Source organism: Alcanivorax sp. MD8A (assembly GCF_002888555.1).
Lineage (GTDB): Bacteria > Pseudomonadota > Gammaproteobacteria > Pseudomonadales > Alcanivoracaceae > Alcanivorax.
The window spans coordinates 1-57,067 of record NZ_AQOQ01000017.1 but is presented as its reverse complement, the minus strand read 5'-3'; the positions used below and the strand labels follow the sequence as shown (position 1 = coordinate 57,067).

The window sequence follows — 57,067 nt, the reverse complement described above, 5'->3', positions numbered from 1 at the left end:
CAGCCAACCCCATGGTGAACCACGGTGAGAGCCAGGTGTTCACGGTCACCGCAGACGAAGGTTACGAGCTAACCGGTGTGACCGGTTGTGGTGGCACGCTGCAAGGTAGCGCCTATACCACCGGCGCCATTACAGAAGCTTGCTCAGTGGAAGCCTCTTTCGAACAGAAGACCTACACCATCACTGCCACCGTACAGGGTGAAAACGGCATGATTTCCGGTATGAACCTGGAAGCTGTTGTCCATGGTGACTTCCGGGAGCTGACGGTCAGCCCAAGTGAGGGTTACGTGATTAACAGCATCAGCGGCTGTAACGGTTCTCTGGGTGAAGATGGAAGCACCTATACCACCGGTGACATCGTTGCAGACTGTGACGTTGTGGTGAGCTTTGTGGAAGACGGATCCGGCCCCGCCGCTGCCGTCTGGAATGATTTTAACTGGGATCAAGCCAACTGGCAGTGAGGCCATTGGTTAAAGGACATAACCTTAGAGGGTAATAGACATGAAAAAGATGATTCTGACTGGCCTCACCGCCGCCGTGCTGAGCGCCAACGCGATGGCTTCTGAAGTTACTGAAGGTGATGTAACACAATTCAGTGCTAACACGCCGGCGGTAGCCAGCGAGGTCAATGGCAACTTCGCGGCATTGATTGCTGCGATCAATGATAACAACCAGCGCATTACCGCATTGGAAGAGGCCGCTGGGGAAGTGGCTGAACTTGCAGATATCGTGAGTGGTTCCACTTACCAGCTGTATTTCTCCGGTGGAATTATTGAACTTGATGAAGGCGGTGGCGCTAACCTTGAGCGCTTTGGTGGTATCGCCACTCTGACGTTCAATAGCGATAACTCCCTGGACGAAACGTTCAGCGAGCAAGGGCGTTTTATCAGCCTGGACGCGAATATTTGTAGCGAATCCGGTTGTTCTCACTATGTGGATACCTGGGATGACAACGAAACCGGCGGGGGATCCTGGTCTGTTACTGGCCAGACTCTTAACGTGACCTGGAGTGACGGTGGTTCCGAGTCGTTCAGCCTCTCTTCTGATGGCAAGATTATTGCGTCAGGTGGTGGTGGTCTTGACGAAGGTGATGGCACCTCCGGGCTCGAAACTTTCGTGGCGGTTGGGGTAAGAATGGCTGACTAGTCTGCCTGCACCGAAAACGAAGCAGAAGGAAAACGCCCTGAATTTCAGGGCGTTTTTTGTTCGGTTACGAAAGGGTTCTAGTAACGCGTCTCCGCCATTCCCGAAAACTGTTTGGCCAGATAAGTGGCGTAGTTGTCTGTCATGCCCGCCAGAAAATCCAGTGCGCGCATGATGCACTGATAGATCCTTTCCTGCTCTGGTAGCTGTTCGAGGTTATCGGGGAAGCTGTGTCGGCCGATCAGGTCGATGATGCGTTCGTGGCGATAGTTTCTGGCGCTGTTGCAGGCGTGAGACACGGCGGCTTCGATTAGCCCATCGAGCAGGGCGCCCATGACTTCGAAGGCACCAATTTCCAGTTCGATCTTGCGGGGATGCTCGAACACTTTTGAGCGAGCCAGTTGTTTGGCGTTCTCCACCACATCCCGCACCGCCGGCTCGCAATGGCTGATCAGATCGCCCTCCATGCGGCCGAGCAACAGACGTTCATGGTTGGCGACAAACGCTTCGACCCCTGCTTCAATAAATCGCTCAATGATCTTGCCTCGCAGTAGCGCCGCCTTGCGGCCATCGCGCAGGTCGGAATGAATCAGTTCGCTGACCTCGCGGGTATCGGGGAGAGCAGGCTGCAGCAAGGCGTAGACCTCATCCCAGTGCAGCAGGTCCATTTCCAGACCATCTTCCAGATCAATGATGGCGTAGCAGAAGTCATCGGCGGCCTCCATCAGGTAGGCCAGCGGATGACGGCAGTAACGTCCGGGTGACAGCTCTAGCAGGCCGGTCGCCGTTGCCACTTCGTGGAAGGCGGATGCTTCCGATACGAAAGCGCTGTATTTGCCCGGTTTGTTACTGTCCGAGGCATCGGCGGACAGCCAGGGGTACTTGAGGAAGGTGGCGAGCGTGGCGTAGGTGAGACGCATGCCGTCGTCATACTGGTGATATTCGCTTTTGGTGAGGATGCGAAACCCCTGGGCATTACCCTCGAAAAACGTCAGGTCACTTTGCTGGTGGGTTGGCAGCAGATCCAGAAAGCGCTGACCCCGTTCCTGGAACCAGGCGCGAATGGCGCGCTCGCCAGTATGCCCAAACGGCGGGTTACCAATGTCGTGGGCCAGACACGCAGACTGGACGATGTCGCCAAAGTCGGTGGCACTGACCGTGTCGGGGAGCAAACGTTTGCTGTGCAGCCGCTCACCGGCGCGGATGCCCAGGGTGCGGCCAACGCAGGACACTTCCAGAGAGTGGGTCAGGCGGTTGTGGACATGGTCGTTGGTGGCCAGTGGGTGCACCTGGGTCTTGCGGGCCAGCCGCCGGAATGCCCCGGAAAATATGATCTTGTCATGGTCACGCAGAAAGGCGGTACGGCCGCTTTCGTCCTTGGCGCTTCGTCCGCCCAGGCGGGCCTTGTTCAACAGTGCGTGCCAGTCCATATCGTAAAAGTCTCGGTTATCCCTTGAGAAACGCGTGGCAAAGTCCCACGGTAATCACTCACGGCATGTTGCCACGGGCTGTGCTGTGATGAACAGAATATACGGCAAGGGAGGTCTTCATGAATCTGGATAAACCGTTACTGATGCTGGTCACCAGCGCATCCCAGATGGGACAGGGGCAGCAAACAGGGCTGTGGCTGGAGGAATTCGCCGTCCCTTATCTGCTGTTCCGGGAGCATCAGGTGCCGCTGGTGGTCGCCAGCCCTCGCGGAGGCAAGATCCCGGTGGACCCGAATTCTGTGCCCGATGATGACCAGAAGGCGCAATGGACCGAGGCAATCGACCAGCTGCAGGATACCCGTGCGCTGGAAGATGTCTGGGAAGACGGTTTTAGCGGTGTCTTTGTCCCGGGAGGCCATGGCGCCATGTTCGATATGCCGGATAATCCGTTGGTGGCCGCGGTGATGGAACGTACCTGGGCGGATGGCGGCCTGCTGGGCGCGGTGTGTCATGGCCCGGCGGCACTGGTCGGGCTGCGTAATGAAGATGGCTCCCCGCTGGTACAGAATCGTACCGTCGCCTGCTTCACCAACGACGAAGAGCGTGAGGTTGGGCTGGATGAGGTGATGCCGTTCCTGTTGGCCACTCGACTGGAAGAGTTGGGGGCAACACTGGATCTGGCTGACAAGTTTGTTGCGCACGCGATCACGGATGGCAAGCTGGTAACCGGCCAGAATCCACAGTCCAGTGAGGCGGTGGCCCGGGCGGTCATTAACGCGCTTTCAGAGTAACCGCCGGTATCCGGCAAAACAGGGAAACGGAGAAACGATGGGGATCTACGATTATTCTGCTACCACCTTGAGTGGCGACGAGAAAAACCTGGCTGACTTCAAGGGCAAGGTCATGCTGATTGTGAATACTGCCAGCAAATGCGGTTTCACGCCGCAGTTTGAAGGGCTGGAAGGCCTTTACGACGACCTCAAGGACAAGGGGCTGGAGATCCTCGGGTTTCCCTGTAACCAGTTTGGCAAGCAGGAGCCGGGTGCGGCGGATGAAATCGGGGCGTTCTGTCAGAAAAACTACGGTGTCAGTTTCACCATGTTCGACAAGATCGATGTGAATGGTGACAACGCCCACCCGTTGTACACCTACCTGAAGCAGGAAGCGCCAGGGGTGCTGGGCAGCAAGGGCATCAAGTGGAATTTCACCAAGTTTCTGGTGAACAAGGAGGGCAAGGTGATCAAGCGCTACGCCCCCACCGACAAGCCGGAAGCGATCCGCAAGGACATCGAGAAGCTGCTGTAAGCATCAGCGTCTCGCGGCGCCGCGCTCCTCTCTCGTAGCGTCAGGGGAGCGTGCCTGTTTTTTCAGTTTCTTGTCCTGGTCGTAATGCCACTTGATGGCGAAGAACATGCCGACGCCAAACACGACCAGTTTGAACACGAGCAGAATGATCGGGACCCAGTTCATGGTGTGTGCTCTCTCAAGGCTGTGGGGGGGGGGGGCAGAACAGGCCCGGGCACCTTGCCCGATCAATGTTCACCGTTCCCACTGATTCTAGGTCAAGCCCTCAGCCCGCCACATTGGACATAGTGTCCTTGCCCTTGCTACGGGCTCGCCTTGCGACGCTCCAGTCCCTCAAAGATCAACATCCCGCTGAGCATTGCGGCGACAAAGGTCATGGCTTTGGCGCTACCAGCGCCTGACGCGACCAGCGCCGGCCCCGGGCAGAATCCGGCCAGCCCCCAGCCAATACCAAATCCCAAGGCGCCAAGAACCAGTCGTTTGTCCAGTGTGCGGCGGGTGGGTAGCTGAAATGCCCGCGCGAAGAATGGGGCGCTGCGCTGACGGGCCAGGTACACGCCCATGGCTGATACCGGTATGGCGGCGCCCATGACCAGTGCCAGAGACGGGTCCCAGTGACCGGCAAGATCCAGGAAGGCCAGCACCTTGGCGGGGTTGGCCATGCCGGCGAGAAGCAGGCCGGCCCCGAAGGCAAGCCCGGCGATAAACGCTGCAAAATGATGGCCCCGCATTACAGGCCTCCCCACAGGTGACGAATCACATAGACGGTCACAAAGCCGCTGGCCATGAAGGCGACGGTGGCGGCCATCGATCGTGGCGACAGCCGCGACAGGCCACACACCCCGTGACCGCTGGTGCAGCCGGCGCCGTAGCGGGTGCTGATACCGACCACCAGCCCGGCGATGACCAACACGGGCCAGTCTGCGTCGATCACCAGCGCGGGCAGTGGTGCAAACAGCGTCCAGACCAGCGGGGCGGTCAACAGGCCAGCAATGAAGGCCAGCCGCCAGCCGTGGTCACCGGCGGGCCGTTGCAGCAGTCCGCCGACAATACCGCTGATGCCTGCGATGCGGCCATTGGCATGTAATAGCCAGGCAGCGGAGAGCCCGATCAGGGCGCCACCACCCAGGGCGCTCCAGGGGGTAAAGGCCTGCCAGTCAACGGTCATGGCGTTGTCTCCGTTTCCGCACAGAACTGTTGGTACAAGGTGTGCAAAATGGCCAGTGCGCGGGTATCGGCGACCCGGTAAAACATCTGCTTGCCTTCACGGCGGGGGGCAATCAATCCTTCCCGTCGTAATACTCCCAGTTGTTGGGATAGCGAGGGCTGGTAAAGCGCCGTCAGCGTTTCCAGTTCGCTGACACTGCGTTCCTCGCCATCGGCCAGTTGGCAGAGCAGCATCAATCTGTCGGGGTGAGACAGGGCCTTGAGCATCTGGCTGGCGGCGCAGGCGTTGGTGCGCAGCAGGGCGGGATCGGGTTGCATGGGGTTCCTGTCATCACGTCATTCAAAATACATTATTTGATAATATATATTGATTGGCGCAGAAAAGACAAGATCCGGAGAGGGCACTTCAGACGGCGATGGATTCGAACGGCAGAACACCGTAGTACATGGCAAAGAAATGGCAGACGCTGCCGCCGACGACAAACAGGTGCCAGATAGCGTGGTTGAAGGGGATGATGCGATCCGCCAGGTAGAAGATCACGCCTACCGTATAAGTGATGCCGCCCGCCAGAACCAGCCAGAAGCCAGTGTCGTTGAGCTTGGTGGTCAGATCGTTGGAGGCAAACAGGATCAGCCAGCCCATGGCCAGGTAAATGCCAACGCGCAGCATCTTGAACCGGTGGCCGTACAGGGCCTTGAGTCCAATGCCGGTGAGCGCCAGCGCCCAGATCACCGCAAACAGAATCCAGCCTGTCTGGCCGCGCAGATTCACCAGCAGGAAGGGGGTGTAGGTGCCGGCAATCAGCCCGTAAATGGCGCAATGGTCGAGCATCTTGAAGGCCGCGCGCAATTTCGGGCTGCGCAGGCTGTGGTACAGGGTGCTGGCGCTGTAGAGCAAAATCAGGCTGGCGCCAAAAATGCTGAACCCGACGATTTTCCAGGGGTCGCCCATCATGCTGGCGGCGACGATCAAGACCACGGTGCCGGCGATGCTCAGCGCTACCCCAATGCCGTGGGTCAGTCCATTCAACCATTCTTCAAGGATCGAGTAGGGCGGTTCCGGGGTCGGGGTGGCAGCCATTGAGGCCCTCTGGCGGTGATCGGTGAAACGTTTCAGGAAAAGAGTCTGCATGATGCCGAGAGGCAAAACCCCCTGTAAAGCGCCATTTCGGACAGCCTTTCGTAAAGTCATCGTAAAACCCTTTTCTTGCCAGGTTGAAAAGAGGGGTTGCTGACATCAGGGCTTGGGTACGGGCCAGCCTGGCCCAACCAGATTCTGATCAAGCAGATGGAGGACAGGATGATCGAGCACAACAAGCAAGTGGCAGAAGAGTTAAGCAAGCTGTTGGCCGAGAGCTACACCTTGTACCTGAAGACCCACAAGTATCACTGGAATGTGACCGGCCCCATGTTCCATAGCCTGCATCTGCTGTTCGAAGAGCAGTACGTGGAGCTGGCCGAAGCCGTGGACACCATCGCCGAACGCATTCGTGCCCTGGGCTGGAAGGCGCCGGGCAGCTATGGCGAATTTGCGAAGCTGTCCACCGTGAACGATGCCGATGGAGATCCGGCAGCCAGTGACATGATCAAGGAGCTGGCGGCGGATCATCGCACTGTGGCCGAACGGGCCAACAGGGTGTTGAAGCTCGCAGCAGAGCATGAAGATGAGGGCTCGGGTGCGGTCGCCAGTGACCGTATCGAGATCCACGAGAAGGCTGCGTGGATGCTATCTGCCCATCTGGGCTGATAGTCAGCACTGATTGCCGGGATAGTGGTAATCAAATGTTCTTCTGAATAGCCGGTGGCTATCATGTTGTCATTGCTTATCGAGGCTACCCAATGACGCGTGATGCGCTCACCGTCCGGCCCAGGGCCGCCACTGGATGTGGCGGTACAGGGCCAACCCTCTTCCCCCCTTGGCCGGCATCTGCCGGCCTTCTTTTTTCTGGTACGCCACCCGGCCTGTCCACGTGTCTGCGTGTCCCGAGTCAACAAAGACATCACATTCATCACGGGCCACAATGGTTAGCCTGAGTTGAAGTTTGTTCACGGATGACCAACAAGCTGTGTGATAATGGTACTCACAAGTACCAAACAAGGATTCGGGAGAGCAACATGCAACGTGTCTGGGCATTGCTGGGTCTGACCCTGGCGCTGTGGGGATGTGCGGATGAGCCGGAAACAGTGGCTACACAGCCCCAGCCGGTGAAACTCTTTACGGTGGACAGTACCGCAGAAGGGCAATTGCGCCATTACCCGGGCAAGGTTGTGGCCACCGAAGGCTCTGAGCTGGCGTTTCGGGTGTCCGGGCAGCTGGTGAAGTTTCCGGTCCGCGCCGGTGAAGAGGTCAAGAAAGGGCAGTTGCTGGCGGCGCTGGATCCGGCGGACTTCCGCAACCAGCTGGCTGACCGTCAGGCCCAGTATGATCTGGCCAACAGTCAGTACCAGCGCAGCATCAGCCTGCATGAACGCGGGGTGATTTCCGAGGCCCAGTTCGATGAAATCCAGGCCAAGCGACGTCAGGCGGAAGCGGCACTGAGTCTGGCCCGGGACAACGTGAACTATACCCGGCTGAGAGCGCCCTATGCCGGCACGGTTGCCCGCACCCACGTGGAAAATTACCAGTTTGTGCAGGCCAAGGAGCCGATCCTGTACCTGCAAGGCAACAAGAACATCGATATCGAATTTGCGGTGTCGGAGCGGTTCTTTACCAACCTCAAAAAGGATGGTGATGATTACCAGCCGGACCTGCGCTTTGAAGGCGCACCGGACAAGGTGTTCAAGGCCAGCTACAAGGAACATGAGGCCAGCGCCGACGATCGCACCCAGACTTACATCATTACCCTGACCATGCCCAACCCTGACGGCATCATGGTGCTGCCGGGCATGAGTGTGGATGTGGCGATCGACCTCAGCCAGATCATGCGTGAGTCCACCACTTGGCCCCAGGTGCCGGTGGAGGCGGTGTTCAACAAGGACGGTGAAGACGGCGCCTTTGTCTGGTTGTTTGATGCGGACGCCGGAACGGTTTCTGCCACTGGCGTGACGTTGGGGCAGGTCGTGGGTGACGGTGTCGAAATCACTGATGGTCTGGCCGCGGGTGACCGTATTGTCAGCGCCGGGGTGCACCATCTCAAGGATGGACAGGCGGTCCGTGAACTGGTGAAAGAGCGGGGCCTGTAAGTGATGAACATCGCCGAGTACAGCATCCGCCACAAGGTGGTCAGCTGGCTGTTCACCCTGATTCTGTTGGTCGGCGGGGCCATCAGTTTTACCCGCCTGGGACAGCTGGAAGACCCGGAGTTCACGCTCAAGATTGCCATGGTGATCACCCAGTATGCGGGTGCTTCGCCTCGCCAGGTCGAAGAGGAGGTGACGCTGCCGGTGGAGCGTGCCATCCAGAGCTTGCCCTACGTGAAGAACGTCACCTCCATTTCCAGCAATGGCCTGTCCCAGGTGCAGGTGGAAATGAAACCGCGCTATCGGGCCAGTCAGCTCAAGCAGATCTGGGATGAGTTGCGTCACAAGATGACCGACCTGCAGGGCCAGCTACCCCCGGGCGCAGGCACCATTCAGGTAATAGATGATTTTGGCGATGTGTACGGCATTCTGCTGGCCATTACCGGCGAAGGGTACCGCTATCAAGACATGCAGGATTACGCGGACTACCTGACCCGTGAGCTGGTGCTGGTGGAAGGGGTCGGCAAGGTGGTGGTCGGCGGTCAGCGTGAAGAGCAGGTGCTGGTGGAAATCTCCCGGACCCGACTGGCTTCACTGGGCATCAGCCCTGACCGTATTTTCGGCCTGCTGCAGACCCAGAATACGGTGAATCCGGCGGGCAAGGTGCGGGTGGGTGACGAATACATCCGCATCTACCCCACTGGTGAATTCCCCACGGTTCAGGCCATGGGGAATTTGCTTATCTCCGACCCGGGGGCCGACGAGCTGGTGTACCTGCGGGATGTGGCCACCATCGAGCGCGGCTATGCGGAAGTGCCGGGACACCTGTATCGCTTTAATGGAGGGCCGTCGCTGACGCTGGGCATTTCGTTCGCTTCAGGGGTCAATGTGGTGGACGTGGGGGCAAGAGTGGACCAGCGTCTGGCGGAACTGGAATACCAGCGCCCAGCCGGCATGGAGCTGGCCACCGTCTATAACCAGCCCAACGAAGTGGACAAGTCGGTCAGCGCCTTCATGCTGAATCTCGGCGAAGCCGTGGCCATCGTGATAGCGGTCTTGCTGGTGTTCATGGGCTTGCGTTCCGGGGTGCTGATGGGGGGCGTGCTGCTGCTGACCATCCTGGGCACGTTCATCGTGATGAAAATGCTGGCCATTGATCTGCAGCGAATCTCCCTGGGGGCGCTGATTATTGCGCTGGGGATGCTGGTGGATAACGCCATCGTGGTCACCGAAGGGATCCTGGTGGGCATGAAGCGTGGGCTGTCCAAATTGCAGGCCGCCAGCGAGGTGGTGAAGCAGACCGTCTGGCCGCTGCTGGGCGCCACAGTGATTGCCATTATGGCCTTTGCTCCGATTGGGTTGTCTGATGATGCCACCGGCGAGTACACCAACAGCCTGTTCTGGGTGTTGCTGATTTCCCTGCTGTTAAGCTGGATTACCGCGATTACCCTGGTGCCGTTTTTCGCCGAACAGTTCTTCAGTGACAAGGATGTGGGCGGTGCAGATGGAGAAGCCGAGGATCCCTACAAGGGCCGGGTGTTTGTCTTGTACAGGCGCTTGCTGGACCGGGCCATCCATCATCGGGTACTGACGCTGTCCGGCATGGGGGTGTTGCTGGTGCTGGCGGTGCTGGGCTTCGGTTTCGTCAAGCAGGCGTTCTTTCCGCCGTCCAACACGCCCATGTTCCTGGTGGATTACTGGCTGCCCCAGGGCAGTGATATTCGCGCTACCCGTGAGGCATCCGAGCGTCTGGAGCGTTCGTTACTGGAGATGGACAGCGTCACCCAGGTGACCACCACCATTGGTCAGGGGGCGGCCCGTTTCATGCTGCCTTACGCGCCGGAAAAAAGTTACCCCAGTTACGCCCAGCTGATTGTGGAAGTGAAAGACCGTGACAGCATTGATCCGGCCCTGGCCGCGACCCGTGACTTGATCCGCAGTGAACATCTGCAGGCGTTTGCCAAGGTGAAGCGGCTGATGATCGGGCCCAGCCCGGCGGCCTCTATCGAGGCGCGTTTCAGTGGCCCGGATCCCACGGTGTTGCGCGAGCTGGGCCTGAAAGCGCAGGCCATCATGGCCGACGATGGCGCGCTGGAAAGTATCCGCCACGACTGGCGTCAGCAGGAAAAGGTGATTCGTCCGCAGTTTCTGGAAGCCCAGGCCCGGCGGGCCGGGATCAGCCGTGAGGATCTGGATAATACCCTGGCGCTGAACTTCAGTGGCCGCACGGTGGGCCTGTACCGTGATGGCAGCAAGTTGCTGCCGATTGTGGCGCGGCCGCCGGATGATGAACGGTTAAGCGCCAATAATCTCAACGATGTGCAGGTCTGGTCGCCGGTCTATTCCACCTACATTCCCATTAGTCAGGTGGTAGGTGACTTCGAGACCGAGTGGGAAAACGCGTTGATCATGCGTCGCGATCGCAAGCGTACCCTGACGGTGCAGGCGGAGCCCGATGTGCTGGGTGAGGAAACCGCAGACCAGGTATTGCGACGGATTCGCCCGGCGATTGCGGCGCTGGAGCTGCCGCCGGGGTATTCCCTCACCTGGGGGGGCGAATATGAGGCCTCCAGTGATGCCCAGGCGGCGGTGTTTGGCAGCCTGCCAATGGGCTATCTGTTCATGTTCATCATCACCATGTTGCTGTTTGACTCCCTGCGCCAGCCACTGGTGATCTGGGCCACGGTGCCGCTGGCGATTATCGGGGTGACCCTGGGCTTGTTGCTGCTTAATGCGCCGTTCGGTTTCATGGCGCTGTTGGGCTTCCTCAGTCTGTCCGGGATGCTGGTCAAGAACGGCATTGTGCTGGTGGAGCAGATCAAGCTCGAAATGGAGAGTCGCGAGCCGTTCGAGGCAGTGGTGCTGGCGTCCATTTCCCGGGTGCGGCCGGTCTGCATGGCGGCAATTACTACCATCCTTGGCATGGTGCCGTTGCTGTTCGACGCCTTCTTCGAGTCCATGGCCGTGGTAATCATGTTTGGTCTGGGCTTTGCCACCGTGCTGACCCTGATCGTGATCCCGGTGCTGTATACCCTCGCCTATGGCATCAAGCCGGGTAAGGATCAGCATGTGTGAGTCGTGACGGCCCCGGGGCAGGGATGCTGATTTCTGGGGCAGCTTGCCTGCCAGCGATGCCGGGTTAACAGGGCCGCATCGCTGGCCGGCAAGCGTGCCGGCTCGGCCTGTCGAAACTTGCGTCTCAAGGGTGCCTCTGTCCCGGCTCTCTGCCACAATGTGCCAGCCTGACGACTACATGACCCCAAGGAGTACCGATGTTGCTGGCCATTGCCGCCGTGATTGGCGGGCTGATTCTGCTGGTGTGGAGTGCCGACAAATTTGTGGAAGGGGCTGCGGGCACGGCGGCCCATGCGGGTATGCCGCCGTTGCTGATCGGCATGCTGATTGTCGGTTTCGGTACCTCGGCGCCGGAGATGGTGGTATCGGCGCTGGCCGCCCTCGAAGGCAATCCTTCCCTGGCACTGGGTAACGCCTACGGTTCCAATATTTCCAATATCGCCCTGATTCTGGGGGTGGTGGCGGTGATCAGCCCCATTGCGGTGAACTCCGCGATCCTCAAGAAAGAGTTGCCGATTCTGGCCGTGATTACCCTGATTGCCGGTTACCAGCTCATCGACGGCAATATCACCCGCACCGATGCCTGGATTCTGATTGCGCTGCTGGCGGTGCTGATGGGGTGGTCGATCTACGCGGCCATGAGCGGCAAGGGGGATGTGCTCGGTGGCGAGGTGGAAACAGATCTGGCCGACCATCCGTTACCTTTGAAAAAAGCGCTGTTCTGGCTGGTGGTAGGGCTGATCCTGCTGGTGGCCAGCTCGCGGCTGCTGGTGTGGGGAGCGGTGTTCATTGCCCAGAGCCTTGGGGTCAGTGATCTGATCATCGGCCTGACCATCGTGGCCATTGGCACCTCGCTGCCGGAGCTGGCGTCCAGTATCGCGGCGGTGAAAAAGAACGAACACGATATCGCCTTCGGCAACGTGCTAGGCTCGAACTTGTTCAATACCCTCGGCGTGGTCGGTATTGCCGGTGCCATTAGCCCGATGGCGGTGGAGCCCGGTGTGCTGCAGCGGGACTGGGGCCTGATGATGGCGCTGACGCTGGCGTTGTTTGTGATGGGCTTTGGCCTGTGGGGCCGCAAGGGGCAAATCACCCGCAGCAACGGGGTCGGTTTGCTGGTGGTGTATGTGGCCTATATGGCCTATCTGGGGACCAGTCTGCTGGTGACCGCTGCATAACAAGGATTCAATCATGGCAGGGACGTCTGACAAGCTGGAACGCCGCGCATTTCTGTTTTCATTGATTGGGGTAAGTCTGGTATTTGCCCTGATGATGCAGCCCTTCTTTGCCCCCATTTTCTGGGCCTGTGCCATCAGCGTGATCTTCTATCCGTTCCAGAAGCGTGTGCTGGCGCGCTGGCCCAATCGGCGCAACCTGGTGGCCTTGTTAACGCTCACCCTGTGCGTGGTGCTGGTGATTATTCCGGTGTTGTTCGTGGCAACGTCTTTTGTCACAGAAGGGGTCGGGTTGTTCCAGAAAGTCCAGAGTGGCGAGGTCAACCTGGCCGACTACGTCGACAAGATCAAGCAGGCGTTTCCCGGGATACAAGCGTTGGCCGAGCGCTTTGATATTGATCTGGAGCGCATCAAACAACAGGCGGTCCAGGCCTTTACCGGCGCCGGACAGTTTCTTGCCAAACGGGCACTGGCCGTGGGGCAGAATACTTTCCAGTTTTTCCTCAACCTGGCCCTGATGTTGTATCTGGCGTTTTTCCTGTTGCGTGATGGCGACGCCATGGTGGCCATGCTGATTCGTGCCCTGCCATTGGGTGACGAACGCGAGAAGCTGCTTTTCGCCAAGTTTGCCGAAGTCACCCGTGCCACCATCAAGGGCAATCTGGTGGTGGCCATTACCCAGGGGGCCCTGGGTGGGTTGATCTTCTGGTGGCTCGGAATTCCGGGTGCGTTTTTGTGGGGGGTAGTGATGGCGGTGCTGTCATTGATCCCTGCGGTAGGTGCTGGCCTTATCTGGTTGCCGGTGGCGGTGTATCTGTATGCCGTGGGTGATGTGATCAGTGCTACCGTGTTGTTGCTTTACGGTATCTTCGTGATCGGTCTGGTCGATAATATCTTGCGTCCGATCCTGGTGGGGCGGGATACCAAGTTGCCGGATTACGTGGTGCTGTTTTCCACCCTGGGCGGGCTGGCCATGTTCGGGATTACCGGGTTCGCTCTTGGTCCCCTTCTGGCTGCGTTGTTTGTGGCGTTCTGGGGTATCTTTATTCGTGAATTCAATGAGGGCGAACCTGCTGCTGCGTTGTTGGAACAGCAGTCAGACCGCTCCGGGAGTGAATGACCGTGATTTTTCTGCGCATGGTGCTGGCGGCTTCCATCGCCGGTTTGTCTGCCTTCGGCTGTGATGAAGACGAGGATATCTTTGGCGACAGCACCCGCCTGTATTTCCACAACCAGCTAACCCAGAGCTCTGGCGGCAGTAGTGATGATGTGGTGGTGGATTTTTATGTGGACGACATGAATACCCCCCTCAGCGAGGATCGTGGCTATACCGAATCGGGTAATGTCAGCAGCAACCAGATCGAGCTGGATGACGACAACGAAAACCTCCAGTTTGATGTTCGTGGCCGTAGTTCAGGGACAACACTGATCAATGGGCCGATCAACCAGACGCTGGTAGCCGGTGACCGCTATACGGTGGTCATGATGGGGGACACGACACTCGACAATCGCCAATTAAGAAGTTTTCGTTACCAGGATGTAGATGTGGCCAGTGGCCAGATTCGGGTGCGTTTTATCAATACCCTTTCCCGCTTGTCCGGTGATGACCTCAGTGTGACCTTGCCCGGCGGCACCCAGCAGCTTGCATCAGATCTGGAGTATGGCAGCGCCAGCAGTTACACCACTCTCTCTGCGGGTGGCACCCTGCAAGTGGACGTCAACAACCAGACCCAGGGTATCCTGATTGACCAGGTCAGCTGTAATGTCAGCAGTGGCCGAAGCTACGATGCCATCATCGCCTATACGCGTTTTGACAGTGACGATGATCAGATTTCGATTTACTGCCAGCCCTATAGCTGAATCAGGTTAGCTGGAACTTTCTTCGTATTTCTGTTTCCTACCTGCGACAATAACGAATTCGGTTCATCGTTAGCTCGATGGCCGCTTCAGAACGCAAGTATTTGGGAGGACGTATGCAGAAATGGGGTTGGCTTGCACTGGCCGGAACGGTGGTGCTGTCAGGGTGTGGCGGTGATAGTGATGACGATGTGGAATCGTTTCTCCGTGAGCGCACCGGGATCTATTTCCACAATCAACTGGGCGACCAGAGTGGCAGTGGCAATGAGCAGCAAGACACCACTGTCGATGTGATTATTCGCAATGATCTTTCCGGGCCCCTGTTTGAAGCCCGTGAGTACTCGACTACCGAGCAAGACGGCATGGCATTCAAGCTGGAGTCGGATACGGAAACCGTGCTTTTCGATATCAATAACGCCACTGCCACTCTGGTCGATGACACCGGGATTGCCCTTGCCGCCGGGGAAAACTATACCCTGGTGCTGATGGGGTTACTGGCCGGCAGTGGCGATCAAGTGCCGAAGCTCAAGGCATATGAGCAGATCCCCGCCTCTGTTGACGCCGGTCAGGTTCGGGTTCGTTTTGTTCATGCCCTGGCCGACAAGGCAGACCAGAACATCGACGTTTCGGTGGGTGCCTCGACCCTGGCCTCCGGGTTGGACTACGGCGCGGTCAGTAGCTACCAGACCGGCGCGCCTGAATCATCCTCCACGCTGACCGTGACATTGCAGGTGGGCGCAGCCAGTGCGGTGGATCGCAGCTGTTCGATTCAGCTGGGCAGAAGCTACGATGCGATCATTGCCCATCCCGCCCCGGACAGTACGGGTGTCGCCCTGTACTGTCAGGAAGTGGATGCGGGCTGATCATCCTTTCAGTCTCACCGTCGGGTCCAGGGCGGGGGCCTTTAGGGGCCCGCCCTGGTAGGCGGGTACATCACCAAAACGTGTGTTTGGCCACTGTTGCCAGTCCTTGAGGGCGTTTTCCAGCCGGGTCTGGTCGCGGCCCACAAAATTCCACCACAGCAATACCGGCTGGCTCAGGGGCTCACCGCCGAGCAGCATGAGCCGGCTGCCGGGATCCAGCGACAGCCGTAGTCGATCCCGTCCCTGCCCCAGATAGTAGAGCTCGCCGGTTTCCAGTGTGGATCCCTCCAGAGTCGCCCCCCCTGCGTTGATGCACAATCCCAGCTCAAAGTGCTCAGGCACGGCCAGCGACAACTCGCCGCCTTCGCGAGCGACGATGTCCGCCCCCACCAGCGGTGAAAAGACCTGGGCCGGGGATCGGTGGCCGTTCAGCTCGCCGACAACCAGAGTAAGCTGGGCGCAGTCCTGTTCCCATTGGGGCAGGTCACGGTGATGGGAAAAGGCCGGAGCGGTGTCTTCGTGCTCGGCAGGCAGGGCAATCCAGAATTGCAGGCCATGCATGGGGCCGCTAAACCCCGGCGGGCTTTCTTCGGAGTGGCAGATGCCGTAGCCGGCGGTCATCAGGTTGAGTTCGCCGGGCTCAATGATTTGCTCATACCCCAGGCTGTCCTTGTGCAGCAATGCGCCTTCGAATAGCCAGGTGACAGTTTGCAGGCCGGTATGGGGGTGGGTGCCCACATCCACCGCGTTATCCGGATTGAGGGAGGTGGGGCCGATGTGATCAAGAAAGCACCAGGGGCCGATCAATCGTTGAGTGCGACTGGGCAGGTGGCGAATGATGGGCAGGCCATTACCGAGAATGCTCCGGCGTGAGGCAACAGCATTGAGTGTCAGGGTGGTGGTGAGGTTGGGGCATTCCACCACTTCACCGTCGTGACCGGTATTGCTCATGGTGACCTCCAGGGCAGTGTGTTCGCGGCAGCCTGTTTCAGGAGTATGGTACTCACAGATCGCAAAGCAAAGGCCGCCCCTCGGGTGTGGCTCATCTTCTCGCAGACAGGAGCTCAGCATGGCAACAGTCGCCGTTCACAGCACGCACAAATACCAGCAGGCGATCCATGCCCGCCATCATCAGCTGAGTGCCGATGAGAGTGCTGCGCTGGGTGGTGATGACCAGGGGCCGAACCCTTATGAATTGCTGCTCTCAGGCCTTGGGGCCTGCACTTCGATCACTTTACGCATGTATGCCGAGCGAAAGGGCTGGTCGCTCGGTGAGATCCACGTGGACCTGCGTTTTTACCGGGACGAAGAAGGGGGCGAGCATATTGAGCGCACCCTTTGCTGCAGTGGTGAGCTGGAGGTAGCCCAGCAAGAACGCTTGTTGGAGATTGCCGCCAAGACCCCGGTAACCCGTACCTTGCTGCAGGGCACGGCAGTCGCGACACAGTGGAAATAAGCGGCGCCCGGCACGCTCTTTTGGCATACTCGCGCCTCCATTGACTCAACGGAGGCGTTTGCCATGTTCAAGGTCAACGAATACTTCGATGCCAAGGTGGCATCCATTGCCTTTCAAACCGAAACCAAGCCGGCCACCGTGGGCGTAATGGCCCCGGGCGATTACGAATTCGGCACCAGCCAGCACGAAGTGATGACCGTGGTCAGCGGAGCCCTGACGGTGCAACTGCCGGGCGCGACCGATTGGCAGACCTTTGCTGCCGGTGAGACCTTCGAAGTGGAAGCCAACAGCAAGTTTCAGGTAAAGGTAGCGGTAGATACGGCGTACCTGTGCCTGTATGGCTGATCGCCACGGCACGACCAAAAAAGCAATACGACAATAAGAAGACAAGGGGGAAAGGATGCCGTTTTTCCCGGCCAGGGATGGTGAATCGCTACAGGTAAGAATTATCGGCCGTGGTCAGCCGGTGCTGATGCTGCATGGTTTGGGCATGCAAGGCAGAGACTGGTTGCCTTTTGTGCTGCCGTTTGCGCGGCGCTATCAGTTTTTCCTGCCGGATTTCCGCGGTGCCGGTGGTTCTTCCCGGGTGCGTTTCAACCAGCCTGATGTGTTTCATAATCACATGCAGGATATGGAAGACCTGGTCAGCCATTTCGGGCTGAGTGACTTCTCGCTGGTGGGGTATTCGCTGGGGGCGACCACCAGTCTGCATTGGCATGCCTTCGGTGATTTCAGTCCTGTTCGCCGCTACTTGCACATCGATCAGTCGCCCTGCATTGCCAATGGGGATGACTGGAGCCACGGGCTGTTTGGTGACCAGCAAGCGCGTTTTTTTAGCCAGTTGGAGGCCCTGTTGGCATTGCTGGACGGTGCCCCGGACACAGGCCCGCTCAATCGTCTGGCCACAGGGCTACGCGAGGCGGTGCTGGGGCAGGTGCTGGATATCTTTTCCCAGGTAGCAGGGCGGCCCGGGCTGCACTCTGCCTACCAGTCCACCAGTCGCTGGTCCGGCGTGTGGGCCCGGCTGCTGCCGGTGGCCGATGTGGCGGATCTGCGTGCCTACCTGCGCGCGTACCTGTCCCATACCCATGACTATCGCACTACCTCCGGTGACTTCCCTGTTCCGGCTACGGTGCTGACGGGAGCGTTGTCACCGCTATACCCTGCAGCCGGGCAGGCTGAGTTTGCCCGCCATATCCGTGCCCGCCATGTGGTGTTGGACAAGGCGGGGCATGTGCCACTGATGAGTCAGCCGGTGGCGTTCACCCGTGCTTTGGGACGTTTTTTAAACGAATAACGGAATCAGGTTTCGCAAATTGGCGGGTTGCCGGTACCATGCGGGCGTCACAGACAACGCCTGAACGGGAGATCGGGGTGGCCGCCATTCATTCCTCTGCACCTTCACTGACCCTGCGTGCTGGCAGCGAGGCGATTGCCCATCTGCGCGAACACGGCTTGCGCCCCGAGGATGTGGATCTGTTGCCGGGGGCGGCAGGGGGGCCCAAGGCGCTGGGCATCAATGGCCTGGACAAGGCCGTGTTCGGCGACTTCCTGACACGTGCCCGTGTGCCGCGGACCTTGATCGGTGCGTCCATTGGCAGCTGGCGTTTCGCCGCCATCAGCATGAGTCAGGACCCGGCAGCGGCGCTGGACCGCCTGGCGGAGCTTTATACCCGTCAACGTTTCCCCAAGGGCATTACCGCCACGGAAGTGTCCCGCCGCTGCGCGGCCATGTTGTCCGAACTGTTGCAGGACCGGGATCAGCATATTCTCCGTCATTCCGATTACCGGCTGGTGATTGTGGTGATCCGTAGCCGCGGCTTGATGGCTCATCAGGGGCCGCTGGGTCTGGGCCTGGGGCTGGCTGGCCTGATCGGAACCAATCTGTTCAGTCGTCGTGCCACCGGTCTGTTCATGGAGCGGGGGCTGGTGTGCAGTGGCGACGCGCCGTTGCCACTGGGGCCGCTGAATGACTTCACCACCCACCGTATCCCGCTGTCCGCCGATAACCTGCGTGCTGCCTTGCTGGCCAGCGCTGCCATTCCCATGGTGCTCGATGGCGTTACCGAGTTTCCTGGTGCGCCTGAAGGGGTCTACCGCGATGGTGGCATGCTCGACTATCACCTGGATCTGCCTTACCAGAGCAACGGGATTGTGCTGTACCCGCACTTTACAGACCGGGTCATCCCCGGCTGGTTCGACAAGCCTTTGCGTTGGCGTAACGGCGACCCGCACCGCTTGCGTCGAATGCTGCTGGTATCGCCGTCCCCCGAGTACCTGGCCAGCCTGCCCCACGGCAAGCTGCCAGACCGTACCGACTTCAAGCATTACCTTGGCGACGACGCCGGCCGCGAGCAATACTGGAAAACCGCCATCGCCGAAAGCGAGCGTCTCGGTGATGAATTCCTGGAGCTGGTGGAAACCGGCAAATGGGAAGAGCGGGTGAGGGTAGTTAACAGTGAATAGTGAACAGCGTCGCGGAAGCGACCTGGGGTTGTTGAACGCATGAGGCCGCGTCCAGACGTTGGGCGCGGCCTCATGTGTTGAAAAACCGGAAAGGTTGCTCGCGCAACTGTTCACTATTCACTGTTAACTGTTCACTGAACCCCTGCTAGTCTCCCCCTACCCTCTACCACCCGCCGAGCGTGCCTTTGAACTCAACCGCTTCTCTTTCCAATACCGCGCTTGCCCGCCAGTTGTGGCAGCAGACCTGGCCCATGGCGCTGGGGGTGATGTCGTTGCTCGGGTTTCATCTGGTCGACAGCATTTTTGTGGCTCGGTTGGGCACGGCGCCGCTGGCGGCCCAGTCCTTTACCTTCCCGTTGGCGTTTCTGGTGATCGGCGTGCAGGTGGGGGTGGGCATCGCCATTGCGGCGCTGATTTCACGCTCCATCGGCGCCGGCAAGCAGACCGAAGCGAACCGGCTGGGGGCGCTGGTTCTGGTCGGTGGTGGCGTGCTCCAGGGGGCGCTGGTGGCGCTGTTGTGGCTGGTGCAGACCCCGGTGTTCACCCTGTTGGGGGCGTCGCCGGAAATCCAGACGTTGATTCGACCCTATTGGGCCCTGCAATTGCCTGCCATGTGGGTGGGGGGTGTGGTGTATTTTGGCTACAGCCTGTTCCGGGCCCACGGCAATACCCGCTTCCCGGGTCTGATGATGGTGGTCACCAGCCTGCTCAATCTGGTGCTCGACCCGCTGCTGATTTTCGGGGTGGGGGAGTGGCAGGGTTTCGGCCTGCCGGGCGCAGCACTGGCGACCCTGTTGGCGTTTGCGCTGGGGGGCGTGCTGCTGGTGCTGTCTCTAAAGGGCAAGGGCTGGGTGCAACGTGAGGGCATGTTGCAGCAGATGCGCGACTCGGCCCTGCCGTTTTTTCATATTGCCGGGCCAGCCATGATCAGCCAGCTGATGCCACCCCTGGCGGCCATGCTGGCCACCGCGCTGGTGGCGCGCAGTGGGGACCAGGCGGTGGCCGCCTGGGGGATGGCCAGTCGTCTGGAGAGCTTCTCCATCGTTTTGGTGCTGGGCATGACCATGGCACTGCCGCCCTGGCTGGGGCGTTGCTACGGCAGCAATGACTGGGACACCGTGCAACGGCTGATGAAAGTGGGCGCGGCCATGGTGGTGGGCTGGCAGGTGCTGCTGGGGCTGTTGCTGGCGGTCCTGGCCGGGCCGCTGGCCGGGCTGCTGGTAGACTCGGCCCCGGTGCAGGCTTACCTCACCGTGCTGATTCGCTGGCTGCCTCCCAGCTATGGTTTGCTGGGTGTCTGCATGCTGGTGGTCTCAGCCAGCAATGCCCTCGGCTGGCCCATGCGTGCCATGCTGATTTCCTTCCTGCGTCTGTTCCTGTGCTACCTGCCGCTGTTATGGCTGGGCTTCCACCTCGGCGACTTCGGCGGCCTCGCCCTGGGCGCGGCCTTTGGCAACCTGATGGCTGGCGTAATGGCGTGGGGGATGTATCGACAGGCGCTTTCTTCAGTGAACAGTTAACAGAGTCGCGGAAGCGACCTGGGGTTTTAGAACGCATGAGGCCGCGTCCAGACGTTGGGCGCGGCCTCATGCGTTGAAAAACCGAAAAGGTTGCTCGCGCAGCTATTCACTTTTCACTGTTAACTGTTCACTGCTGTCCCTTTCCCACTCCGGTGGTTTCCACAGGTGTTTCAGGCGCTGGGTGAGGGGGCCGCGTTTTGCCATGGCTTTGAACATGTCGGCGTATTCGTGGCACCAGTTGACGATCAGGCTGTTGCTGTAGACCGGGCGGGTGATGCCGTATTCCACCGGCAAATCCTGTTTTTCCTCCACGAAGGTGCCGAACATCTTGTCCCAGACAATGAAGACACCGGCGTAGTTCTGGTCGATGTATTCCGGGTTGCGGCCGTGATGAACACGGTGGTGGCTTGGGGTATTGAAGATAGCTTCAATGACCGGGTGAAGCTTGTCCACCAGGGTGGTGTGGATGAAGTACTGGTACACCAGCGACAGGGCATAGCAGACCCCGATCCATACCGGATTGAAACCCACGAAGGCCAGCGGCACGTAGAACAGCCAGCCGCCATTGAAGATATTGGTGGCGTTCTGGCGCATGGCGGTGGAGAAGTTCATGCGCTCGGAAGAATGATGGGTAACGTGGGCGGCCCAGAACCAGCGCACCCGATGGGAGGTGCGATGGAACCAGTAATAGAAGAAATCCACTAGCACCCACAGCAGCAAGGCCGTCGCCCAGCTCAATTCGATGTCCATGAGCCGGTGGTGGAAGGCAAAGGCATAGACCGGGAACGCGATAAGGCCGGCGAACAACAGTTCGGTGGTCTGGTAGCCCGCGCCTAGCAGGAAGTTGAGCAGGGACTCGCGGCCATTGGCCAGTGCCGGGTTATGGCGGATCTTTCGGTACTCCCACAGGAACAGGCCGATAAACACGGGCGTGGCAACCACAAAGATCAACTGCCGCTCGTCCAGGGCCAGCCAGGGGGAAACGGCTTCCCACAGTGGCATCAATCCACTCTCACGCAGTACATCCTCGAACCATTCCAGCAGCACCATGGGGCCTCCACCGTTATGCGTTATTGTCATGCAGGGATTATGGGCGGCATCTGATGGCAGGTATTGACGATACATGCCGTATTTTTGACAATCGATGCCAAACGACAAACGGATAATCGCCCATGGCAACCCCCATGCGGGTGACCGGAGCCTGGATCCAGCTGCTGACGGATTGGCTGGACCAGGAGAATCTGCCGGCCCCTGAACTGCGTACCTTGCTCGATAGCCGTAGCAGTGCCGATGTGGTGCCGATCCCACTCTGGCAAGACATGCTGGCGCAGGCGGTGGCGCTACGGCCGGGCCGGCCTGCACCGGGGCTGGCCATTGGTGCGCGGATTCAGCCGCGCCATGTTGGCGTGCTGGGGTACCTGTTGCTCACATGCCGGACCCTTGGCGAAGCCATGCTGGCGTATCAGCGCTATGAATCCCTGTTCTACGGCCAGAATCTGGTCGAGGTGCATGCCGAGGGCGACACCATGATGCTGCGCTGGTCGGGGGAGGATTCCACCGGCGAGTTGGCAGACACCGTGGCCATCGCCAGTCTGGTGGCGTTTCTGCGCCGTCAGCTGGACGATCCGCCCGCTCCGCTGGCGGTGGATTTTCCCTTTGCCACCCCGTCGGCAGCGGCATGCGCCGCCCATGAGGCGTTCTTTGGCTGCCCGGTGCGTTTTGCACAACCCTGGACCCAGGTGGTGTTCCCGGTGCATCTGCTGACCCTACCGCTCCCGCACAGCGACCCCAGCATGCGCAGCCTGCTGGACCGCCAGGCCAGCGCCATGCTGCTGGCGCTACCGGACTCCGACAGCTTCGATCGTGCCCTGCAACAGGCCATGGTGAGGCTGATGCCCGAGGGCAAGGTCACGCTGCCGCGACTGGCGGCCACGCTGCATATGTCGGTACGCACCCTGCAGCGTCGATTGGCGGAACGTCAGCTGACCTGGCGTGCACTGCTTGACCGGACCCGCGAGCAATTGGGGCGCCATTACCTGGCCGACCCGTCCCTCACGCTGGGGGACATTGCCCTGCTGCTGGGGTTTTCCGAGCACAGCGCGTTCAGCCGCGCCTGGCGCCAATGGACCGGCAGCACACCGGCAGTGGCCCGCCGTCAGCTGCGGGGGTTGCAAGGTTGAGCACGAAAGCGTCACAGGATGTGTAGGGGAAATGGGGCCTAAAGCGAGAGAAAACAGCGAGTTAATGTGATTGGCGAGACGCCGCTATCAAAACTGTCCGGGCCCCTGAACAATCCTGTCATTGCTGATTGATACGCATCTTGTTTACCTTGCTGCCATCACGCCCTGTGGGGCAGTTGTGAATTCAGCAGGGGAACACACCCATGAAAACGCGTATTACCGAATTGCTGGGCATCCAGTATCCGATCGTACAGGGCGGCATGCAGAACGTGGGCTACGCCGAATTGGCAGCCGCGGTATCCAACGCCGGTGGTCTGGGCATCATCACCGGCCTGACCCAGCCTACCCCGGAAGATCTGGACAAGGAAATCAAGCGCTGCAAGGAAATGACCGACAAGCCCTTCGGCGTGAACCTGACCATCCTGCCCACCATCAAGCCGGTTCCCTACGAAGAATACGCGCGCGTGATCTGTGAAAACGGCATTCCGGTGGTCGAAACCGCTGGCCGTAATCCGGAACCCTTCATGCCGTTGTTTGCCGATGCTGGCGTCAAGGTTGTTCATAAGTGTACCTCTGTACGTCACGCCCTGAAGGCCGAGAAAGTCGGTGTGGCGGCGGTATCAGTGGACGGCTTCGAGTGTGCCGGCCACCCTGGTGAAGATGACATCCCCAACCTGGTATTGCTGCCTGCCGCAGCCAAGGTGCTGAAGATCCCGATGCTGGCTTCCGGGGGTATTGGTACCGGTGCCCAGATGGCTGCCTGTCTGGCCCTGGGTGCAGATGGCATCAACATGGGGACCCGTTTCCTGGCCTCTGCAGAAGCGCCGGTTCACGAGAACATGAAGAAGGCCATCGCCGAAGCGTCCGAGCTGGACACCGCGCTGATCTTCCGTCCGCTGAACAATACCGCTCGCGTGTTCAAGAACGCCGTTGCCACCAAGGTAAACGAGATTGAGCGTGAGAAAGGTCAGGACATGAAGTTCGAATACATCGTCGACCTGGTGGCCGGTGTGAAAGGCAAGGCCGCGCTGACCTCTGGCGAAATCGATGGCGGTATCTGGACCTCCGGTATTGTTCAGGGCCTGATCGACAGCTACCCGAGCTGTGCAGAAATTATTGATGACATCATTACCGAGTGTAATGCCACCATCAAACAACGTCTGGCCGGTTTCATCGACGGCTAAACGTTCCCGGTTTTAAACTCGCTCTCCCGAGTCCAGCCAGGGGTTTTCCTCTGGCTTTTTTTTGCCCGCTTTGTGGTCGCAACACGCAACACGAAACATTCCCATACCCTTCGTAGGAGCGCCGGTTATTCGCTGCGCTCGGTGGCGGCACGATAGCCGTTGTTAAATGTTAAGGCGCACGAACGACCCAACCTCTCACTCCCGGATTATGCTGTTGAAAGCTCACAGCTCACAGCTCACAGCTAAAACCCCGGCTTGGTCACCGCCAGGTAAATAATCATCGGAATAAAAATCATCACCAGCGGGGTGCTGATGCGAAAGAACAGCCAGTGCCACTGCATCAGCTTTTCATAGCGTTTCATGTCGCCTTTCAGGCGCCATTGTTTCTTGCTGCCTCCGAAATGCGAAATCCAGTAATCAAACACTTCCACCGGGATGAAGATGCCGATGACGATGGCCAGCTTGACCATCAGCCAGTGGGTGTCCATTCCCCAACCGGTAAGCCATACCATGAGTGCGCCGGTGGCCAGCACGATCGGGAAGGCGATGTGTTCCAGCGATGCGCCCCGGTCGAACTGTTCCATGGTCCAGTTGCGACGTTCCAGCCGGTGGGGGTCATCCGGGGTGCGTTGCCAGGCCAGCCAGGCCGATTTCACGTACCAGGTGTAGGCCACCGCCGTACTGAAACTCCAGATCATCACGAAAAGTAAATGAACAAACTTGATTTGTAGATACCAGGGCAGCAGTAGCTGGCGAAGTTCTTCCATCGGGTGTGATCCCTCTTTTTTTCTTCAATCTACGCGGGCTGGTCCGGTGGTGACATGACCAATTTGCCAAGGGCGTTTGTCAGCCCTTGTCAGTGCAAATGGAAGGGGAAGCTTTCACCCTGAGGGAAAGAAAAAAATCACGCAGGAGACACGGAATGGATCTCGGCAAGAATGCGCACATCCGGCTGGAACCGGAAGACGAATACATGCACCCCATTGAAGCTGCCAGCAACTTCAACGAAAGCATGTACATCAATCTGTTTGATCACGATCAGGCCTGCGGTGGCTGGTTTCGTGTCGGGAATCGGCCCAATGAAGGCCATGCGGAAATGTCGTTCTGTTTTTATCTTCCTGACGGTCGCGTGGCCTTCATGTTCCGGCGTGTGTCTATCGACAGCAATGAGGCGCTGGAGGCCGGGGGCATGCGCTTCGAGGTGGTCGAGCCGTTCAAGATCCTGAGGCTGCATTACCAGGGGGAGACCTGCCTGCTGGATGATCCCCAGCAAATGGAAGACCCCAAGCAGGCGTTTGCCAAAAACCCGCGGGTAAAGGTCAGTGCATCGCTCACCTTCACGGGTATGACGCCGGTGTACGGTGGCGAAGCGGTGGATGATAACGGTAACCCGATCGAGGAAGACCCGGACGAATCCTTTGCCCGCGGCCATTACGAGCAGCACATGAAAGGGCAGGGTGAGGTCACGATCGATGGTGAAGCCTTCGCCCTGAACGGGTTTGGGCTACGCGATCATTCCTGGGGGCCGCGCTACTGGCAAAACCTGTACTGGTATCGCTGGTTGCCGCTGGTGTTCCGTGAGGACTTTGCCGTCAACGTGTCCATTGTGCAGATGGCCAGCGGTCGCCAGCATATCTGGGGCATGGTGTACGACACCCGGGATGGCAGTGAGGCGGCGTACGATCTGGTGGAAACCGCAACACTGTCGTCCACCCTCGATAGCCGCGATCAGGCGACGGCCCAGTCTGTGTCCCTGCGTACGGTCAGTGGCAGGGAGTATCAGATAGAAGGGAAGTCGCTGGCGCTCATTCCCCTGCGTAACCGTCGCCAGACTGATGCCGGTGAGTGGCGTCATACCCGTATTACCGAAGCCATGAGCCGCTTTCATTGTGATGGGCTCACCGGCTATGGCATGTCGGAGTACCTGGACCAGATCGTCGAGGGTGTGCCAGTAGGCCGCCACTGCTGATGGCCATTACCGCAGAGCGTATTGGGCAGGTCTTGCCGGCACGGCTGGCAGGGCAGGTCGAGATTAGCCGTTGTCGTCGCCTGACCGCGGGCGCGTCGGCCGATACCTGGCGTGTGCAGGCCACACTGGACGGGCAGCCACAGGACTGGATTCTGCGGCTGGATGCCGGCGCCGAAGATCTGGGCATGGCGCCGGGCAAAACCTGGGAAGCCCGTGCCCAGCAAGCGGCGGGGGAAGCGGGCTGCCCGGTGGCCAGGGTGGTGACCATTCTGTCGGGGCAGGAAGGACTGGGGGAGGGCTACCTGATGGAAGCGCTACCCGGTGAATCGCTACCACCGGTGTTGTTGAAGGACGATCGCTACCGCCCGGCACGGGACGATTTTTGCCAGCAGGCGGCTCAGGCGCTGGCGGCCATTCACCGTACCCCGCCGGCTGTCTTGGATGGCTTGCCGGTGCAGGATGCCCTGACCCAGGTAGAGCAACTGTACGCCATGCATCAGGATTACGGTGAAGCCTTGCCTGTTTTTTCCCTGGTCTATGGCTGGCTGAAAGCCAACGCTCCGGAATGTGCATCCCCGGCGCTCGTGCACGGGGATTTCCGGTTGGGAAATTTTCTGATCACGGACAACGGTTTGCGGGGCGTGCTGGACTGGGAGCTGACGCACCTGGGCGACCCCATGGAAGACCTGGGCTGGCTGTGCGTGAACGCCTGGCGCTTTGGTCGTCGTCACCTGCCTGTTGCCGGTATCGACAGCCGCGAGGCCTTATACCTCGCCTACCAGGCAGCCACGGGCATCACCGTGGACCCGCTCCATGCCCGTTATTGGGAATTGCTCGGCACCTTCAAGTGGGGGGTGATCTGTCAGTACCAGGCGTACAGTTACCTGCGCGGTCATGTGCCCAGCCTGGAGCGCGCCGCCATTGGCCGCCGCGTGGCGGAAACGGAATACGACATGCTGACCTGCCTGCAGGATCTCACGGAGCTGAACCATGCCCCTTAATCGCCCCACCGCCAGTGAGTTGGTGGCTGCCATTGCCGCGTACCGTCAGCAGCCGGATGCGGATTCCCGGGCCGATGCCTACTACGGCAAGATCATTCGCCATCTGGAGGCGTTGCTGGCCCGGGAGGCGACGCTGGCGCCGCGCTATCAGAAAAACGAACGCGAGGTGATCAAGCAAAGCGCGGACATTCTGGGTCTGAAAGACAGCGATGCTGCCATGTTGGCAGAGGCGTTTTCGCAAGGCGTGTTGCCTGATGCATTGCAGAAAATTCTGAGCCTATGGCTTCCCCTGGCCGAAGAAAAACTGGCCATCGACAACCCCCGTTACCCGCTTTGAGGTTCGCCCCTCAAGCGGGGGCTTCGGGCTGCGGGCACGGTTGTGCCCGCGGGTAATGCTACTGCAACTTCTCTGCGTGATAGCGCAGATGTTCATCAATAAAGCTGGCGATAAAGAAGTAGGAATGGTCGTAGCCCGGCTGCAGTCTCAGGGTGCATGGCACGCTGGCCTCTTCGCAGGCGGCGGCCAGGGCCTCGGGGCGCAGTTGCCCGTCCACGTAGAAGTTGTCAGCGTCCCCTTGATCGACCAGTAACGGCAGGTCGCTACCCTGGGCCTTGATCAGTTCACAGCTGTCCCATTCACGCCACAGTTCCCGGTTGTCTCCCAGGTAGCCGCCCAGTGCCTTTTCACCCCACGGGCATTGGCCCGGATTGCAGATGGGGGCAAAGGCCGAGACGGAAGTGTAGCGGCCAGGGTTTTTCAGCGCGCAGATCAGAGCACCATGTCCGCCCATGGAATGACCGCTAATGGCCTGCTTGCCATTCAGCGGAAAGTGCGCGCTCACCAGGGCAGGCAATTCGCTGGTGACGTAGTCATACATGCGGTAATGCTGGTTCCACGGAGCCTGGGTGGCGTTCACATAAAAGCCGGCACCGGATCCAAAATCATAGCTGTCGTGTTCACCTGGCAAGTCACTGCCGCGGGGGCTGGTGTCCGGGCAGACGATGGCCAACCCAAGTTCTGCCGCCGTGCGTTGTGCGCCCGCCTTCTGCATGAAGTTTTCGTCCGTGCAGGTAAGGCCGGAGAGCCACCACAGCAGTGGTACGGGGTGTTCCTCTGCCGCAGGAGGCAGATAAATGGCAAAGATCATCTCGCAGTTCAGTACGGTACTGCGGTGCTTGTAGCGTTTCAGCCAGCCACCGAAGGACTTGGTGGCGGAAACCAGTTCGATATCGGACATGAATAATCCCTCGCTGGCACGCCTCACGCTGTCACGCGTATGGGCGTGTTAGCGTGAAGCGTGTTGCGTGTAGGCGTTCTAGAACAAGATGACAGAGCGGATGCTCTTGCCTTCGTGCATCAGATCAAAGGCTTTGTTGATGTCTTCCAGGCCCATGGTGTGGGTCACGAATTCATCCAGTTTGATTTCGCCTTTCATGTAGCGATCCACATAGCCCGGCAGTTCGGTACGGCCTTTAACGCCACCGAAGGCAGAGCCTTTCCAGACCCGGCCGGTGACCAGCTGGAACGGACGGGTGGCAATTTCTTCGCCGGCACCGGCCACGCCAATGATCACAGATTCGCCCCAGCCCTTATGGCAGCACTCCAGCGCGGAACGCATCACATTGACGTTACCGATGCACTCAAAGGAATAGTCCACACCGCCATCAGTCAGCTCCACGATCACATCCTGAATCGGGTCGCTGTACTGGGTGGGGTTGATGAAGTCGGTGGCGCCAAACTGGCGCGCCATGGTTTCCTTGCTGTCGTTCACGTCGATGGCAATGATGCGCTCGGCCTTGGCCATCACCGCACCCTGAATCACCGACAGGCCGATACCGCCCAGGCCGAATACGGCGACCGTGGACCCGGGCTCCACCTTGGCGGTATTCAACACGGCACCAATGCCGGTGGTGACACCGCAGCCGAGCAGACAGATCTTGTCCATGGGCGCTTCCTTGCTCACCTTGGCCAGGGAAATTTCCGGCACGACGGTGTATTCAGAGAAGGTGCTGGTGCCCATGTAGTGGTGCAGCATCTTGCCATTCATGGAGAAGCGGCTGGTGCTGTCGGGCATCAAGCCCTGGCCCTGGGTGGCACGCACCGCCTGGCACAGGTTGGTCTTGCCGCTGAGGCAGAATTTGCACTGGCGGCATTCGGCGGTGTAGAGCGGGATCACGTGGTCGCCCGGCTTGAGGCTGGTCACCCCTTCACCCACTTCCTGCACGATACCGGCGCCTTCGTGACCGAGAATGGAGGGGAAGATCCCTTCCGGATCCTTGCCGGACAGGGTGTAGGCATCGGTGTGGCACACGCCGGTGGCAACGATCTGTACCAGCACTTCGCCGGCCTTGGGGCCGGCCACGTCGACTTCTTCAATGACCAGGGGTTTGCCTGCTTCCCAGGCAACGGCGGCGCGTGACTTCATGGTAACTCCAGTAATAACCGAGGGTCGGGAGAGCCGGCGGTGGTGGCGATCGGTCGGTGCCGATGTCCGCCCTGTCGTGGCCGGCGAGTGATGGATTCACTATACGCAGACACGAATGAAGGGATAAGGCACAATATGGCAATAGATTGTTGCTGCTGAGCAATAATGGCGCAGAGCAATTTGCCTGATGTCCGACCTTCCATCTCTCATTCACCCGCCCTGTCCAGGAGCGGGTCGGGGGCTTTATGCAGCACTGGGACCGAATTGAAGCGTTTGTGGAAGTGGTGCGTCGCGGCTCTTTTGCGCATGCGGCGCGACATCTGGGCGTGTCCAGTTCTCATGTCAGCCGCTTGGTGGCGAGACTGGAAACCCAGCTGGGCACCCAGTTGTTGTACCGGACCACGCGCCGCCTGACGCTCACGGATGCCGGCCAGGTGTACTTTGAACACTGTGGCCAGTTGTTCGATGGCTTTCAGGAGGCCCTGGCAGCAATCAGTGATTTCCAGCAGAGCCCCACCGGGGTGCTCAAGCTCACCTGTGCGACGACCTTCGGCGAGCGTTTTATCGCTCCGTTGGTGAATGACTTTCTGGACCGGCACCCGCAGTTGTCTGTGCAGCTGGATTTCACCAACCGCCGGGTGGATATCGTTGATGAGGGGTTCGATGTGGCGATTCGCACGGGCGCCTTGCCTGATTCGTCGCTGATTGCGCGCAAGCTGTGTGCCCGTCGGGAGTATGTGGTGGGGTCGGCAGGCTACTTTCAACGCCATGCCCGCCCCCATACCCTGGGTGAGCTGGGCCGGCATAATTGTTTGCGCGGGTCCGCCAGCCAGTGGAGCTTTGATGTGGATGGCCAGCACCGTCACCTGAAAGTGCAGGGGAACTGGCAGGGCAACTCCGGGGTGGCGTTACTGGATGCGGCGCGAAAGGGGTTAGGGCTGGTGCAGCTGCCGGATTATTACGTGGAAGCCGATCTGGAAAGTGGCGCGCTGGTCAGTGTGCTTGACCAGTATGCGTGCACCCACACTGCCGTCTGGGTGGTGTACCCGCGCCACCGTCACCTGTCACCCAAGGTCCGGCAGTTTGTGGATTTTCTGGTGGCGTCGTTTGCCTGAAAATCGCTTCAGCCACGACCCCGCGGCGCACCAAACAGAACGTGATCAATCCAGCAGGGCGCGCAGGTTGGCGATGCTGGCTTCGGCTACCGCATCTTCTTTGGCTTCGTCTTTCTGTACGCCGATGCCAAGGTAGTCGATATCTTCCTGGGGAATTTCTTCCAGGAAACGGCTGGCGGCGGTATCGATTTTTTCGCCGTACTGTTTGCGGGTCAGGGCCTGTGTCATGGCCAGGGTCTCGCGGGCACGGGTAATACCCACATACATCAGGCGTCGCTCTTCGACGATGTTGTCTTCCTCGATACTGGTGCGATGCGGCAACAGCTCTTCTTCTACGCCCATCATGTAAACGTGGGGAAATTCCAGCCCTTTGGAGGCGTGCAGGGTCATCAGTTGCACCCGGTCGGAATCGTCTTCTTCTTCCTGTTGCTCGAGCATGTCCAGCAGCACCAGTTTCTTGATCACGGCCTCCAGGTCGCTGGCGCCGTCGTCTTCCTCTTCCTGCTTTTCCAGCATACGTTCAATGCTGCGAACCAGCTGCCAGACGTTTTCGATGCGCTTTTCACCAATGCGCGGGCTGGAGGCGTTCTGCATCAGCCAGCCTTCGTAGTCGATGTCGGAAATCAGTTCGTTAACGGCCTGCAAACTGTTCTGGCCAAAGCAGAACTCGCGCTTGGCATCCAGCCATGCCTTGAATTTCTGCAGCTTCTCGGCGGACTTGGGTGCCATCACCTCGCTGAGCGCAAAATCATCGCAGACATGGTAGAGGCCTTGCTCACGTTTGAGCGCCCAGGTGGCCAGCTTTTCCAGTGTGGTCGGGCCGATTTCGCGGCGTGGCGTATTGATGATGCGCAGGAAAGCATTGTCGTCATCCGGATTGACCAGCAGCCGCAGGTAGCACATCAGGTCCTTGATCTCGCTGCGCGAGAAGAAGCTGGTGCCGCCGGATACCTTGTACGGGATCGACAGGCTCTGCAGTTTCATTTCCAGAATGCGTGACTGGAAATTGCCGCGATAAAGAATGGCAAAGTCTTTCCACTTGAGGCCGTGCTGTAATCGGCGGTGGAAGATGTCGCTGGCGATCCATTCGGTTTCGGCATCTTCATCGCGCAGGGCAGAAAAGCGAATCGGTTCGCCGTAGCCGTAATCGGACCACAGGGTTTTTTCGAATACGTGAGGGTTATTGTCGATGACGGTATTGGCGGCCTTCAGAATGCGGCCGGTAGAGCGGTAATTCTGTTCCAGCTTGACGACTTTCAGTGCGGGCCAGTCTTCCTGCAGCTGTGCCAGGTTTTCCGGGCGGGCTCCGCGCCAGGCATAAATGGACTGATCGTCATCGCCCACCACGGTGAACTTGCCCTCTGGCAGGGTCAGCATTTTTACCAGCTCGTACTGGGCGCCATTGGTGTCCTGGTACTCATCCACGAGCAGATACTGGATACGGTTACGCCACTTTTCCAGAATGCGCGGCTGCTCCTTGAACATGCGTGCCGGCATCAAAATCAGGTCATCAAAGTCCACCGCGTTGCACACCCGCAGCATGCGGTCGTAACCCCCGTAGGCCATGGCGGCCCGCAGGGTCTCGTCGGAGTCGGCGGTGCTCACCGCTTCCTCCGGCAATACCAGTGCGTTCTTCCAGTCGGAGATGTGCTTGTGGATCACGTCCACCGCGTCCAGGTCCCGCTCGGAGTCACCCTGGCGAAGAATTTCCTTGAGGATCTCCTTGCTATCGGCGCCATCGAGAATGGAAAAGCCATTGCGCAGGCCGCAGGCTTTCAGCTCGGACTTGAGAATGCGCAGACCCAGATTGTGGAAAGTGGAGACGATCAGGCCCCGGGTCAGGTCGCGACTCACCAGGGACTGCACCCGTTCTTTCATTTCACGGGCGGCTTTGTTGGTAAAGGTCACCGCCGCGATGTGCCGCGCCGACATGCCCCGCTCCTGGATCAGCCAGGCGATCTTGCGGGTGATCACGCTGGTCTTTCCGGAACCGGCCCCGGCCAGCACCAGCAAGGGGCCATCGGCGTAGTGCACGGCTTCCTGTTGGCGGGGATTGAGTTTGCTCATGGGGTGCAGTCCGGTTCGGGAGTGGGGCAAAGGCGGGTATGATACCAGCGTCGTGGCTGCACTCCAGATACCGGATGTCAGTTGATCGCCCACTTGTCGTGAACGGACCCACCATGCGCCTGGATTATTTTCTTGCCCACAGTACTGGCCTCAGTCGCAAGCAGGTCAAGGTGCTGATCGGCCGTGGCGAGGTGCAGGTGGAGGGCGAGCCCCGGCCCAAAGCAAATACCCCGCTGATCAGCGGGCAAGGGGTATGGTTGCGCGGCGAGCCGGTGACGTTGCCGGGGGCGCGCTATCTGATGCTGCACAAGCCTGCCGGGGTGGTGTGTTCCACGGATGATCCGGAGCATCGTACGGTGCTGGATCTGCTGCCGGGGGAGCTGCGCCGTGATGTGCACCCCGCCGGGCGACTGGACAGGGACACCACCGGGCTGGTGCTGCTCACCAGCGACGGCGACTGGTCCCATCGATTGACGTCCCCCAATCATGCCTGCGCCAAACGCTACCGGGTGCGCTGTGCAGATCCCCTGAGTGAGCAAGACCTGCAGTCACTGCGTGACGGCGTTCTGTTGCGCGGCGAAGACAAGCCTACCTTGCCGGCCACGGCAGTGCGGGTGAGCGAACGGGAGCTGTTGTTGACGATTACCGAGGGGCGTTACCACCAGGTGAAGCGGATGCTGGCGGCCCGGGGCAACAAGGTGATCGGGCTGCATCGCGAACAGATCGGCGAGATCGCTCTCGACGCCGCCTTGGCCCCCGGTGAGTACCGTCAGCTCACCGAGGAAGAGATCGCTGGCGTGTGATGGGCTGATCGCTGTTTCTCACTGCAGGAGCTTGCTTGCAAGCCAGCTCCTGCAGAAAGTGCGTTTTACCCCAGCTGTCCCTGCAGCTCCATCACGTCGACGGTGCGCTCCGGGTTGAGCGGGTCGATCAGGGTTTTGGCATCTTTATAAACGCGCGGGGTTTTGTAGAGCATCGCCACCGCTTTCACATGGCTGGGGCAGACATAACGGTCCGGCATTTCCTGTTGCAGCCAGGCGCGCACTTTCGGTGCCTGGTCCGAGCCCATTTTCGGGAACAGGTGATGCTCCACATGGTGGCTGAAGTGGAAGTGCAACGGGTCGATCCAGCGCCAGGCGCGCACGCTCATGGAGTTATCCACCGGGTGGTTGTTGTCCATCTGTGGGCGCAGCATGTGGTTGGTGAGAATGTAGCTTTGCCCGATGAAGTTGATGATCGCCATGGGAATCAGCACGGTAAAGACCGCCAGCGGGCCGGACAGGATGGCCAGGGCAATCCACGCCGCCATGCACAGGTACGACTGGCGAATGGCCTTGGTGCGGTTGAATCCCTTGAACTCCTCACGCTTGCGGGTCTGCATGCGCAGCACCAGCTGGGCATGGAACATGAAGGAATAGAACAGGAACAGGTAGCTGTACCAGGTGCGTCCACCGGGGGCGAGCTTGGTGAAGTTGGCGGTGCCGGGGTGCTTTTCGTAGCGCACCAGGGTGCCGAACGAATCCGGGTCCTTGTCGCCCAGATTGGTGTGCGCGTGGTGGGCCACGTTGTGCCAGCGGCGCCAGAATTCCGGCGGCACCAGCGCCGGCCCGAAGCCGATCCAGCCCAGCAGGTCCTGCATCTTGCGGCTCATGCCCAGCGCGCCGTGCAGCACTTCATGGGCCAGCAGGGCCTGGCAGGCCAGGGTGTGCCCCGCCAACAGACTCAGCAGCAGATTGCCCCACCAGGGCAGGTCGAGCATCAGGATGGCGGTCAGACTGGCCACGATGATGCTGGTCATGGGGATGAACCACAGGGCGCGACGGGGGCGGGCGCGGAAGGTGTCCGGCCCCAAATCCTTTTTCACGGCATCACGGATAGCGCGGGCGTCGTCGGCGCCAAACTGGCGGCTGTAGCTGGCTTGGTTGCTGTTCATCTTCGGTCCTTGGTGCGAGCACCGGCAGGGAATCTTGATGCTGCGCATTTTGGTGAACAGTCGTATTCAGGCGAAGTGCAGGGCTGGACAGTATTCGGTCATTTTCGGACAGGGGTAGAAGTAGCGTATAGTAGAGGGCATGAGTCGCGAACGCTTCATACAACTGGACCCCGGCACTGGCCGTTCACCGGTTCCCGTCAACTACGTACGGAACCTGGTGGAGCTGATTGCGGACGTGGGTGTGGACACCCGCCGCCTGCTCAATCGCGTTGGCCTGAACGAAGCCGAGGTGTACAACCCGGAGCCGGCACTGCGCTTTGAGCAGTTCCGCCGGGTGATGGTGGGCGCCCGCGAGATGACCGGCAACCCGGCGCTGGGCCTGGCCCTGGGCCAGCAGCTGACACTGACGGCGCATGGCCTGCTGGGCTATGCGGCGATCAGCAGTGCGGATCTGGGCGATGCCCTGCGCTTGCTGGAGCGCTATTTCCGCACTCGCACCCGCTTGTGTGTCCCGCGTATTGAGCCCACGGATGCCGGGGTGCGTTTCTGCCTGATCGAAAGCGTACCGCTGGGCGACATCCGTGAGACGTATCTGGAAGTGGTGGTGGCCGCCGTGGTTGGCGGGATTCGCTACCTGCTGGGCGACCGGTTTCGGGGCGCGGTACTGGAGCTGCCGTATCCGGCGCCGGCCCATGCGGAGCGGTATCACCAGCTTCTGGACATGCCCGTGGAGTTCGATGCCGACGTCGCCGCGCTGCGTCTGCCGTCGCGCTTGCTGGACGAGCCCTTCACCCTGTCGGATCCGGCCTCCCGGCAGATGGCCGCGCAGAAGTGCGAAGAAGAGCTGCAGCGCCTGGAGGCAGACCAGGATTGGGCCAGCCGGGTGCGCGCCCGTCTGATGCAGGCCGAAGGCATGCTGCCCAGCCTGGAACAGCTGGCCAGTAACTTCCATGTGACCTCCCGGACCCTGCGCCGGTACCTGAACGCCCTGGGTGTCAGTTATCGCTCGCTGCTGGAAGAAGTCCGCATGACCAAGGCCATGGGCTACCTGCAGGCCAACATCACCGTGCAACAGGTGGCCATGCGGTTGGGCTATGCCGACCCCAGCAACTTCGCCCGTGCCTTCCGTAAGTGGACCGGTCATCCGCCGAGCCATTTCCAGCCGTAACCACACAAGCGGCAAGCTACAACACGAATCAGGCCGCCGGTCATCTTCAGCCCCATGCCCGCGCACCCGTCATGTGTGTCGCGGGCACGGCGTTTCAAATGATGAGGTCATACCCCGTGTTGTAGCTTGAAGCTTGTAGCTTGCTGCTTTCCCCGTCTGGCAATCACTCGCCCATAACGCTAGTGTGGCCCGTCCACCCTCGTGAATAACAACGACCATGAGCAATCACGAACCCGTCCTGCTGGTCTCCCGACACAATCATCCCATTGGCAGTTGCCAGCGCGGGCGCATGCAGCGTCAGCGGTTGATGCATCGTGCCTCTTATGTGGTGGTGCAGGATCTGGCCGGGCGCATCTGTGTGCAGCAACGGTCGGCAGACAAGCACTTCTACCCGGGTGGCTGGGATCTTGCTGCGGGTGGTGTGATGCGTCCGGATGAATCCGTGGCCCGTGGGCTAAGCCGGGAATTGCATGAAGAGCTGGGTGTGCGCCGCCAATTTTCCCGTTGGCAATGGTTCTGGTTCGCCAATCCGCACCATCAGGTCTGGGGGGCGCTGGCGTCGGTAACGGTCTGTCAGCAGGCGGTGTCCCTGAGTGACGAAGTGGTTGACGTGAAGTGGATGTCAGCCAGCCAGGCACTGGCCCTGCCGGAGGCAACGCCGGATACCCGCCATGCCCTTTCCTTGCTGTTGTCATCGACCTTCTGAGCGTTTTCGTCCTTGTGATCCACGGTGCCGCTGGGTAGCGTTTCCCCCTCTAGCAGGAAAGAGTTGAGAGCGTTATGACCCAGCGATTCAGTGTGGCCGGCAAACGAATTTTGATTACCGGTGCCTCCAGTGGTTTTGGTGCCCGCTTTGCCGTTGCCCTGGCAGAGGAAGGGGCGGATGTGGTGCTGGCGGCCCGTCGAGTGGAAAAGCTCGAACAGACCGCAGAGGCGGTGCGCAAGCTTGGCCGTGAGGCCACGGTGGTGGCCATGGACGTGAGTGATCACGCCAGTGTGGGTGCCGCCTTCGACAGCATGCCGCCAGTGGATGTGGTGGTGAATAACGCGGGCATTTCCCACGAAGGCCCTACTGACAGTCTCACCGAAGAAGAGTGGGATGCGGTAGTGGACACCAACCTGAAAGGGGTCTGGGCGGTCTCCAAGTTTGCGATCCAGAAATGGAAGCAGGATCAGCGTCCTGGCAGTCTGGTCAACATTGCCTCGATTCTGGGGTTGCGTGTGGGTGGCCGTGTTGCGGCATACACCGCATCGAAGGCGGCGGTGGTGCAGCTGACCAAATCCCTGGCACTGGATTTTGCCCGCTACAACATTCGTTGTAACGCCATTTGCCCCGGCTATGTCGAAACCGATATCAACAAGGATTTCTTCGATAGCCCGCAGGCAGAAAAAATGCTCAAGCGCATCCCCTATCGCCGTCTCGGACAAATCGATGAACTGGTCGGCCCGCTGCTGTTGCTGGCATCGGATGCGTCTTCCTACATGACGGGTGCCATCATCGCCGTGGATGGCGGGCACCTCTGCAATACGCTGTAAACAGCGTTTCACTGAATTCACCGAGGACAGATCATGGATTTCTCCCTGAGCCCGGAAATCGAAAACCTGCGTCAGAAAGTGGCGGCGTTTGTTGAAGCGGAAATCATGCCGCTGGAAAGCGACAAGGCGAACTACGACGAGCACGAAAACTTCAAGGAAAGCGTGGTCGACGCATTGCGCGACAAAGCCAAGGCCCAGGGCCTGTGGGGTTTCCAGTTGCCCAAAGAACGTGGTGGCCAGGACGTGGGTGTGGCCGGCATGGCCGTGCTGTATGAAGAAGCGGCTCGCAGTCCGTTTGGCCCGGTGGTGTTCAACTGCGCGCCGCCGGATGACGGCACCATGATCCTGCTCAACAAGATTCTCAACGACGAACAAAAAGCGCGCTGGTTGCAGCCGTTGATCGACGGCAAGGTGCGTTCCGCATTTGCCATGACCGAGCCCGATGGCGGTTGCGGTTCTGACCCATCACTGACCTATACCACCGCCACCAAAGACGGTGACAACTGGGTCATCAATGGCCGCAAATGGTTTATAACGGGTGCCGAAGGGGCGCAGACCTTTATCCTGATCGCCAAGACCAGCGACGATCCGCGCAAGGGTTTGACGGCGTTCCTGTTCGATGCCGACCAGCCCGGTTGGGAAGTGGTGCGTCGTATCCCGATCATGGGTCCGGAAGAGCACGGTGGTCACTGTGAACTGAAATTCGATGGGCTGGTGATTCCGGACGAAAACCGCCTGCTGGAAGTGGGCGACGGTCTCAAGGTTACCCAAATCCGTCTGGGCACGGCCCGTCTTACCCACTGCATGCGTTGGCTGGGTCTGGCCAAGCGCTGCATGGAAGAAGCGGCAGGCTATGTGGAAAACCGCATGAGCTTCGGCACCACACTGGCCGAGCACGAAGGCGTGCAGTGGATGCTCGGTGATGTGGCCAAGGAAATCGAAGTGGGCCGTCTGCTGACCATGCAGGCTGCCTGGATGCTGGACCAGGGTGACTTCGCCAAGAAAGAAATTTCCATGGCCAAGATCCATGTGGCCGATACTCTGCACAAGGCCGCGGATACCGCCATTCAGCTGTGCGGTGCTCGCGGTTACTCCAAGGATACCCTGCTGGAGTGGATCTACCGCTATGCCCGTCAGGCCCGTTTGGTAGACGGCGCTAGCGAGGTGCACAAGATGGTGCTGTCCCGTTTCTATCTGAAAGAGAAGCGCGGCTTCTTCAAGTGGGGAGTGTAAGGCTGCTCCACAGCTGCAATACGCTTCACGCAGCAGGCACCACGCTCAAAGGCCCCGCATTCGCGGGGCTTTTTTGGTGGTTCATCGCGGATTAACAGGAATAGCTCACAGCAAAGACCGTTCTGTAGGAGCGTCGCTCGCGGCGCGATTCCGGACCAGGATTAAAAGCATTCTCACCACTGAGATCACAGAGTCCACAGAGAAAACCCGTTGTTTTACTCAGTGATCTCTGTGCCCTCTGTGGCAAAACCGCCTTTATTGTTCGTGTGGGACGTTCAGCTTGCTGAACGAATGCAGTCTTGGATCAGGGGGGGGCGCCAGAACCTTCGTTCAGCAAGCTGAACCTCCCACCAGACAGCGATTTCACCCAGGGCGGAGTGCAATGCTGGAATCGCGCCGCGAGCGACGCTCCTACGGAAAGGGGTGGAGGTTAACCGTTACTGGAGCGACGCAGGGTTCTGGCGGGGGTTTCGCCGAAGCGGGCGCGGTAGGCGCGAGAGAAGTTGCTGACGTGACTGTAGCCGATTTTTTCACTCACGTCCTTCACTGACAATTCACCGGTTTCCAGCCAGCGGTTGGCGGCGGTCATTCTTTCGTTGCGCACATACTCGGCGCAACTGAGGTTGAACTTCTGCCGGAACAACTGATCCAGTCGGCTTTCTGTCATGCCAGCCTGGTTGGCCAGGCGGGTGATGGAAAGATCATCGTGAAGATAAGCTTCGATGTGACTGGTGATGTCGGTCAGCGCTTGCTTTTCCCAGACAATAATGCGGTCTTCATTGAAATTGTTATCACAGAACAGCTCGATAATTTCTGCCAGAAACAGGTTGGCGATGCCTTCCAGTTTCAGCATGCGGGCGCTGCCGCGAGCATTGTGATCAAACAGGTTGCCGCCCAGTTGCCGTAAACGGCTGCTGGGGGAAAACGACTGGCCAATCTGAATCTCGCCAAAATTTTCGTCGCGAAAAAGCGATAACTTTTCCGGTAGTTCACCACCAAAGCGTTTCAGCAAGGGCGCGAGTGTGGACGCCACGCCCACATGGCGTATCAGTTGCCCCTTGAACAAGCGGAAGCGGCTGCCTGACGGATCCACACGCATCAGCAGGGCGGAATCGTTGCTCAGGCTGAAGGTGTTGCCATTGGGGTGGCTTAATTCCGAGTGGCCTTGCAGATGCATGGCGGAGCCGATCCAGGGCTCGCTGAAACTGTTCTGTACCTGCACATGGCAGTCATCCAGGGCTTCGTATTCCATGCGGTACAGCACCATGCCGCTGGCAAATTCCAGCCGCTCCATGCGTCCGCGAATGCCGGGCAGATCAATGGCCTGGCCACCATTCATGTGGGCGACCACCAGGCGGGATGGTGTCTCGTTGTTGTCGTGATTATCCATAATGAAAATGGCCTGATGTCACCAAAAAGAATGAGTGCCCCGGAAAAATGATAAAACCCCGGAAAATGACATAAGTGAGAAGTGGCTCTCACTCAAGCCGCTCTCTACCCTACAGCGCAGAAATAAAAAAATCATGTCGGGGTAGGCCATGTCTCTGTTCAATCGACGTCACCATGGTGGCGAGTCTCACGCTGTTCGTGCAGAAATACTGTGCGCGCTCGGGGCGGCGCTGGCGTTCTTGTTGCTGTTGCCGGGGGCAGCAAGCGCGGCAGCCGATGGTGCCGATGGCTCTGGGCATGACGGTGTGACCGGCGGGCAGGGGCAGGATGGTGGTGACGGCGGGCCGTTTGATGATGGGGGCAACGGTGGCGATGGTGCCAGTCTGGTTTACTCGGGCGCTCCTGCCTATGAAGCGTCGACCACAACCGGTATTGACGCGGACATAACGGATCTAACCTCCCTGGCGGGTATCAATAATGGTGACCAACTCCGCGTCACGGTGAATGGTGTTGTTACCAATATCACCATCAATACGGGCGATAAACTGATTGATCTGGCCGCAGCTATTGACCAGATCATCAGCCCCTTTGAGATGAGCGCCAGTGTGACTGACAGCGGGTCGGGCGGTGACCAGCTAATCATCGAGGGCGCGCAGAACTTCTTGGATCTGCAGATTACCAATATCACGGGCACGCCGATTTCGGCCACGGGGATTCATTTCGTAAACCTGCCGGGCACTTTGGGGGATGCGTCGCGCCCCTTCAGTCATGGTGGTGATGGGGGGGATGGCGGCGCAGGCTCTATGCTGGCACCGGGAGATTATTACTTCACGTTTTCTACCTCGGGTGGCGATGGCGGTGCGGGTGGCTCTTCCGATTACTTCCACGGTAATGGCGGTGCGGGGGGCAATGGCGGTCCGGGACTGCTTATCACCTCCCCGGGGGACCGCTTCACCCTGTTCAGCGGTGCGGAATTCCACGGTGGCAATGGTGGCAATGGCGGGGCGGGCGGTGCGGAGGGCATTGGCGGTGATGGCGGAGACGGCGGCGCAGGCATTCAGGCCGACGCGAGTGCCGAAATCACCATGAGTGCCGGTGCCCTTGTTGCAGGTGGCGATGGGGGGCAGGGGGGAGCCGGTAGCACTCCGGGCAACGAGGGCATTGGTGGCTATGGGATTACCGGATCCAATCTGGATGTGACCCTGGCCGGCACCGTGATCCCCGGCGCCAACCAGCCCACCGCCATCCTCTTTGCCGGTGGCGACAACCGCCTCACTCTGGAAAGCGGCTACAGCCTGGGCGGCAATGTGCTGGCCAATGGCAGCAATGACGTACTGGCGCTGGGTGGCGATGTTGACGGTAGCTTTTTTACGAATGTTTTGGGAAGCACCTTTCAGGGTTTTGAAGGTTTTGAAAAAACCGGTGCCAGCACCTGGACGTTAACGGGTGGCAGGCCTCAGGACTGGTGGGTACGAGAGGGTACGCTGCAGGGGAACGCCGATAACCTGGGTGGCAATATTCTTAACGACGCTCATGTGTTGATTGAGGATTCCTCTAGTTCTTCTATTTACCAGGGGGCAATCAGCGGTAGCGGCAGCGTTACTTGGGCTTTAAGCGGCTCTATGGATTTGAGCAACAAGCAAACCTACACCGGGCTGACGCATGTTCTGGATGGTGTACTTCGTGGGGTGGCGGACACTTTTGCAGGGGATATCCTGATTGAAGCCGGGACGCAAATCACCACCAATGGTGGGGCAGCGCCGGTGCAATATGACGGGGTAATTTCGGGAGATGGGATTTATTTTATTAACTATGCGAATGTGGTCTGGACGGGAGACCACACCAGTTTTACAGGTCTGACCAGACTCAATAACGGTGCGACACTGACTCTGGGAACGGGAGGCAACACTGGCACCATCGTGGGGGATGTGGCGTTTCGTGGCACTCCCAGCACCCTGGAAATCAATCGCGGCAATGACTATCTCTACGACGGCGTTATTTCCGGCGCGGGCAACCTGCTCAAGAACGGCGCCGGCAATTATATTCTCTCTGCCGATCATTCCATGACGGGCAATGCCACGGTCAATGCCGGCGGCATGTTCGTGAACGGCGCCATGAATGGCGTGGCCTTCACCGTGAACGATGGCGGCTTGTTGGGCGGCAATGGTTCGCTGGGCAGCACCACGGTGAACACGGGTGGCACCCTGGCGCCGGGCAACTCCATCGGTACCCTCAACATTAACGGTGATCTGACTTTTCACTCCGGTAGCTCCCTGGCACTGGAAGTGGACCCGGCCAGCAACAGTGGCGATGTGATCAATGTGACTGGCGAGGCTTTTTTGGCCGGTTCGGTACTGCATGTGGGCAACGATGGCGACTACCAGCCGTTTAGTGCCTACACCTTTCTTAACGCTGCTGGCGGCATCACCGGCCAGTTTGATGGCGTGACCTCCAACTATGCGTTCCTGGATCCTTCGCTGACCTACACCACGGATTCGGTGTCGCTGGCATTGCTGCGTAATGACCAATCGTTTGCCAGCGTGGTGCTCACCGACAACCAGCGGGCGGTGGCCAATAATGTGGACGGCATGGCCAGCGCCCATGCGCTGTATCAACAGGTGGTACAGATGAGCGAGACGGAAGCGGCAGAGGCCTTCCGGGTATTCAGTGGCGACAGTTTGCTGGCGGGCCTCACTGCCGGGCAGCAGTTGCAGCAACGCTTCGCCATCGGCATGCGCCAGCGTGGCCGTAATGTGGGCAGCCATTCCGGTGGTGGCATGGACGCGCGTCTGTCCCGGCAATTGCAGGCGCTGGCGGCGCCGTCAGATGCTTACGCTCAGGCGGCCAACTCAGCTCCGGTGGCGGCACAGGCTGCGGGCGAAGACCAGCAGCGCCAACGTCATGGTGTCTGGGTGCAGGCTCAGTCCTCCCGTTTTGAAGAAGATCGTCAGGACGACATCGGCAACGCGGCCTTCACCTTCCGCGGAGATCAGCTGGCGCTGGGGATGGATCGTCAGGGCGAGCAATGGTTGCTGGGCGTGGCGGCGGGCAGTGCCGATGGCACCCTGGATTACGATGACCGTCAGGCTGACGGTGAGGTCTCTTCCTGGTTTGCCGGCCTCTATGGACGCTGGAGCAGCATGGGCGCCTGGTTCCTGCGTGGCGACCTGAGCTACGGCAGCAGCGATGTGTCCCAGCAGCGCATCGTGCTGGGCGCGCCGGCGGAATCCGACAGCAGCGTGGATGCCCTGCGCGTAGCACTGGAATCCGGCTGGGATCTGGCCTGGGGCGAAAACGGCCTGCACCCCTATGTGCAGCTGGCCATGACCCGCATCGAACGGGACAGCTTCAGCGAAACCGGCGGCGGCATCGCCGGCCTGACTGTGGACGACAGTGAGTTGAACAGTGGTGAAGCCTGGCTTGGGGCGGATCTGTCCCGTGCCTTTGTGATGGGCGGTGACTGGTTTGTCGCAGAAGGCGGCTTGGCGGTAGTACAACCGTTTGGCGATACCCAGCCGGAACAGACTGCAAGGTTCGCTGGCGCCCAGCAGGGCTTCACGGTGTACGGCGCTGATCAGGACGATACCCAGCTGGCCGCCAACGCCGGTGCCGAATGGTTCATGACGGCGGACTTTTCCCTGTGGCTGGGCTATCGCGGGCGCTTTGGTGGGGATACCGAAAGCCATGGTGGCCTGCTCAGTGCCAACCTGACCTGGTAAGGATGTGATGATGAAAAAACGCAATGCATTGGCGCTGGCTGTCACTAGTGCGGTTTTCTTGCAGGTCGGCTGTGCCTCACCGGCAACGGAGGATGCCTGGCCCGGTTATCGCACCGATGGTCGTGGCCAGTTACTGAAAACCGCCGACGGTCATTGTTGGCGAACGGCAGACTGGAGCGAAGACAAGGCGGTGCCGGAATGTGATGTGGCGATCACCGGCGAGCCGGTGGCGGAAGTGAAAGAAGCCGTGGCACCCGTAGTAGAGAAGCCTGCGCCAGACAAGAGGGTACCGGAGCCGTTGCGGGTGACCTTTGCATTTGATGCCGCTGACTTGACGGAGGCCAGCCGGATTGCGTTGAAGGCCTGGTATCAGGAGGTAGCGCGCCTTGAAGGGCCAGTGGTCAAGATTGATGGCTACAGTGACCCGTTGGGTAGTCATGCCTACAACCAGCGGCTGGCAGAGCAGCGTGCGCAGGCCGTGGCGGACTGGTGGAAGCTGCAGGGCGACAGTATTGCCACGCTAGAGGTGAAAGGACATGGCGAAGATAGCCGCGTGTCCGGCGGCCACTGTCAGTCGGTGGCGGCGGACAACCTGAAACACTGTTATCAGCAGGATCGTCGGGTTGATTTGCGTATTCGGCAGCCATAACGCACGGCTTTTCGATATCGCACAAGCCAATGGTGCAAGGCATCGCCATGACGCTTGAGTGCAATGGGATGAATCAATCACTTGTCAGACTCGGGACGCGTGTCTGACAGCGGAACGACACCCGCAAGAACGAGAAGGGGAAGGATGATGTTGCAGATTATGAAATCGGGGAAGTTATCGCTTGTGGTGGCCGCAGGGTTGGCCGCTGTGGGTTGCGGTGGTAGCGATGGCACTAACGGGCAGGATGGCCAGGACGGTGTCACCACCCGCATTGTGGAGCTGGCACCAGGCAGTGTCTGTGCCTCTGGCGGTATTGAAGTCGGATTGGGCATCGATGCGGATGCCGATGGCAGCTTGTCTGATACAGAAGTGACGGAAACAAAGGTGGTCTGTAACGGTGAGAATGGTGCCGATGGCGTTGATGGCGCGGACGGTCAGGATGGTGTGGATGGCCAGGACGGTATCAGCTCGTTGATCAATGTGGCCATCGAGCCGGCCGGTGCTAATTGCGAGGCTGGAGGTTATCGACTGGATTCCGGCCTGGACAATGGCGACGGTGGCGCCACCGCGGGTGATGGGGTGCTGGCCGCAGGCGAGGTCGATACTACCAGTTATGTCTGTCACGGGGTGGATGGCTTTACGGTGCTGACCACTCTGACCGCGGGTGTGTCCGCCAGTTGCCCGAACGGTGGCCAGCGTCTGGATATCGGTCTGGATAACGGTGACAGCCTGGGTACGCCACACGATGGCACCCTGCAATCTGGCGAGATCGATTCTACGGGTTATATCTGCAACGGCAGCGATGGTGCAGACGGGGAAGACGGCCAGGATGGTAGCGACGGATCCGATGGCACGAATGGTAGCGATGGCGTTGATGGAACAGATGGCACCAATGGAACGGATGGTGCTGATGGCCAGACCACGCTGATCAAGCAGGCCATGGCCTCAACCGCCAACTGTCCGGATGGTGGCGTGACGATTACCTCTGGTCTGGACAATGGTGAGGGCGGCGGTACCGCCAATAATGCCACCCTGGAAAACGGTGAAGTGGACTATACCCAGCATGTGTGCAATGGCAGTGCCGGTGGTGGAAACCAGTTGGTTGATGACAACGGTGTGGTGTTGGGCAGTGTGTTGAGTGCAGGGGTGCGTAACCTCTCCATTCGTACGCCCAACAACTATCTGGTGACCATCAACTGGGATGGCAGCTTTGCAGACGACGTGGCCAGTTATGGAAGCAGCGGTTGTACCGGCGCGCTTTATATTTATATAGGCGGAAACGAATCAAAAATTGGTGCCTCTGCTGCCTTCTGGTCAAGCATTGATGGTGGTTTTCTGGTGCCATCCAATCCATCCGGTCTTTCTGCCGTGGAAAGTCAGGTATTTCCTTATGAAAGCTACTCGGAAAACGGGGTTTGTACCGCCTATAGCTCGACAACGGAATACCTCTGGCAGGCCACGTTGCTGAGTGCGTCCACGATCGGGTTGCCAGCGACCATCGTGCCGCCGCTGACCTTGCAGTAATTCGCAGATAACGCCCCGTACGCGCGGGGCTACACAGTCAGCCCTGTTGCACGTTCTGTCGATAGCTCAATGCTTCGCGCAGGTGATCGCGTTCCACCTCTGTGCTGCCGGCCAGATCGGCAATGGTGCGCGCCACTCTGGCGCTGCGGTGCAGGGCGCGGGCGGAAAGGCCAAGGCGGTTCATGACGCCTGCCAGCCAGTCGCGATGAGGCCGCAGCATCGGGTCCAGTTTGTCGCTGCGCAGCTCCCGGTTGAGGCACTGCTGGCGCTGCCATTGGCGTTGCCAGGCGAGGCGTACCCGACCGGCTACCTGCTCACTGGTTTCGCCTTCCCGGTCGCCCAGCAATTCTTTGGCATTGACGGCGGGGACATCCAGATGAAGATCAATTCTGTCCAGTAACGGCCCGGACAATTTCCCCTGGTAACGTTTGGCTTTTTCACAGCGATAACCGCAGCTTTTGTCCGGGTCACCAAGGTACCCGCAGGGGCAGGGGTTCATGGCGGCAATGAGCTGAAAGCGTGCGGGAAAAGTGAGCTGCTGGGCGGCACGGGCAATGCTGACTTCGCCGGTCTCCAGTGGCTCTCGCATGACCTCCAGTACTTTTCTGTCGAACTCGGGTAACTCATCGAGAAACAGAATGCCGTGATGGGCAAGGGAGATTTCGCCCGGCCGCGGGTAGCTGCCGCCGCCGACCAGGGCGGTGGCCGATGAGGTGTGGTGGGGTGCCCGGTAGGGCCGCTGGTAAAACTGTTGGCTGCTGCGGGGTTGTTTCAGTGAGTGGATGGCGGCCACTTCCAGGGCCTGTCGGGTGCGCATGGGAGGCATCAGGCCGGGCAGGCGGGATGCCAGCATGCTTTTGCCTGCACCGGGCGGCCCGCACAGTAACAGCGAGTGACCACCGGCTGCGGCAATTTCCAGTACCCGCTTGGCCGTTTGCTGCCCGCGAATTTCGGACAGGCAGCCTCCTTCGATCCGTTGCTGGGAGGGGGGCTGACAGGGGTGGGGTTCCAGGGGCTGCTGTCCGGTCAGGTGGGCAGCAATGCGGGCGAGCTGGCTGGCAGCCAGAGTGGGGGTGCCGGGCAGGCTGGCTTCTTCGGCGTTATCGGCAGCGACGATCAGGCTGCGATCTTCCGCCAGGCAGGCCAGCGAGGAAGGCAGCATGCCAGAGACCGGGTTGAGCTGACCGTTGAGGGATAACTCGCCAATGAATTCATAGCGGTCGGTAGCGACGGTACCCAGCTGGCCGCTGGCTACCAGAATGCCCAGGGCAATGGCCAGGTCAAAGCGACCGCCGTCCTTGGGCAGGTCGGCAGGGGCCAGGCTGACGGTAATGCGCCGTTGGGGAAAGTCGAAGCCGCTGTTGACCAGCGCGGAACGTACCCGGTCGCGGCTCTCACGCACGGCCGTGTCGCCCATGCCGACAATGGTGAAGGCCGGCAGGCCCGGAGCAAGGTGGGTTTCCACGCGCACTTCGTGGGCATCAATGCCCACCGGGGCGCGGCTGTAGAGCAAGGCGTGGGTCACACGTTCTTCCGGTCATTGAGACAGGACGCAGTGTAGAAGTCGGCGGGCAATAACGCTGTGCGCGTTCAGCGTCAAACGCTGTAAGACGCTGGATCGTGACGCGTAAGAAATGGCGTATCGCGGAGTGGCGGGATTTCAAGATCCCTTGCTGGCGATGCGAAGTCACACCCGAACGGTTGGAAAAGGGAGTGCGATGGTATTTCCGGGCCGCTATGGACAGAGGAAAGATCGCGGTCGAACGACCGCTCCCACAGGGGGGGGATTCTATTGTGCCAGGGGCAGGAGCTTCTGCGTCAGGGGTCTTATTCGCTTGCAGGCAAGCTCCCGCAACAGCTTGGCTGCCACGGATGGCTACTGCAAAGGCGTTGTGGGAGCCAGCTTGCTGGCGATGAGGACCAATCCGGTGTGGGGCCTACCCACAGAGATGCCTGTGTTGTCTCGGTGATCTCTGTGCCCTCGGTGGTGACCCCGTCTTTTATATCAGAGGCGTCACCACTTTCGGGGGTTACATCACAGTCCCAGGTTGTCGAGGATACGCAGGTTGGGGCCGGCCTGGTTCATGGTGTAGAAGTGCAGTCCCGGAGCTCCCATGGCCAGCAGTCGCTCGCACAGGCGGGTGACCACCTCTTCGCCATAGGCTTTTACCGCGGCATCATCATCCTTGAGGTCGTTGAGTTTGCAGCTCAGCCAGCGAGGCACATCGGCACCGCAGTTAGCAGAGAAACGCAGCAAGTTGGCCACGTTCAGGATCGGCATGATGCCAGGGTAAACCGGCGCGTCGCAGCCAATTTTCTGCAGCGCATCCAGGTAGTAACCATAGGCGTCGGCGTTGTAGAAATACTGCGTCAGTCCGCTGTTGGCGCCGGCGTCTATCTTGCGTTTGAAGTGATCAATGTCGTCGGCGAAGCTGCGTGCTTCCGGGTGCATTTCCGGGTAGGCGGCCACTTCCAGTTGAAAGTGATCGCCGGTTTCCTGGCGGATCAGGGCCACCAGCTCGTCGGCGTACTTTATTTCACTTTGCGCGTAGCCCATGCCGGAAGGCAGGTCGCCACGCAGGGCAACGATGCGGGTGACGCCGGCCTCTTTGTAACCGTTCACCAGTTCCAGGATTTCGTCCTTGCTCTGGCCGATACAGCTCAGGTGCGGAGCAGTGTCGCCATGCTGCGCGCGCAGCTTGTTGACCATATCGCGAGTGTTGTCACGGGTGGAGCCCCCGGCACCAAAGGTGCAGGAAAAAAAGTCCGGATTCTTGGCCAGCAATTTCTTCTGTGTTGCCAGTAGTTTCTCTTTTCCCGCATCGGTTTTCGGCGGAAAAAATTCAAAACTGATTCGTTTCATGGTGCTTGCCATTTGCGTTTGTCGTTGTTGAAAGCGCAGTGCTTTCGATGGCCGGGTCGGACGTCGGAGGTCTGATGCTTTTGGCATCCGACTTCCGACGTCAGACGTCCGACTTAGTATTTGTAATGCTCGGGCTTGTACGGGCCGTTCACGTCCACGCCGATGTAGTCAGCCTGCTCTTTGGTCAGTTTGGTGATTACGCCACCGAAACCTTCCACCATGTAACGGGCGACTTCTTCGTCCAGATGTTTGGGCAGTACTTCCACCTTGAGCATGTTTGCTTTCACGGTGTCGGAGTGGCTGGCGTAGGCCTGGTCGAACAGGTACATCTGCGCCAGCACCTGGTTGGCGAACGAACCATCCATGATACGGCTGGGGTGACCGGTGGCGTTGCCCAGGTTCACCAGACGGCCTTCAGACAGTAGCAGCAGGAAGTCGCCTTCCGCCTTGTTGCGCCATACCTTGTGTACCTGCGGTTTCACTTCTTCCCATTCCCAGGTCTCGCGCATGAAAGCAGTGTCCACTTCGTTGTCGAAGTGACCGATGTTGGAGACCACAGCCCCTTTCTTCAGCGCCTTGAGCATGTTGGCATCGCAGACGTTGAAGTTGCCGGTGGTGGTGACGATCAGATCGGTATTGCCCAGCAGGTCGGTGTTAACGGAGGCGGCAGTGCCATCGTTCACGCCATCCTTGTAGGCGCTGACCACTTCGAAACCGTCCATACAGGCCTGCATGGCACAGATCGGGTCGGCTTCGGTAACGCGCACGATCATGCCTTCCTGACGCAGAGACTGGGCAGAGCCCTTGCCCACATCGCCGTAACCGACGACCAGGGCCTTCTTGCCGGACAGCAGGTGGTCGGTGCCGCGCTTGATGGCGTCGTTAAGGGAGTGACGACAGCCGTACTTGTTGTCGTTCTTGCTCTTGGTGACGGAATCATTCACGTTCACCGCCGGCACTTTCAGGGTGCCTTTCTTGAGCATTTCGTACAGACGGTGCACACCGGTGGTGGTTTCTTCGGTGATGCCGTGGATGCTGTCCAGCATCTGCGGGTAAGTCTCGTGGATGTAGCCGGTCAGGTCGCCACCATCATCCAGGATCATGTTGGCTTCCCACAGTTCGCCGTTACCGTCGCGACAGGTCTGCTCGATACACCACATGTACTCTTCTTCGGTTTCGCCTTTCCAGGCAAAGACCGGAGTGCCGGCAGCAGCGATGGCGGCAGCGGCGTGATCCTGGGTGGAGAAGATGTTGCAGGAGGACCAGCGCACTTCCGCGCCCAGTGCCTGCAGAGTCTCGATCAGCACGGCGGTCTGGATGGTCATGTGGATACAACCGATGATCTTGGCGCCTTTCAGCGGCTGCTCGGCACGGTACTTTTCGCGGATGGCGATCAGGGCCGGCATTTCGGTTTCGGCGATATCGATTTCGGAGCGGCCATAGGCGGCCAGGGAAATGTCAGCGACTTTATAGTCGGTAAAGGTGTCCGCTTTCGCGTTCATGAGAGTCTCCATTCGTTTATGACGAATGGGCGCCGTTCTATCGTGTGAACTCACCTGGCGAGCCTCGCGGTCCAGCCGCTGCAGCGCCCCTCGCGGGGTGAGTCAAAATTGTGTTGCAGGAGTGGCGCGTGAGCCGTGAAAGCCTCTCGGCAATTTGCAGCTACGCGCCACTCCTGCGGCAGGTTTTACAGTGCCTTGGCCAGTGCCTCGGCTTTGTCGGTTTTTTCCCAGCTGAAGCCTTCGCGGCCGAAGTGGCCGTAGCTGGCGGTGGGGCGATAGATCGGCTTGCGCAGGTCAAGCATCTCGATGATGCCGCGCGGACGCAGGTCGAAGTGTTCGCGTACCAGTGTCACGATGGCCTCGTCGCTGAGCTTGCCTGTGCCAAAGGTGTTGATGGAGATAGAGGTGGGCTCGGCCACACCGATGGCGTAGCTCACCTGAATCTCACACTTGCTGGCCAGGCCAGCAGCAACAATGTTCTTGGCGACATAGCGACCGGCGTAAGCCGCGCTGCGGTCCACTTTGGACGGATCTTTGCCGGAGAACGCGCCACCACCGTGACGGGCCATGCCGCCATAGGTGTCCACAATGATCTTGCGGCCAGTGAGGCCACAGTCGCCCATGGGGCCGCCGATCACGAAGATACCGGTGGGGTTGACGTGGTACAGGGTGTCCTTGTGCAGCCACTCTTCCGGCAATACCGGTTTGATGATTTCTTCCATCACCGCTTCGCGCAGCTCGGCCAGCTTGATCTCCGGCGCGTGCTGGGTGGACAGCACCACGGCCTCCACGGCCACCGGCTTGCCGTTGTCATAGCGCAGGGTGACCTGGCTCTTGGCGTCCGGACGCAGCCACGGCAGGGTGCCGTTCTTGCGCAGTTCTGCCTGACGCTCCACCAGACGGTGAGAGAAATACACCGGTGCCGGCATCAGGGTGTCGGTTTCGTTGGTGGCAAAGCCGAACATCAGGCCCTGATCGCCTGCGCCCAGATCCTTGTCTTCTGCTTCGTCCACGCCGATGGCGATATCGGCAGACTGCTTGCCAATGCCGTTCAGTACTGCACAGCTGGCACCGTCGAAGCCTTTTTCGGAACTGTCGTAACCGATGTCCAGGATCACCTGGCGAACGATGTCTTCCAGTTCCACATAGGTATTGGTACGTACTTCACCGGCGACAACGGCCATGCCGGTTTTCACCAGGGTTTCCACGGCAACGCGTGCCTGGGGGTCATCCTTGATGATGGCATCCAGAATGGCGTCCGAGATCTGGTCAGCCATTTTATCGGGATGGCCTTCGGACACGGACTCGGAGGTAAAGATGGAATATTCACTCATTGCTGGAGTGCTCCTTGGTTGCTGGTCTGACGTCGGACGTCAGAAGTCTTACGCTAAAAAACAGAGCGGGTTGGATTTCGTCCCCTGACTTTCTATGTCAGATGTCCGACCCCTCTCCAAGTAATAACACCTGGAACAATCTTCGTGCCCTAATCGAGGCGCTTGAATGTTCTCACTTGCACCTGAAACCCATTTCGCAGTGCCAGGAACTGACTTTCCTGTAAGGCCAAGCCTGCGCGGCCGGCCCAGTCCACCAGATCGGCTTCCTCGAAGCCGAGCCAGAAATCGCCACAGGCTTCGTGGGCCCAGTGCTGATCGTGATGACACAAGTCGGTGATCAGCAGGGTGCCGCCATCATTCAGCTGCCGTGAGGCGGCGCGAATGGCACTGGCCGGGGCAGGCAGGTGGTGCAGTACCATGTTCAGCACCACGGCATCCACTGTGGGCAGGGTGCGAGCGCTATCGGGCCAGTCACCCAGTATCAGTTGCACATTTGACCGTTTGGCGACGGTCTTGCGGGCACGTTCGAGCATGGCGTGGGCATTGTCCAGCCCCGTTACCTGTTCAAAGTGCCCGGCCAGTTCGCACAGAAAGCGGCCGTCACCGGGGCCGATCTCCAGAGCGCGTTTGCCCTCGGGGCAGGCGCGCAACAGCAGCTCGCAGGCCTGCTCGGCGTATTGCTCGTAATCGGCAATCAGCTCTTGCTGGGCGTCATGCTGCTCCGCATGGCGGGCAAAAAACGCCCGGCTCTGCTCGGCCCGTTGCTGCTGGACCTGCTCCAGACGCGCAGCCACGGCGTCGTCCAGAGCCCCATCATCCAGTTCGTCCAGCAAGGCGCTGTGAATGGCGCCTTCTACGTTCTCCGCCTGGGGCAGGCGGCGGCGGTAGAAAATGGAGTTACCTTCCCGCCGCTTTTCGACCAGGCCGCCTCTGGCCAACACTTTCAGGTGATGGCTCATGCCGGATTGTTTCATGGCCATGATGTCGCACAGCTCCAGAACGCCGAAACTGCTCTGGCCCAGCACCTGCAAAACCTGCAGACGCAACGGATCGCCAGCGGCCTTGAGAAAGCCCGCCAGATGATCGGTGATGTCCGGCAGTGCCGGAGGGGTGGCGGCCAATGCAGTCATGGAGCGGAGTCTACGGCATTTCATATCTAAATCAAAATAAATTGATATAGGTTTGTGTGCGGGATCGAGGTGCCGGTCTGGTCTCTGGTCCCCGGGGCTGTTCGCCTTCATCACATTTGCCCGTAACCCGCCCTTGAGGGACAATAGCGCCCCTTTTCAGCCACCAGTCAGTTTGGAGCCCTGCATGTCCAGTGCCCCCGCCAGCCGTGATCTCGCCAATGCCATCCGTGCCCTGAGCATGGATGCGGTTCAAAAAGCCAACTCCGGCCACCCCGGCGCCCCCATGGGGATGGCCGATATCGCCGAGGTGTTATGGCGCGGTTTCCTGAAGCACAACCCGCAGGACCCGACCTGGGCCGATCGTGACCGCTTTGTGCTGTCCAATGGCCACGGCTCCATGCTGCTGTATTCCCTGCTGCACCTGTCTGGTTACGGGGTCAGCATCGAGGACATCAAGAACTTTCGTCAGTTGGGCAGCCCCACTGCCGGTCACCCGGAATACGGCGATGCCCCAGGTATCGAGACCACCACTGGTCCGCTGGGGCAGGGCATTGCCAACGCCGTGGGCATGGCGCTGGCCGAGAAGATGCTGGCCGGTCAGTTCAATCGTGACGGCCACACTATCGTGGATCACAACACCTACTGTTTCCTGGGTGACGGCTGCATGATGGAAGGCATTTCCCATGAGGCTTGCTCCCTGGCGGGCACTCTGGGGCTGGGCAAGCTGATTGCCTTCTACGACGACAATGGCATCTCCATCGACGGTGAAGTGGAAGGCTGGTTCACCGACGATACCGTGGAGCGTTTCCGTGCCTATGGCTGGCAGGTGATCCCCAATGTGGATGGCCACAATGCTGAAGAGGTGAAGGTCGCCATCGAGAATGCCCGCGCCAACACCGACCAGCCGACCCTGATCTGCTGCAAGACCATCATTGGTTTTGGTAGCCCCAACAAGCAAGGTAAGGAAGAGTCTCACGGTGCCGCGCTGGGTGACGACGAAATCGCCCTGACCCGCAAGGAGCTGGGCTGGCAGCACGGGCCGTTCGAGATTCCTGCAGACATCAAGCAGGCCTGGGATGCCAGCGATACCGGTGCGGCAGCGCAAGGCGAGTGGCAGCAGCGCTTCGAGGCGTATAAAGCCGCATATCCAGAGCTGGCCGCTGAATTCCTGCGCCGTCAGGCGGGCGAGCTGCCGGCGGATTTTGCCGAGCAGGCCGATGCCTATATCCGCGAGTGTCAGGAAAAGGGCGAAAAAGTGGCCACCCGTAAGGCCAGCCAGAATGCCCTGGATGCTTTCGGCCCGCTGTTGCCGGAACTGGCCGGTGGCTCTGCCGACCTGGCCGGCTCCAACAATACCCTGTGGAAAGGCTGCAAGCCGGTAAGCGCCGAAGATGCCAGCGGCAATTACATTCACTACGGTGTGCGTGAATTCGGCATGACCGCAGTGCAGAACGGCCTGTGCCTGCACGGCGGCCTGCGCCCTTACGGCGGGACCTTCCTGGTGTTTATGGAATACGCCCGGAATGCCGTACGTATGGCCGCACTGATGCACCAGCCGAACATTCTGGTGTACACCCACGATTCCATTGGTTTGGGTGAAGATGGTCCGACTCACCAGCCCATCGAACAGATTGCCAACCTGCGCCTGACGCCGAATATGCGCACCTGGCGTCCCTGTGACACGGTGGAGTCTGCCGTGTCCTGGAAGAAAGCGATCCTCCGTCAGGACGGTCCCTCTTCCCTGATTTTCTCCCGTCAGGGGTTGCCCTGCATGGCGCGTGGCAGTGAGCAGCTGGCCGCGATCGAGAAGGGGGGCTATACCCTGCTGCAGACCGGCGAAGGCACCCCCGATGCGATCATCATCGCCACCGGCTCCGAGGTTGAGCTGGCAGTGAAAGCGGCCGAAGCGCTGGCGGGCAAGAACATTCGTGTGGTGTCCATGCCCTGCGTGGAAGAGTTTCTGGCACAGGACGCGGCCTATCAGGAAAGCGTACTGCCGTCTTCCGTGCGCGCCCGTGTAGCGGTCGAAGCGGCCATAGCCGATTACTGGTATCGCTTTGTAGGCCTGGACGGCAAGGTGGTCGGCATGACCAGCTTCGGCGCTTCTGCACCGGCCGGTGATTTGTTCAAGCACTTTGGCATCACCGCCGAAGCGGTGCAGGGTGCTGTGGAGTCCTTGCTTTGATAGAAACGGGTCGGGTGGCGGACGTCAGGCTGCTATGAGGATTGCCATCAACGGCTACGGCCGTATCGGTCGTTCCTTTGTTCGTGCCCTCGCCGAGCGCGAGGGGGCGGGGTGGCAGGCGCCGTTCAGCCTGGTGGCGATCAACGACAAGGGGCGGCCGGAAGATCTGCTCTACCTGACCCGCTACGACACCACCCACGGACGTCTGGCGGAGCCGGCGGAACTGATCGAAGGCATGCTGCGCATTGGCCAGCAAGCGCCGCGCCTGCTGGAGCAGCCCAAGCCGGAACAGTTGCCGTGGGCCGAGATGGAGGTGGATCTGGTGCTGGAATGCTCCGGCCATTTTCGCAGCCATGCCGGCGCATCGCGGCACCTGGACGCGGGGGCGAAGAAAGTGATTATTGGCGCCGTGCCGTTTGATCAAGCCGATCAGGTGGTGGTCTATGGGGTCAACCATGAGACGGTGGCGGCCGATCACAAGGTGATGTCTGCGGGTTCCTGCACCACCCATTGCATTGCTCCCCTGCTGGCACGGCTGGATGCAAGCTTCGGGATTCAGCAAGTGCTGATGAAGGAAATCCATGCCTACACCTCGGACCAGACCCTGCTGGACCATGTCCACCGGGATCCACGCCGGGGCCGGGCCGGGGCACAGAACATCGTGCCGACCACCAGCAGCGCCATCGGCGCGGTGCAGCAGGTGCTGCCGCAGCTGGAAGGCAAGATCAGTGGCGGCTCCATCCGTGTGCCCACCCTTAACGTGGCCATGGTGGAGTTGACGTTGCGACTGGAACAGACTCCGGGCGAAGACAGTCTCAACCAGTGGTTACACCAACAGGCAACAGCGTCTGGTGGTCTGATTGGCTACAATGACGCCCCGCTGGTCAGCGTGGATTTCAACCACCGCCCGGAATCCGCCATTGTCGATGTCACCCAGACCCGGGTGCAGGGCGACATGGTGCAGGTGGTGGCCTGGTACGACAACGAATGGGGCTATGCCAACCGCCTGCTGGACTGGGTGGCGGACATGGCCGAACAAGCGTCGGATGACTGACGCTTGCAAGAATCTGTAAACCGAGACGACAGCATCATCCTCAGCGGATGGTTCCAAACGAGGTAGCAAGACCATGAACTTCAAGCGCATGACCGACCTGGATCTGGCAGGCAAACGCGTTCTGATCCGTGAAGACCTGAACGTGCCGGTGAAAGACGGCAAGGTCACCAGCGATGCTCGTATCCGTGCCTCTCTGCCGACCATTGAGCATGCCCTCAAGGCGGGAGCCAAGGTGATGCTGATGTCCCATCTGGGCCGTCCCACCGAGGGCGAGTACGCCGAGGAGTTTTCCTTGCAGCCGGTGGCGGATCACCTGGGTTCGCTGCTCGGCCGTGACGTGCCGCTGGTGAAGGACTGGCTGGACGGCCTTGAGGTGGATGCCGGCCAGGTCGTGCTGTGCGAGAACGTTCGCTTCAACAAGGGCGAAAAGAAAGACGATGAAGCGCTGTCACAAAAAATGGCGGCACTGTGTGATATCTATGTGATGGATGCGTTTGGCACGGCGCACCGTGCCCAGGCGTCCACCCACGGGGTGGGTAAATTCGCTCCGGTGGCCTGCGCGGGCCCGCTGCTGGCCAACGAACTGGATGCACTGGGTAAGGCCTTGCAGAATCCGGAAAAACCCCTGGTGGCCATCGTCGGTGGTTCCAAGGTGTCCACCAAGCTGGAAGTGCTGGAGGCCCTGTCTGACAAGGTCGACCAGCTGGTGGTGGGTGGCGGTATCGCCAATACCTTCCTGGCGGCTGCCGGGCATCCGGTGGGCAAGTCCCTGTATGAAGCGGACCTGATTCCCGCGGCCAAAAATATTGCCGACAAGGTGCATATCCCAATCCCGGTGGACGTGGTCACCGCCAAGGAATTTGCCGAGTCTGCAGAAGCGGTCACGAAGAAAGTGGAAGACGTGGCCGACGATGACATGATTCTCGACATTGGCCCGCAGACGGCCCACATCGTGGCGGCGCTGATGAAAGAAGCCAAAACCATTATCTGGAATGGCCCGGTGGGCGTGTTCGAGTTTGATCAGTTTGGTGAGGGCACCCGCGAAATGGCGGAAGCCATTGCCGACTCCGATGCGTTCTCCATCGCTGGCGGGGGTGACACCCTGGCCGCCGTGGACAAGTACGGTATCAGCGAAAAAATCAGCTATATCTCCACCGGTGGCGGAGCCTTCCTGGAGTTTGTGGAAGGCAAGGTGCTGCCTGCGGTGGCCATGCTGGAAGCACGAGCGAAAGATTGATTGAGGGTCGGACGTCTGAGGTCGGACGTCTG

Annotated in this window: 52 protein-coding genes and 1 riboswitch (1 of these 53 cut by a window edge); of the genes, 33 read left to right on the top strand and 19 right to left on the bottom strand. The window is 59.7% G+C overall.

The genetic code is table 11. The features are described from left to right. Together A15D_RS10530 and A15D_RS10525 are read left to right on the top strand one after the other, a co-directional pair. A protein-coding gene (locus tag A15D_RS10530; protein ID WP_102791895.1) for a hypothetical protein crosses the window boundary here: on the top strand, positions 1-461 show its final stretch. 1,735 nt of this gene lie to the left of the window's left edge; 461 of the gene's 2,196 nt are visible here — the last part of the coding sequence; its start codon lies beyond the left edge, outside the window; the stop codon is at positions 459-461. Between the two features lie 40 nt (positions 462-501). Continuing rightward, entirely contained in the window at positions 502-1,146 is a 645-nt protein-coding gene (locus A15D_RS10525; protein WP_102791894.1) for a hypothetical protein, read from the top strand. Between the two features lie 77 nt (positions 1,147-1,223). Here the strand turns inward: A15D_RS10525 and A15D_RS10520 are convergent, their stop codons facing one another. Then, complete coding sequence (locus tag A15D_RS10520; RefSeq protein WP_102791893.1) at positions 1,224-2,573, bottom strand: deoxyguanosinetriphosphate triphosphohydrolase; 1,350 nt, start codon at positions 2,571-2,573, stop codon at positions 1,224-1,226. A 119-nt stretch (positions 2,574-2,692) separates the two neighbouring features. Here A15D_RS10520 and A15D_RS10515 point away from each other — a divergent pair, with 119 nt between their 5' ends. Together A15D_RS10515 and A15D_RS10510 are read left to right on the top strand one after the other, a co-directional pair. After that, entirely contained in the window at positions 2,693-3,364 is a 672-nt protein-coding gene (locus A15D_RS10515) for a type 1 glutamine amidotransferase domain-containing protein (RefSeq protein ID WP_102791892.1), read from the top strand. A gap of 37 nt (positions 3,365-3,401) precedes the next feature. Continuing rightward, a complete protein-coding gene (locus tag A15D_RS10510; RefSeq protein ID WP_102791891.1) occupies positions 3,402-3,878 on the top strand; it encodes a glutathione peroxidase in 477 nt (158 codons plus the stop codon). Between the two features lie 3 nt (positions 3,879-3,881). Here the strand turns inward: A15D_RS10510 and A15D_RS17300 are convergent, their stop codons facing one another. The 5 genes from A15D_RS17300 to A15D_RS10490 all read right to left on the bottom strand — a co-directional run bounded on the left by A15D_RS17300 (position 3,882) and on the right by A15D_RS10490 (position 6,126). After that, a complete protein-coding gene (locus A15D_RS17300) occupies positions 3,882-4,043 on the bottom strand; it encodes a hypothetical protein (protein ID WP_199175857.1) in 162 nt (53 codons plus the stop codon). A 137-nt stretch (positions 4,044-4,180) separates the two neighbouring features. After that, positions 4,181-4,609 carry a DUF6691 family protein gene (locus tag A15D_RS10505; protein ID WP_102791890.1) on the bottom strand — a complete coding sequence of 143 codons (429 nt, stop codon included), beginning with the start codon at positions 4,607-4,609 and terminating at the stop codon, positions 4,181-4,183. Beyond that, positions 4,609-5,046 carry a YeeE/YedE family protein gene (locus tag A15D_RS10500; RefSeq protein ID WP_102791889.1) on the bottom strand — a complete coding sequence of 146 codons (438 nt, stop codon included), beginning with the start codon at positions 5,044-5,046 and terminating at the stop codon, positions 4,609-4,611. The genes A15D_RS10505 and A15D_RS10500 overlap by 1 nt, the downstream gene beginning before the upstream one ends. Beyond that, positions 5,043-5,363, bottom strand: coding sequence for a metalloregulator ArsR/SmtB family transcription factor (locus A15D_RS10495; RefSeq protein ID WP_022985515.1), 321 nt, complete (start codon positions 5,361-5,363; stop codon positions 5,043-5,045). Before A15D_RS10495 ends, A15D_RS10500 begins: the two co-directional genes overlap by 4 nt. Positions 5,364-5,451: 88 nt before the next feature. Next, complete coding sequence (locus A15D_RS10490; RefSeq protein WP_102791888.1) at positions 5,452-6,126, bottom strand: hemolysin III family protein; 675 nt, start codon at positions 6,124-6,126, stop codon at positions 5,452-5,454. A 219-nt stretch (positions 6,127-6,345) separates the two neighbouring features. On the opposite strand from A15D_RS10490, the gene A15D_RS10485 reads away from it, so the two are divergent. From A15D_RS10485 to A15D_RS10455, 7 genes are all read left to right on the top strand, one after another. Continuing rightward, positions 6,346-6,792, top strand: coding sequence for a Dps family protein (locus A15D_RS10485; RefSeq protein WP_022985513.1), 447 nt, complete (start codon positions 6,346-6,348; stop codon positions 6,790-6,792). Between the two features lie 368 nt (positions 6,793-7,160). After that, positions 7,161-8,228: an efflux RND transporter periplasmic adaptor subunit gene (locus A15D_RS10480; RefSeq protein WP_102791887.1), complete on the top strand. Its 1,068-nt coding sequence runs from the start codon at positions 7,161-7,163 to the stop codon at positions 8,226-8,228. A gap of 3 nt (positions 8,229-8,231) precedes the next feature. Continuing rightward, positions 8,232-11,300, top strand: a complete 3,069-nt coding sequence (locus A15D_RS10475) for an efflux RND transporter permease subunit (RefSeq protein WP_102791886.1) — start codon at positions 8,232-8,234, stop codon at positions 11,298-11,300. A 197-nt stretch (positions 11,301-11,497) separates the two neighbouring features. Further along, positions 11,498-12,478, top strand: a complete 981-nt coding sequence (locus A15D_RS10470) for a calcium/sodium antiporter (RefSeq protein ID WP_022985510.1) — start codon at positions 11,498-11,500, stop codon at positions 12,476-12,478. Between the two features lie 13 nt (positions 12,479-12,491). Beyond that, entirely contained in the window at positions 12,492-13,595 is a 1,104-nt protein-coding gene (locus A15D_RS10465; RefSeq protein ID WP_022985509.1) for an AI-2E family transporter, read from the top strand. Next, entirely contained in the window at positions 13,592-14,335 is a 744-nt protein-coding gene (locus A15D_RS10460) for a DUF4397 domain-containing protein (protein ID WP_022985508.1), read from the top strand. Before A15D_RS10465 ends, A15D_RS10460 begins: the two co-directional genes overlap by 4 nt. 113 nt (positions 14,336-14,448) lie before the next feature. Further along, on the top strand, positions 14,449-15,195 hold the full coding sequence (locus A15D_RS10455) for a DUF4397 domain-containing protein (RefSeq protein WP_022985507.1): 747 nt from the start codon (positions 14,449-14,451) through the stop codon (positions 15,193-15,195). On the opposite strand, the gene A15D_RS10450 is transcribed toward A15D_RS10455, so the two are convergent. After that, on the bottom strand, positions 15,196-16,146 hold the full coding sequence (locus A15D_RS10450; RefSeq protein WP_022985506.1) for a pirin family protein: 951 nt from the start codon (positions 16,144-16,146) through the stop codon (positions 15,196-15,198). Between the two features lie 118 nt (positions 16,147-16,264). On the opposite strand from A15D_RS10450, the gene A15D_RS10445 reads away from it, so the two are divergent. From A15D_RS10445 to A15D_RS10425, 5 genes are all read left to right on the top strand, one after another. Continuing rightward, entirely contained in the window at positions 16,265-16,651 is a 387-nt protein-coding gene (locus tag A15D_RS10445; RefSeq protein ID WP_102791885.1) for an OsmC family protein, read from the top strand. Between the two features lie 63 nt (positions 16,652-16,714). Then, complete coding sequence (locus tag A15D_RS10440; RefSeq protein ID WP_022985504.1) at positions 16,715-16,996, top strand: pyrimidine/purine nucleoside phosphorylase; 282 nt, start codon at positions 16,715-16,717, stop codon at positions 16,994-16,996. A gap of 55 nt (positions 16,997-17,051) precedes the next feature. Further along, positions 17,052-17,948: an alpha/beta fold hydrolase gene (locus A15D_RS10435; RefSeq protein WP_102791884.1), complete on the top strand. Its 897-nt coding sequence runs from the start codon at positions 17,052-17,054 to the stop codon at positions 17,946-17,948. Positions 17,949-18,025: 77 nt separating this feature from the next. Further along, positions 18,026-19,117, top strand: coding sequence for a hypothetical protein (locus A15D_RS10430; RefSeq protein WP_102791883.1), 1,092 nt, complete (start codon positions 18,026-18,028; stop codon positions 19,115-19,117). Positions 19,118-19,302: 185 nt separating this feature from the next. Beyond that, positions 19,303-20,637 (top strand): MATE family efflux transporter, encoded by a 1,335-nt coding sequence (locus tag A15D_RS10425; RefSeq protein ID WP_369825833.1) that lies wholly within the window; start codon positions 19,303-19,305, stop codon positions 20,635-20,637. 102 nt (positions 20,638-20,739) lie between these two features. On the opposite strand, the gene A15D_RS10420 is transcribed toward A15D_RS10425, so the two are convergent. Then, positions 20,740-21,687, bottom strand: a complete 948-nt coding sequence (locus tag A15D_RS10420; RefSeq protein WP_102791881.1) for a sterol desaturase family protein — start codon at positions 21,685-21,687, stop codon at positions 20,740-20,742. Between the two features lie 122 nt (positions 21,688-21,809). Between A15D_RS10420 and A15D_RS10415 the strand changes: the two genes are divergently transcribed. Together A15D_RS10415 and A15D_RS10410 are read left to right on the top strand one after the other, a co-directional pair. After that, complete coding sequence (locus tag A15D_RS10415; protein ID WP_022985499.1) at positions 21,810-22,817, top strand: AraC family transcriptional regulator; 1,008 nt, start codon at positions 21,810-21,812, stop codon at positions 22,815-22,817. 203 nt (positions 22,818-23,020) lie between these two features. Continuing rightward, on the top strand, positions 23,021-24,001 hold the full coding sequence (locus A15D_RS10410) for a nitronate monooxygenase family protein (RefSeq protein ID WP_022985498.1): 981 nt from the start codon (positions 23,021-23,023) through the stop codon (positions 23,999-24,001). 242 nt (positions 24,002-24,243) lie between these two features. Here the strand turns inward: A15D_RS10410 and A15D_RS10405 are convergent, their stop codons facing one another. Then, a complete protein-coding gene (locus tag A15D_RS10405) occupies positions 24,244-24,768 on the bottom strand; it encodes a hypothetical protein (RefSeq protein WP_102791880.1) in 525 nt (174 codons plus the stop codon). Between the two features lie 155 nt (positions 24,769-24,923). Here A15D_RS10405 and A15D_RS10400 point away from each other — a divergent pair, with 155 nt between their 5' ends. The 3 genes from A15D_RS10400 to A15D_RS10390 are packed head-to-tail and all read left to right on the top strand — an operon-like array spanning position 24,924 to position 27,308. Next, positions 24,924-25,970 carry a hypothetical protein gene (locus A15D_RS10400; protein WP_102791879.1) on the top strand — a complete coding sequence of 349 codons (1,047 nt, stop codon included), beginning with the start codon at positions 24,924-24,926 and terminating at the stop codon, positions 25,968-25,970. Beyond that, positions 25,970-26,971 (top strand): phosphotransferase family protein, encoded by a 1,002-nt coding sequence (locus A15D_RS10395; protein ID WP_102791878.1) that lies wholly within the window; start codon positions 25,970-25,972, stop codon positions 26,969-26,971. Before A15D_RS10400 ends, A15D_RS10395 begins: the two co-directional genes overlap by 1 nt. Continuing rightward, entirely contained in the window at positions 26,961-27,308 is a 348-nt protein-coding gene (locus A15D_RS10390) for a hypothetical protein (RefSeq protein WP_102791877.1), read from the top strand. The genes A15D_RS10395 and A15D_RS10390 overlap by 11 nt, the downstream gene beginning before the upstream one ends. A 58-nt stretch (positions 27,309-27,366) precedes the next feature. Here the strand turns inward: A15D_RS10390 and fghA are convergent, their stop codons facing one another. Both fghA and A15D_RS10380 read right to left on the bottom strand, forming a co-directional pair. Continuing rightward, entirely contained in the window at positions 27,367-28,209 is an 843-nt protein-coding gene (fghA, locus tag A15D_RS10385; protein WP_102791876.1) for an S-formylglutathione hydrolase, read from the bottom strand. A 78-nt stretch (positions 28,210-28,287) separates the two neighbouring features. After that, positions 28,288-29,397: an S-(hydroxymethyl)glutathione dehydrogenase/class III alcohol dehydrogenase gene (locus A15D_RS10380; RefSeq protein ID WP_022985492.1), complete on the bottom strand. Its 1,110-nt coding sequence runs from the start codon at positions 29,395-29,397 to the stop codon at positions 28,288-28,290. Positions 29,398-29,642: 245 nt separating this feature from the next. Between A15D_RS10380 and A15D_RS10375 the strand changes: the two genes are divergently transcribed. After that, complete coding sequence (locus tag A15D_RS10375) at positions 29,643-30,512, top strand: LysR family transcriptional regulator (protein ID WP_022985491.1); 870 nt, start codon at positions 29,643-29,645, stop codon at positions 30,510-30,512. 45 nt (positions 30,513-30,557) lie between these two features. On the opposite strand, the gene rep is transcribed toward A15D_RS10375, so the two are convergent. Then, a complete protein-coding gene (gene rep, locus A15D_RS10370; protein WP_022985490.1) occupies positions 30,558-32,579 on the bottom strand; it encodes a DNA helicase Rep in 2,022 nt (673 codons plus the stop codon). Positions 32,580-32,692: 113 nt separating this feature from the next. On the opposite strand from rep, the gene A15D_RS10365 reads away from it, so the two are divergent. Beyond that, on the top strand, positions 32,693-33,382 hold the full coding sequence (locus A15D_RS10365) for a pseudouridine synthase (protein WP_022985489.1): 690 nt from the start codon (positions 32,693-32,695) through the stop codon (positions 33,380-33,382). A gap of 65 nt (positions 33,383-33,447) precedes the next feature. Here A15D_RS10365 and A15D_RS10360 read toward each other — a convergent pair whose 3' ends face one another. Then, positions 33,448-34,512 carry an acyl-CoA desaturase gene (locus tag A15D_RS10360; protein WP_022985488.1) on the bottom strand — a complete coding sequence of 355 codons (1,065 nt, stop codon included), beginning with the start codon at positions 34,510-34,512 and terminating at the stop codon, positions 33,448-33,450. A 139-nt stretch (positions 34,513-34,651) separates the two neighbouring features. Between A15D_RS10360 and A15D_RS10355 the strand changes: the two genes are divergently transcribed. The 4 genes from A15D_RS10355 (at position 34,652) to A15D_RS10340 (ending at position 38,449) form a co-directional block, all read left to right on the top strand. Next, positions 34,652-35,680, top strand: a complete 1,029-nt coding sequence (locus tag A15D_RS10355; RefSeq protein WP_102791875.1) for an AraC family transcriptional regulator — start codon at positions 34,652-34,654, stop codon at positions 35,678-35,680. 217 nt (positions 35,681-35,897) lie between these two features. After that, positions 35,898-36,386, top strand: coding sequence for an NUDIX hydrolase (locus A15D_RS10350; RefSeq protein ID WP_022985486.1), 489 nt, complete (start codon positions 35,898-35,900; stop codon positions 36,384-36,386). 74 nt (positions 36,387-36,460) lie between these two features. Continuing rightward, complete coding sequence (locus A15D_RS10345) at positions 36,461-37,216, top strand: SDR family NAD(P)-dependent oxidoreductase (RefSeq protein WP_022985485.1); 756 nt, start codon at positions 36,461-36,463, stop codon at positions 37,214-37,216. Positions 37,217-37,249: 33 nt separating this feature from the next. After that, complete coding sequence (locus A15D_RS10340) at positions 37,250-38,449, top strand: acyl-CoA dehydrogenase family protein (protein ID WP_022985484.1); 1,200 nt, start codon at positions 37,250-37,252, stop codon at positions 38,447-38,449. Positions 38,450-38,879: 430 nt separating this feature from the next. On the opposite strand, the gene A15D_RS10335 is transcribed toward A15D_RS10340, so the two are convergent. Further along, positions 38,880-39,839, bottom strand: coding sequence for a helix-turn-helix transcriptional regulator (locus A15D_RS10335; protein WP_102791874.1), 960 nt, complete (start codon positions 39,837-39,839; stop codon positions 38,880-38,882). Positions 39,840-39,987: 148 nt separating this feature from the next. Here A15D_RS10335 and A15D_RS17455 point away from each other — a divergent pair, with 148 nt between their 5' ends. The 3 genes from A15D_RS17455 (at position 39,988) to A15D_RS10320 (ending at position 45,730) form a co-directional block, all read left to right on the top strand. Then, the gene (locus tag A15D_RS17455) at positions 39,988-43,557 is read left to right on the top strand and encodes an autotransporter domain-containing protein (protein WP_102791873.1); all 3,570 of its coding nucleotides are present in this window, start codon (positions 39,988-39,990) and stop codon (positions 43,555-43,557) included. Positions 43,558-43,567: 10 nt separating this feature from the next. Beyond that, positions 43,568-44,206 carry an OmpA family protein gene (locus A15D_RS10325; RefSeq protein ID WP_233192198.1) on the top strand — a complete coding sequence of 213 codons (639 nt, stop codon included), beginning with the start codon at positions 43,568-43,570 and terminating at the stop codon, positions 44,204-44,206. A gap of 144 nt (positions 44,207-44,350) precedes the next feature. After that, the gene (locus A15D_RS10320) at positions 44,351-45,730 is read left to right on the top strand and encodes a hypothetical protein (protein WP_102791871.1); all 1,380 of its coding nucleotides are present in this window, start codon (positions 44,351-44,353) and stop codon (positions 45,728-45,730) included. Between the two features lie 37 nt (positions 45,731-45,767). Here A15D_RS10320 and A15D_RS10315 read toward each other — a convergent pair whose 3' ends face one another. The 5 genes from A15D_RS10315 to A15D_RS10295 form a co-directional block, all read right to left on the bottom strand. Beyond that, positions 45,768-47,255, bottom strand: a complete 1,488-nt coding sequence (locus tag A15D_RS10315; RefSeq protein ID WP_102791870.1) for a YifB family Mg chelatase-like AAA ATPase — start codon at positions 47,253-47,255, stop codon at positions 45,768-45,770. 510 nt (positions 47,256-47,765) lie between these two features. Further along, on the bottom strand, positions 47,766-48,593 hold the full coding sequence (gene metF, locus A15D_RS10310) for a methylenetetrahydrofolate reductase [NAD(P)H] (protein ID WP_102791869.1): 828 nt from the start codon (positions 48,591-48,593) through the stop codon (positions 47,766-47,768). Positions 48,594-48,706: 113 nt separating this feature from the next. Beyond that, entirely contained in the window at positions 48,707-50,095 is a 1,389-nt protein-coding gene (ahcY, locus tag A15D_RS10305; protein WP_102791868.1) for an adenosylhomocysteinase, read from the bottom strand. Positions 50,096-50,115: 20 nt separating this feature from the next. Further along, positions 50,116-50,193: riboswitch (S-adenosyl-L-homocysteine riboswitch) on the bottom strand. A gap of 87 nt (positions 50,194-50,280) precedes the next feature. Then, entirely contained in the window at positions 50,281-51,429 is a 1,149-nt protein-coding gene (metK, locus tag A15D_RS10300) for a methionine adenosyltransferase (protein ID WP_022985477.1), read from the bottom strand. A 149-nt stretch (positions 51,430-51,578) separates the two neighbouring features. After that, on the bottom strand, positions 51,579-52,559 hold the full coding sequence (locus A15D_RS10295; protein ID WP_102791867.1) for a metalloregulator ArsR/SmtB family transcription factor: 981 nt from the start codon (positions 52,557-52,559) through the stop codon (positions 51,579-51,581). Positions 52,560-52,743: 184 nt separating this feature from the next. On the opposite strand from A15D_RS10295, the gene tkt reads away from it, so the two are divergent. The 3 genes from tkt to A15D_RS10280 all read left to right on the top strand — a co-directional run bounded on the left by tkt (position 52,744) and on the right by A15D_RS10280 (position 57,035). Next, positions 52,744-54,744: a transketolase gene (gene tkt / locus A15D_RS10290; RefSeq protein WP_022985475.1), complete on the top strand. Its 2,001-nt coding sequence runs from the start codon at positions 52,744-52,746 to the stop codon at positions 54,742-54,744. A 34-nt stretch (positions 54,745-54,778) separates the two neighbouring features. Then, the gene (locus A15D_RS10285; RefSeq protein WP_102791866.1) at positions 54,779-55,798 is read left to right on the top strand and encodes a type I glyceraldehyde-3-phosphate dehydrogenase; all 1,020 of its coding nucleotides are present in this window, start codon (positions 54,779-54,781) and stop codon (positions 55,796-55,798) included. A gap of 73 nt (positions 55,799-55,871) precedes the next feature. Beyond that, entirely contained in the window at positions 55,872-57,035 is a 1,164-nt protein-coding gene (locus A15D_RS10280; RefSeq protein WP_102791865.1) for a phosphoglycerate kinase, read from the top strand. The last annotated feature ends 32 nt before the right edge of the window (positions 57,036-57,067 follow it).

Coding starts and splice junctions, on each gene's coding strand:
- A15D_RS10525 (WP_102791894.1), top strand. CDS start 502: ATGAAAAAGATGATTCTGACTGGCCTCACCGCCGCCGTGCTGAGCGCC.
- A15D_RS10520 (WP_102791893.1), bottom strand. CDS start 2,573: ATGGACTGGCACGCACTGTTGAACAAGGCCCGCCTGGGCGGACGAAGC.
- A15D_RS10515 (WP_102791892.1), top strand. CDS start 2,693: ATGAATCTGGATAAACCGTTACTGATGCTGGTCACCAGCGCATCCCAG.
- A15D_RS10510 (WP_102791891.1), top strand. CDS start 3,402: ATGGGGATCTACGATTATTCTGCTACCACCTTGAGTGGCGACGAGAAA.
- A15D_RS17300 (WP_199175857.1), bottom strand. CDS start 4,043: ATGAACTGGGTCCCGATCATTCTGCTCGTGTTCAAACTGGTCGTGTTT.
- A15D_RS10505 (WP_102791890.1), bottom strand. CDS start 4,609: ATGCGGGGCCATCATTTTGCAGCGTTTATCGCCGGGCTTGCCTTCGGG.
- A15D_RS10500 (WP_102791889.1), bottom strand. CDS start 5,046: ATGACCGTTGACTGGCAGGCCTTTACCCCCTGGAGCGCCCTGGGTGGT.
- A15D_RS10495 (WP_022985515.1), bottom strand. CDS start 5,363: ATGCAACCCGATCCCGCCCTGCTGCGCACCAACGCCTGCGCCGCCAGC.
- A15D_RS10490 (WP_102791888.1), bottom strand. CDS start 6,126: ATGGCTGCCACCCCGACCCCGGAACCGCCCTACTCGATCCTTGAAGAA.
- A15D_RS10485 (WP_022985513.1), top strand. CDS start 6,346: ATGATCGAGCACAACAAGCAAGTGGCAGAAGAGTTAAGCAAGCTGTTG.
- A15D_RS10480 (WP_102791887.1), top strand. CDS start 7,161: ATGCAACGTGTCTGGGCATTGCTGGGTCTGACCCTGGCGCTGTGGGGA.
- A15D_RS10475 (WP_102791886.1), top strand. CDS start 8,232: ATGAACATCGCCGAGTACAGCATCCGCCACAAGGTGGTCAGCTGGCTG.
- A15D_RS10470 (WP_022985510.1), top strand. CDS start 11,498: ATGTTGCTGGCCATTGCCGCCGTGATTGGCGGGCTGATTCTGCTGGTG.
- A15D_RS10465 (WP_022985509.1), top strand. CDS start 12,492: ATGGCAGGGACGTCTGACAAGCTGGAACGCCGCGCATTTCTGTTTTCA.
- A15D_RS10460 (WP_022985508.1), top strand. CDS start 13,592: ATGACCGTGATTTTTCTGCGCATGGTGCTGGCGGCTTCCATCGCCGGT.
- A15D_RS10455 (WP_022985507.1), top strand. CDS start 14,449: ATGCAGAAATGGGGTTGGCTTGCACTGGCCGGAACGGTGGTGCTGTCA.
- A15D_RS10450 (WP_022985506.1), bottom strand. CDS start 16,146: ATGAGCAATACCGGTCACGACGGTGAAGTGGTGGAATGCCCCAACCTC.
- A15D_RS10445 (WP_102791885.1), top strand. CDS start 16,265: ATGGCAACAGTCGCCGTTCACAGCACGCACAAATACCAGCAGGCGATC.
- A15D_RS10440 (WP_022985504.1), top strand. CDS start 16,715: ATGTTCAAGGTCAACGAATACTTCGATGCCAAGGTGGCATCCATTGCC.
- A15D_RS10435 (WP_102791884.1), top strand. CDS start 17,052: ATGCCGTTTTTCCCGGCCAGGGATGGTGAATCGCTACAGGTAAGAATT.
- A15D_RS10420 (WP_102791881.1), bottom strand. CDS start 21,687: ATGGTGCTGCTGGAATGGTTCGAGGATGTACTGCGTGAGAGTGGATTG.
- A15D_RS10415 (WP_022985499.1), top strand. CDS start 21,810: ATGGCAACCCCCATGCGGGTGACCGGAGCCTGGATCCAGCTGCTGACG.
- A15D_RS10410 (WP_022985498.1), top strand. CDS start 23,021: ATGAAAACGCGTATTACCGAATTGCTGGGCATCCAGTATCCGATCGTA.
- A15D_RS10405 (WP_102791880.1), bottom strand. CDS start 24,768: ATGGAAGAACTTCGCCAGCTACTGCTGCCCTGGTATCTACAAATCAAG.
- A15D_RS10400 (WP_102791879.1), top strand. CDS start 24,924: ATGGATCTCGGCAAGAATGCGCACATCCGGCTGGAACCGGAAGACGAA.
- A15D_RS10395 (WP_102791878.1), top strand. CDS start 25,970: ATGGCCATTACCGCAGAGCGTATTGGGCAGGTCTTGCCGGCACGGCTG.
- A15D_RS10390 (WP_102791877.1), top strand. CDS start 26,961: ATGCCCCTTAATCGCCCCACCGCCAGTGAGTTGGTGGCTGCCATTGCC.
- fghA (WP_102791876.1), bottom strand. CDS start 28,209: ATGTCCGATATCGAACTGGTTTCCGCCACCAAGTCCTTCGGTGGCTGG.
- A15D_RS10380 (WP_022985492.1), bottom strand. CDS start 29,397: ATGAAGTCACGCGCCGCCGTTGCCTGGGAAGCAGGCAAACCCCTGGTC.
- A15D_RS10375 (WP_022985491.1), top strand. CDS start 29,643: ATGCAGCACTGGGACCGAATTGAAGCGTTTGTGGAAGTGGTGCGTCGC.
- rep (WP_022985490.1), bottom strand. CDS start 32,579: ATGAGCAAACTCAATCCCCGCCAACAGGAAGCCGTGCACTACGCCGAT.
- A15D_RS10365 (WP_022985489.1), top strand. CDS start 32,693: ATGCGCCTGGATTATTTTCTTGCCCACAGTACTGGCCTCAGTCGCAAG.
- A15D_RS10360 (WP_022985488.1), bottom strand. CDS start 34,512: ATGAACAGCAACCAAGCCAGCTACAGCCGCCAGTTTGGCGCCGACGAC.
- A15D_RS10355 (WP_102791875.1), top strand. CDS start 34,652: ATGAGTCGCGAACGCTTCATACAACTGGACCCCGGCACTGGCCGTTCA.
- A15D_RS10350 (WP_022985486.1), top strand. CDS start 35,898: ATGAGCAATCACGAACCCGTCCTGCTGGTCTCCCGACACAATCATCCC.
- A15D_RS10345 (WP_022985485.1), top strand. CDS start 36,461: ATGACCCAGCGATTCAGTGTGGCCGGCAAACGAATTTTGATTACCGGT.
- A15D_RS10340 (WP_022985484.1), top strand. CDS start 37,250: ATGGATTTCTCCCTGAGCCCGGAAATCGAAAACCTGCGTCAGAAAGTG.
- A15D_RS10335 (WP_102791874.1), bottom strand. CDS start 39,839: ATGGATAATCACGACAACAACGAGACACCATCCCGCCTGGTGGTCGCC.
- A15D_RS17455 (WP_102791873.1), top strand. CDS start 39,988: ATGTCTCTGTTCAATCGACGTCACCATGGTGGCGAGTCTCACGCTGTT.
- A15D_RS10325 (WP_233192198.1), top strand. CDS start 43,568: ATGAAAAAACGCAATGCATTGGCGCTGGCTGTCACTAGTGCGGTTTTC.
- A15D_RS10320 (WP_102791871.1), top strand. CDS start 44,351: ATGATGTTGCAGATTATGAAATCGGGGAAGTTATCGCTTGTGGTGGCC.
- metF (WP_102791869.1), bottom strand. CDS start 48,593: ATGAAACGAATCAGTTTTGAATTTTTTCCGCCGAAAACCGATGCGGGA.
- ahcY (WP_102791868.1), bottom strand. CDS start 50,095: ATGAACGCGAAAGCGGACACCTTTACCGACTATAAAGTCGCTGACATT.
- metK (WP_022985477.1), bottom strand. CDS start 51,429: ATGAGTGAATATTCCATCTTTACCTCCGAGTCCGTGTCCGAAGGCCAT.
- A15D_RS10295 (WP_102791867.1), bottom strand. CDS start 52,559: ATGACTGCATTGGCCGCCACCCCTCCGGCACTGCCGGACATCACCGAT.
- tkt (WP_022985475.1), top strand. CDS start 52,744: ATGTCCAGTGCCCCCGCCAGCCGTGATCTCGCCAATGCCATCCGTGCC.
- A15D_RS10285 (WP_102791866.1), top strand. CDS start 54,779: ATGAGGATTGCCATCAACGGCTACGGCCGTATCGGTCGTTCCTTTGTT.
- A15D_RS10280 (WP_102791865.1), top strand. CDS start 55,872: ATGAACTTCAAGCGCATGACCGACCTGGATCTGGCAGGCAAACGCGTT.